Here is a 40986-nt window from a genome sequence, read left to right as displayed (position 1 = left end):
GCGTTGCGTGCATTAGGCTCGCTAAAAGTAGCCCACTTCAGGGTCAGAAGAGCCACGAATGTTCCTGTACCTTGGAGTCATGCCAGAGCTCACCACGCTCCTCGATCAGCTCATCGAAACCACCCCACCCACCGACGACCCCACGGGCAGAGCAACATTCGACGCCCTCGACACGTGGCGCCTGATCCGCAACCTCGCAGACCACCAGATCGCCACGCACGCAGCGCAACTCGACGCCCTCGGAGTCGCACAGAAGACCGGTAGCACCACCAAGAAGCTGCTGATCGAGTCTGGACATGCGCCGGCCTCCGCCCTCCGCACCATGCGCAGTGTCGACGCGCTGCCCAACCTGCCCGCTTTGGCGCGTCATACCGCCGATGGGCGGCTGTCCGGCGAGGTCGTCGATGCCATCGTCCGCGGCATGAACGAGCTCGATAGACGTTGTGGTGAGGCGCTTTCCGGCGACGAGCGCTCGCGGTTTGAGATCGAACTCATCGCCCAAGCACTATCCGGTGCAACACCGACTGAGGTGCTCAAGCATGCTCACGTCATCGGCAACGCTCTCGCCGATGCTTGTGGCGCAGGAATCCGAGCGTCGGACGATGCACGCTTGAACTCGGTGAACGCCCACACCACCGACGACGGCCGCGTCGAAGTCCGCGCCGACCTCACCCAGGTCGTGGGCGAGAAGTTCCTGACGATGATCGATGAGCGCTCGTGTCCACGCCCCGAACCCGACGGCGCCGAAGATCGACGCACCGCCGAGCAACGCCGTGCCGACGCCTTCGAGTTGATCCTCGACCAAGCCGCGATCGGCGCTACCCTCGATACCGTTGGTTCCCCGCGCACTCAATTGATGCTGACGATCCCCGCGACCGGAGACCTCGCAACGCTGCCGTGGACCGGATCGGTCAGCCAAGCCACCGCGAAACAGGTCTCGTGCGACGGCTCGCTCACGGAGATAATCCTCGATAGTGAGGGCGTACCACTACAGATGGGTCACACCCGCCGGTTGTATCCGTCACACTTACGCAAAGCGATCATCGTCCGCGACGCCTGCTGCATCAAATGTGGTGCACCGCCGTCCCATACGCAGGTGCATCACATCAAGTCGTGGGCCGACGGCGGACCCACCGACCTCGACAACGGCTGCCTGCTCTGCCAACGCTGCCACACCCAAGTCCACCACCACGGCTGGGACATTGTCATGGGTTTCGACCGACACCCCTGGCTCGTCCCACCCGCGACCATCGACCCACAGCGCCGATCATTACCCGCCTACAACCGACGCACCATGCGACTCGACGACGCCGCCTGACCGCTGCCGCGACAGACCACCAGGCGTTCGCGTAGCACCTTCGCACCCGGCGCCCGCCCGGGACCGCATCCGTCCCTTGACAACTCCACAGAGACATAGCAGTCGGCTCCGTTCCCCTCCACATGTAGAGGGGAACGGAGTCCGCGGGGCAGACCATCGTCGCCCCTCGCTACATCGGCTGCGCCCGCCGCACCTGGTCGGCGGCGCGGGCGGCGTCGAGTTCGACGTCGGTGCGCATGACCGCGGGGCCGACGCTCAGCGTCCCCGACGTCAGCGGTTGCGTCCGAAGTCCACCACGTCCGATCAGGGCTTTGCGCACCCCGTCCCCGGCAACGGTGTCCATCCACGAACACGGATGAGCAGGGCGTCCGCCGCGGAACCGGATCGGACCCGACCCGGTGTCCAGCTCGAACTCGCGTCCCCGCAACGGATCGAGCTCGACACCACGCACGACGACGTTGCGGCGGGCCAGAACCGGATCGGCGTCAGCCGCCGCCGCCATCCATGCTTCGAGCGCCAGAAACGTCATGGCCGCCTCGGTGTGGGCCCGGATTCCGTAGAAGCGATCACCACGAATCCCCTTGTCGGCGACGATCTCCACCGAGTCTGGGGTGCGGGTCTCGACCTCGTCGGCCGGGCCGTCCTTCGGCCTACCGAAGTAGGCGTGCTTCGGCGAGACGACGAATGTGACTATGTCGCAGTGGTATTCGAACTCCATCAGACGCGTTCAGTATCCGGAGAACGAGTCGGTGTGGACACGCCACGGCCGGGACCGCGTCGAACCGTCGAGGCGGCGGACCGCCGCCGACGTCCGTTCGACGAACGCAGGCGTACCTGACACGTAGTAGTGTGCGCCCGCAGCGCTGGGACCGATGAGTTCGGCGAGCCGGGCGGGATCGTCGATCCCGTCGGCGAGTTCCGGCGCCTCGACGGTCGCAATGCGCGCGTTCGCGGCCCGGGCGCGCTCCAGGTCATCGGCGTACACGGCACGCCCCTGATCTCGCAGCACGTGCGCGATGGTCAGGCCGGAGAGATCGTGGCCCGACTGCACCAGCTCCCGCACCATCGACACGAACGGAGTGATCCCGATCCCGGAGGCGATCAACACCACCGATCCGGTCGCCGGAAACGACCGCGGCAGCACGAAGTCCCCACCGATCTCGTCGACGTACACCCGGCGTACGGTTCCGTCGACCAGTGCTGCCTTGTAGGTCGACGGCGCCGCGGCGACGGTGAAGCCGAACTCCACCGGTTGCTGCCGGGGCGCGGACACGAACGAGAAGACCCGCCGCGAACCCGACCACACCGACGCCGACCACCGCGGCACACTGACACTCGACCACTGCCCCGCCCGGAACACCGCTGCGCCACCGACCGGTTCACCGCGCACCACGTAGGTTCGGTCGGCCACCGGGACGGTGACGACGTCGAGCGGCACCCGGCGCGCAGTGCCCGACACCAGTCGGACGAGGAACGCGTACAGGCATCCGACGAGCAACGCCACCTCGGGCACGAACGCCAACGTGTACGCGTCGGTGATCGCAATCGTGTACTGGCAGTGCATGAGCACACCGACCAACGCCGCATATACCAGTCGGTGCAGCTCGGTGGCCGGGAACGTCAGCGGCTCGGGCAGCATGATCGCCGCCACGAACAGCATCGGACTCGACACCACCCATGTGGACAGATCCTGGCCGCCGCGTACCAGTTCGACGACCCCGATCGTGACAAGGGAGGCGCCGATGAACACCAGGGCCAGTCGCCACTCGCGGATCAAGGTCACGACCACCGCACCGATCACGACCATCGGGACGAAGAGCGGATCGGCGGCCACCCACCAGAACGGGAAGCTGATGCCCTCGACACCGGCGTATGCCAGCGCGTAACAACCGACCGCACCCGCGACCGCGGGGTTGACGATCAGCCGACGACGCCATGCGAGAACATATTTCGACGCCGCGGCGATGGCGGCGCCCACCGCGACGGTGGCGACGGCGGTGTCCTCCGAGCCGCCGGGCAGGACGAAGAACAGGATCAGTCCCGTGATCAGCCACGAATCCGAGTTCGGCGGCACCCGCAGCATGCCGGCGCAGACGTAGCTCACGACCCCGCTGAACCCGACCGCGACGACCAGCCACACCGCCAATTCGTCCGGACCGTAACCGAAGTCGGCATCGGTCGCCGAAACGACGAAAGCGACTGCGGCCAGCACCACCAGCCCGCAGAGCACCGCCCGATACGGGGTCAGGTGCCGCCGGGCCGCGTCGATCGGCGAGAGCAGCTGCGGCAGAAGCGTTGTCACAGGAACAACTCCAATCCGGGGATGGCGGTGTGTTCGACACTCCCGTTGCGTCGGATGGTCACGTGATGAAAGCCCTCACGGTGATGGTCGAAATCGCCGCGCAGGAACGCCGCGGGCGTGAAGAACAGCGCCGTCGTCAGGCCGTCGGCCTCCATCGCCGACGGCGCGATCACCCAGGTCGCCAGCACCTCCCGCGCGGGCGAGGCGGTACGCGGATCGACGATGTGGTGCCAGTCGGCCCACACCCGCCGATTGCTCGCCGAGGCGCAGATCGCGCCGCCGGCAACGGACACGACGCCGATCGCCTTCGTCGTGTCCAGCGGATGCTCCAGCGCCACCCGCAGTCCGCGGGAACGCGGCGATATCACCATGTCCCCACCTGCGTCGACCACGAAGTCGTCGACGTGGCCGCCGACGATCTCCGCCACCCGGTCGACCGCGAATCCCTTTCCGGCCGCACCCACGTCGAACAGAGCCGGCTCGCGAATCTCGAGCGCACCGACGTGCTGACCGATCACCGCCTCCCAGGCCGGCGCCGTCGGCACCCGCGCCGACGCGCGGAGCGTGTACGCCGCGTCGTAACCGGCCTCGGCGAGCGTGCGCCCCACCAACGGCGACACCGCGCCGCCGGTGAGGCCGTACAGACGGCGGTACCAGTCGACCAGCGCCTGGTCGGAGTCGGCGATCGGGTATCGCCCCGCCTCCCTGGCCATCTGCGCGACCGTCGAATCGTCCCGGAACCGTGACCAGGCCCGGTCGATCCGGTCGATCTCGGTGTTCACCGCGTCGACGACATCGGCGGGGAGTGGTTCCGGGGTGCTGATCGTCCACCGGGTGCCGATCGCCTCGAACGCCCAGTGGTGCCCGGTGCCGACGGAGGTCAGGCCTGCGCCTCCTGTTTGATCTGTTCGATCGCCTCGTTGAAACCGCCGGAGGTGAGCGACGAGCCGGACACCTTGTCGACCTCGATCTCGTCGATGTTCTTGCCCACCACGACGTCGGAGATGCCGCCGGCGAACTTGCCCTGGTACTCGAGCGACGGGCCCTTGGTCTGGCTGGTGTCCACCGACACGGCGGTGATGACCGAGTTCGACAACGTGACGGTGACCCCGACGCTCTGCGGACCACCCGGCGAGATGTACTCACCGCGCGCCGTGTACTCGCCGTCCTCGTACTCGCCGGAGCCCGCGTCGGCGGCCTCGGTGGCAGCGGAGCTGCCCGTCGCGGCGCCGGTCGTCGTGCCGGTGGCCGAGTCGTCCGACCCGGAGTCCTCGGACGAGCATGCGCCCGCCACGAGTCCGACCACCGCCATCGCCGCGACCACCCCGCCGGTGCGGGCGAGGACGGACGATCCCCGCGGGCTGCGGGACGGGCGCGAAGAACGGGGGCCGGGTTCGGCGATCGTGCTCGGGTCGAGGGTCTCGGTGGGCTCTGGGGTGTGCGTCATGCACCAATTGTGCCGATTGCGCGGCCATTGGTCCCGGCGACGGCCGCGGGGCGTTCCGAACGGTCTCAGCGTCCCGCGGCTGCGACCCTCGCCTGGATGGCGTCGACGAAGACGGTGCGGATGTCGGCCGCGTTCTCCGCGACGTAGGTGGTGCCACCCGTGGCCTCGGCGATCTGCTTCAGCGCGTCGGAGTCGGCGTCGTCGGAGATACCGATCGTCAGCACCAGCACCGGTCGTGCCGGATCCTCCAGTCGCTTCAGTTCGGCGAGCAGATTGTCGAGCGTGATGCTGTCGGGGTCCTCGTTCTGACCGTCGGTCATGATGATGACGCTGTTGGAGTAGTTCGGGTCGTAGGTGTCCTGCACCTTCTTGAATGCCGCGAGGGTCGTGTCGTAGAGACCCGTCCCGCCCCCGAGGTCCGACAACCCCTCTTCGACGGCACGGCCGAGCGCGTCCCGATGCGTACCGCTGCCCGAGCGGGCATCGAGGCGGCGGATCGGGGCGAGCTCCTCCCAGTCCTGTCCGGGCCCGCCCTTGTTCACGCTGAACGCCCAGACGCCGATCATCGTGTTGTTGGGGAAGAGCTTGAGTCCGGTCTGAGAGGCGTCGATGAGCAGGCCCGCCCGGGTGGTGCCGCCGGCCGGTGTCTCCATCGAGCCGGAGGTGTCCTGGACGACCAGCGAGCGGATCGGCACACCCAGTACCTGCCACTGCCGCAATGCCTTGTCGACGGACGACGGGTCGCGCAGCTCCAGTTCCTTGACCGGCTGACCGACGCCGTTTCCGTCGGCGTCGCGGTATCCCGAGTCGGCCAGCGCTGCGCGCCCGGCATCGGTGTTCAGCGCGGTGACGAGGGCCGCCCCGGCGTCGGCGGCCGCCTGCTGGCGCGCCGCAGGAGCCGTGTTGACCAGCGGATAGTCGAGCATGACCGTGCCCGCCGCGGGGATCGTCGACGTCAACTGCGAACCCTGGTGCGTGCGCATGAACAGATCGAACTGTTGCTCGGTGGTGACCACCGGGACGCCCGAGGTTTTGGCGAGGTTCAGACGTGTGCCCTCGTTGTCGTTGGCCAGGCGCGCATTGTTCTGCTGGATGGCGAGGATGGTCATCGCCTCGGTGAAGTCCTGGTCGGCGAGCTCGCCGGAGTCGACCGCGGCGAGAGCACCGATGATCGGGGCGTCGCCGGTGCTGGTGTCCACCGGGCTGCCGGTTCGCAGATCAGGCAACTTCATGACCTCGACCCAGGTGCCCAGCTCGGGTACGTCGGTGCCGGCGACGACGGTCGGGGTCGACGCGATCGACGGCGACACCATATCGAGGTCACGACGCACCTGGGTCGTCACCCGGCGGGCCTGCACCTGCGAGTCCGCGACCCAGAGGTCCGGAGCCGCTGCACCCTGGGTGAGCAGGCCGGGCACATCCGCACCCGCGGCCGTCTGCACGTCGTAGTCGAAACACGAGTCCGCGGACGCCTGCCGCGCCACCTCGCGCAGCGGACCGGTCATCGCCGAGTCCGACGCGACGGCGACCCGGGTCCGGTCCCCGCAGCCACCCGCACCCGTCTGCCAGATGATGACGCCGGTGACCAGGGCTACGACGACCAGCAGGACGGCACCCGCCCACAGCCATCCCCCGCGGCGGCCCCCATCGGTGTTGCGGTGCTCGAAGCCGAAGTCGTCATCGCTCCCCGACCGGGCATCGTTCGACCTGCCTCTGTCCGATGGAGACTGGGCGCGTGGCGGAACCGCCCCACCCGACCGGTCGTTCCCGTTCCACTCGTTTCCGGCGCGATCGGCGCCGGAGCTGTGACGCCCCATTGTTCTTTTCCCGTTCCCCTCGTACGGCGGCGGTCTGCAGACCCGCCTCTCGCGTGGTCGCCGCACGACGCATCGACGCATCGGCGGTCGCGGCCCGCGTGTTCACGCGTGGCTCAGCCGAACACCTCGCGGAATTTCAGCAGCGACTTACGCAGATCCCCCGACACCGCCATGGCCGCGGTCTTACCCACGGGCCCGATCAGCGGCAGCCCACCCAGATCAACAGTGAAGGTTACTTCCGATCCGCTGGAAGTGGGAGCGATGCCCAGATCCAGCTTCGCCTTGACCCCGCCTTTGCCGTTGCCCTTGAGGCGGACGTGCGAGACCGGCTCGAACTTCTCGACCACCCAGTCGAAGCGGACGCGGGTGCCTTTGACCCGCACGATCGAGGAGACCTCGGTGCCCTTGCGAAGGTCGGCGGACGCCGGGATCGGGCTGCGCCACGTCTCGTGGATCACCAGCCATTCGCTGTACCGCGAGAGATCCGATGCCGCGGCCCAGGTATCTTCCGGTGACAGATCAACGCCGATGGAGTCACTCGTCTTCGCCATGACCCAAGAGAGTAGTGCCCCCGCCTCCGCCGCCGAACAGGCACGTTCGCTGCTGGGCTCGCAGGTGACCGGGCACGGGGTGACGATCCGGCTGACCGAGGTCGAGGCGTACGCCGGTCCCGACGACCCGGCGTCGCACGCCTACACCCGAACCGCCCGCTCCGAGATCATGTACGGGCCCCCGGGACGGTTGTACGTCTATCGCATCCACGGCCACCATTGCGCGAACGTCGTCGTCGCCGGGCCGGGACCCGCTGCGGCGGTGTTGCTGCGCGCCGGCGCGGTGGTCGACGGCGTCGACCTCGCACGCGCCCGTCGCGATGCGACGCGCTCGGGGCCGGTCCCCGACGCCAAGCTCGCCAGCGGGCCGGGCAACCTGTGCCGCGCCCTCGGGATCACGATGGCCGACCTCGACACCGATCTCGCCGACCCGTCGACCCCGGTCACCCTCGACCCCGGGGCACCGCTACCGGGGGAACGCGTCGTCGCGGGGCCTCGGGTCGGGGTCCGCCGCGCTGCCGACCTGGCGTGGCGGTTCTGGATCGACGCCGATCCCACGGTGTCGGCGTATCGCCGACATCCGCGGGCTCAGCTCTGAGGACTACTCCCAGCGGACTACCGCTGCGGGTGCTGCGGCTGCTGGGGGTTCTGCGGCCGGGGATTCTGGGGCTGCGGGCTCTGCTGACCCGGCAGCGGCTCCCCGGGGTTGGTGGGATTGGTCGGCGGAGTCTGTCCCGGGTTTCCCTGTCCCGGCGCGCCGACGGCCTTGCGCACGGCATCCTGCGCCTTGTTCACCTGACCCGAGTATTTGTTCTTGGTGACCTTGTCGATGGCGTCGCCGCCCTTCTCGATCAGGCTCGGGTTCTTCTGCAGCGTGGCCCTGGCCTTGTTGACGAGTCCCTTGAGATCCATGACGTCTCCTCTGATCGACGTGCCGGACACCTTCCGGCCACTTGCCGCAGATTCTATCGGTCCGACATGAGCGCCCCGCTGACCTGCGCTTCGTCCGCGTGCTGGTCGTTGTCATGCGCGGCAATCCATCGGGGAGCCACCCGCGAGACGACCTCGACACAGGCGATGCCGACCGCCGCCGAGAGCAAGGCCACCGTGTTCATCCCCCAGTTCGACGAGTCGAGCCGGAACAGGTCCTGGGTGAACGGCCACGCGAAGATCAGCACGTACGCCCCGGCCGAGACGGCGAGCAGGACGACCTTCCACCAGGTGTACGGACGGGCGACCACGGCGAGGACGTAGACCGCGATGGCGATCAGCGTCATCAATGCCGCGGTGGCGGCCTGCGTCTGAGGCTGCGAGAGTTCGACGGCGTCACCACCCACCTCGACGCCGGCGCCGCCCGGGTTGACGATCAGGTAGGTCACGAAGGTGCACAGACCGACGATGATGCCGTTGGGCACCGCGCTGAGCAGCACCCGGCGCACGAAACCACGGCGTGCGCGCTCGTTGTTGGGGGCCAGCGACAGGACGAACGCCGGGATGCCGATGGTGAACCAGGCCGAGATCGTCACGTGGATCGGCTGGAACGGATAGCTGAGCGGATCGGACCCGAACAGCGCCCCGAGGAGACCGCCGAGGCCGACGAACAGCGCGAGCAGCACCGCATACACGGTCTTGGTGAGGAACAGGTTGGAGACGCGCTCGATGTTGCCGATCACGCGGCGGCCCTCGCCCACCACATACGGCAGGGTCGCGAACTTGTTGTCCAGCAACACGATCTGCGCCACCGACCGGGCGGCCGAGCTGCCCGAGCCCATCGCCACGCCGATGTCGGCGTCCTTGAGCGCGAGGACGTCGTTGACTCCGTCGCCGGTCATCGCGACGGTGTTGTCCCGCGATTGCAGCGCCTTCACCATGGCCCGCTTCTGATCCGGCCGGACCCGCCCGAACGTGACGCCCCGTTCGACGACGTCGGCGAGTTCGCCTGTTTCTGAGGGCAACTCGCGCGCGTCGACCGAGGACTCGGCCGATCCGAGCCCGAGCGACGCGGCGACCGCCCCCACCGACCGGGCGTTGTCCCCGGAGATGACCTTCACCGCGACATGTTGCTGTCCGAAGTAGTCGATCGTGTCGCGCGCATCGGGCCGGACCCGCTGTTCGAGCACCACGAGTGCGACCGGGGAGACGGTTCCCGGAGCGACCTGACCCGGCTCGGGTTCGGTGTCCACGGGCACGTCGGTGCAGGCCAGCAGCAGCACGCGGAGTCCGGTCACGCCGATGTCGGAGGCGAGGCGGGCCGTCTCGCCCTCCGGGTCCAGCAGGACGTCGGGCGCACCGATGAGCCAGTGACCGTCGTCGATGCCAGCGGTCGGGCCGGACCCGCTCCCGCGGAACGACATCCCGCTCCACTTGGTCGCCGAGGTGAACGGTTTGATGGCCGCCACCGACCAGTCGGGTGGGATCGGATGTGCCTCGGCGATCGCGGTCATGCTGGCGTTGGGCCGCGGATCGTGGGCGGCGAGCGCGGCCAGCACCTGTCCCTCGGTCTCGGCGGGCACCGTCCCGAGGGAACGCACCTCGGCCAGCCGCATCCCGTTCTCGGTCAGGGTGCCGGTCTTGTCCGCACAGACCACATTGACGCGCGCGAGCCCTTCGATGGCCGGGAGTTCGTTCACCAGACACTGCCGCTGACCCAGCCGCACCACACCCACCGCGAAAGCGATCGAGGTCATCAGGACGAGCCCCTCGGGCACCATCGGCACCAGCGCGGCGACCATGCCGAGCAGGGACCGACGCAACCCGTTGTCGCTGACGAAGAGTTGGTTGACGATGGTCAGGACACCGGCCGGGATCAGCAACCAGGTGATCACCCGCAGGATCTGATCGATGCCGGAGCGCAACTCGGAGGAGACCAGCGTGAACTTCGACGCCTCGGCCGCGAGCTGGGCCGCGTAGGCATCGGCGCCGACCTTGGTGGCGCGGTACGCGCCACCGCCGGCGACCACGAAGCTGCCCGACAGCACCGCGTCTCCCGGGTCCTTGTCGATCGGGTCGGCCTCGCCGGTGAGCAGTGACTCGTCGACGTCGAGCGCGATGGCCTCGACGACCTCGCCGTCGACGACGATCTGATCGCCGGCACCGATCTCGATGATGTCGTCGAGCACCACCTCGTCCGGCGGTACCTCGGTGACCTCGCCATCGCGCCGGACCCGGGGCCGGGTCTGGCCGACGATCGCGAGCTTGTCGAGCGTCCGCTTGGCCCGGACCTCCTGGATGATGCCGATCCCGGAATTGGCGATGATCAGCAGTCCGAACAGACCGTTGATGAGCGATCCGGTGAACACGACGATCGCGAACAGCACCCCGAGGATCGCGTTGATCCGGGTGAAGACATTCGCGCGGACGATGTCGGCCACACTGCGGCCGGACCGGTCGGGCAGCGCGTTGACCTGGCCGGCCGCGACCCGCTGCGCCACCTCGGCCGCGGTCAGGCCGGCGTCCGCGATCTCGGTCGGCGAGCTCACGCCGAAGCCTCCCACCAATTGGGTTGTGCCACACCGCTGCCGGTCCGCGTCATCAGGTCGATCGAACCGCCCGGTTGCGGCACCAGTATCGTCGGCTTGTCCGGCCCGGCGTCCGCCTGTAACCGCGCGATGGGCTCCCCCCAGGGATGGCGCGCGAGGTTGAACGTGCCCCAGTGGATCGGGATGAAGACCGAGTCGGATCCGGTACCGGGCGAGACCATCCGGTGGATCGACAGGGCCTCCTCGGGGTTCACGTGGATGTCCGGCCACATCACGTCGTAGGCTCCGACGGCGATGAGGGTGAGGTCGAACGGGCCGAGTCGGTCGCCGACATCGGCGAAGCGCTCGCTGTGGCCGGTGTCCCCGGAGAAGAAGACCTTGTGCTCCCGTCCGGTGATCGCCCAGCTGCCCCACTGGGTGAGATTCCGCTCCAGCCACCGGCCCGAGAAGTGCCGCGCCGGACCGCAGGTGAACCGCAGCTCGCCCGCGCCGGTCGGCACCACCACCTCATCCCACCAATCCGCCTGCCGGATGCGATCTTCCGCGATCCCCCAGGAGGCCAGGTGCGCGCCGACCCCGATCGTCGTGACGAACACCGCATCTGGCTGGGTGTCGGCGATCGTGACGACGGTGTCCATGTCGAGATGGTCGTAGTGGTCGTGACTGATCAGGACGACGTCGAGTGGCGGCAACTGTGACGGCGCCAATGGGGCGGAGTGCATGCGTCCGGGCCCGACGAGTTGACTGGGCGAGCAGCGGCGGCTGAGGACCGGATCGGTGATGACCCGCGCGCCGTCGATGTCGACGACGGCGGTGGCGTGGCCGAGCCAGGTGACGGCGAGGTCGCCGGGGGCCTCGAAGCGTGGGACCGTCACCATGACCGGTCGGCGCGGCCGGCCGGGCCGCCGGGCCATGTCGGTGAGGACCTGCAGGCTCGGATCGGCGATCGACGGGGGTTCCGGGTTGACGAAGGCGCCGTTCCGCAGATGCGGGCTCCGCCGCACGTGCGGCGCTATCTGGTCGCGGGAGGCGCCCAGCGCGCGGGCGGGACCGAGTCCCTCGGCGGCGAGCCGCGCCACGACGGCGTCGGCCACCGCCACTCCCGCCGAACCCGCACGCGCGAGGACGTCGCGGCGCAGGTCGTTGGTGCCTTTTCTACCGGTCGTGGAGGTCACGTTCACACAGTAGTGGGTTCGGTGGCGTCACCTTGGGCAGACGGCGGTCGCGCCGTGCGGTGCACGCCTCCCGACCGTCCCCGGTGTGATCTGCGATTTCTTCCGGGTGAACGGCATTGTGCGCCTCACCGGCACTGATAGGCTGCGGCGACATTGTCCACCCGAGCATGCGCCGGCGCATGTGGTCAGGAAGATACCGCAGTGGCACGGATGTCCGTCGACCAACGTCGAAGCGCGCTTCTCGAATCGGCGTACCGTGTGATCGCCGACCATGGGGTCGAGGGCGCGACCACGCGTCGCATCTGCGCCCACGCCGGCATGCCGCTCGCAAGTTTCCACTATGCCTTCGAGAGTCGCACCGCACTGTTGTGCGCGGTCATGGAGACGGCGGTCCCCACCGACATCGAGCGCATGCTGCACGCGGTGCTGCCCGCCGCCGACTACGGACCCGAGCCGGGCGTGGAGACGATGCGGTCGAGCATGGTGAGCCAGTTCCACGCGTTCTACGACCTGCTCAAAGCCGATCCCGGCCGGATGCAGGCGACCATCGCGCTCGGCATCTATGCGCACAATCACCCGGAGCTGCAGCAGGTCGGCAAGCACATGTACGAGCAGCTCTACCGGGTGGCCTCGGCCGGGCTGCGGTCGATGGCCGACCTGACGCCCATGGAGTGGACCACGCCGGTCGAGGACCTCGGTCCGCTGATCATCGCGGCGACGAACTCGATCACACTCGTCTACCTCAGCACCGCCGACGACAAGGTCGTCGACGCGATCATCCGCTCGATCACCGATCAGCTCATGACCCATGTCAGCTTCGGGTGAAGCGCCCGACGCGGCACCGGTGACGCCGACGCCCGCGCCGTGGCTGAGTGATCCCGAATCCTATTGGGCGGCAATTGATCAAGCGGTCGCCGATGCGAGACTCGACGCACCGGTCCTCGCACTCGACCGGGCCGCCCTGGAGCACAACGTCGCCGATCTCACCCGTCGGTCGGCGGGTGTCCCGATCCGCCTGGCCACGAAATCCGTCCGTGTCCGCTCGGTCATCGACGACATCACCGCGCGCGCCGGTTTCGCGGGGGTGCTCGCCTACGACGTGGCCGAGGCACACTGGCTCGCCACGACCTCGGGGATCGACGACGTGCTGATGGGATACCCCAGTGTGCGGCGGGATGCGCTGGCGGCCTTGGCCGCCGACGAGGTCGCGACCCGTCGGGTGAGCGTGCTCGTCGATTCCGTCGACCAACTCGACCTCATCGACGCCGTCGTGCCTCCGTCCGCCCGGCCGCCGATCCGCGTCGCGATCGACCTCGACGCGTCGTACCGCCTACTGGGCGGGCGGGTGCACATCGGGGTTCGCCGCTCGCCGGTGCACTCCCGTCGTGACGCACTGGAGCTGGCACGGATCATCGTGGCACGTCCCGGCTTCGATCTCGTCGGGGTCATGTCCTACGAGGCGCAGGTGGCCGGGGTGGCCGATGCGGCGCCCGGTAAGGCGTTGGCCAACCGGGCGATTCGCGCGATGCAGCGACGTTCGATGGCCGAGTTGCGCCGTCGCCGCGGCAAGGTGATCGACGACGTGCGCCGGATCGCCGACCTGGAGTTCGTCAACGGAGGCGGCACCGGTTCCCTGGAGGAGACCGCGCGCGACCGCTCGGTCACCGACATCGCCGCGGGCAGCGGTCTGTTCGGCGGCCATCTGTTCGACGGGTACGCGCGGTTCCGTCCCGCCCCCGCGCTGTCCTTCGGTCTCGACGTCGTCCGCCGCCCGGCGCCCGGCGTCGTGACCTGCGCGGGCGGCGGTTGGATCGCGTCCGGCCCGCCCGCTGCCGACCGGTTGCCCACACCCGTGTGGCCGCACGGACTCACCTACGTCGGTACCGAGGCCGCCGGCGAGGTGCAGACCCCACTGCGAGGTGCGGTCGCGGACGAGATCGCCGTCGGGAGTCGGGTGTGGTTCCGGCACACCAAGTCCGGCGAGGTGTGCGAACGAGCGCGCGAGGTCGCGATCATCGGCCGCGACGACGCCGGGCACGCAGTGGTCGATGAGGTCGTACCGACCTACCGAGGAGAGGGCAGGTGCTTCCTGTGAGCAGGACCGCTGCGCGTTCGGCGCCCGGCTGGCGCAACTGGGGCGGCACCGCGGCCTGCACGCCGAACCGGGTGCGGCACCCGGCGAGTGCCGCCGAGATCGCCGACATCGTCCGGGAGACGGCCGCGCGCGGCGGCACGGTGAAGACCGTCGGCGCGGGACACAGCTTCTCCCCCATCGCCGTGGCCGACGACGTGCAACTCGACCTGTCGCGCCTGCGTGGTCTGGTCGCGGCCGACGGCCACCGAGTGACCGTGCGCGCCGGCACACACCTGCACGAGATCCCGGGGATCCTGGCACCTTTCGGACTCGCGATGACCAATCTCGGCGACGTCGATCGTCAGACGATCGCCGGCGCCACCTCGACCGGAACCCACGGCACCGGGCTCGCCTTCGGCGGCATCAGCACCCAGATCGTCGGCGCGACCATCGTCACCGGCTCCGGCGAGATAGTCACCGTGACCGCCGACGACGCCGACATGCAGGCCGTCGCACTCGGCCTCGGCGCGCTCGGGGTCGTTGTGGAACTGACCATCGACTGTGTCGACGAGTTCCGGCTGCACGCGGTCGAGGGTCCCGAGACGGCCGATGCGGCGATCGCCGCCTTCCACGAGCGCGTCGCGACCACCGACCACCACGAGTTCTACCTGTTCCCGCACACCAATTGCGCTCTGGTGAAGACGAACACACGGGTCGGTCCCGACGCCCCGGTCACCGGGCCGTCGCGCGTCAAGCGCTACATCGACGACGAACTGTTGAGCAACAAGGCCCTTCGTCTGCTGTGCGAGATCGGTGCGCGCGCACCGCGATTGGTGCCGACGATCAACGGGGTCACGAGACGCGCGCTCTCCGCGCGCGAGTTCACCGACTCCTCCACCGGGGTCTTCGTCTCCGACCGCGACGTCCGGTTCCGCGAGATGGAGTACGCCGTCGACCTCGAGGCCGTGCCGGCGGCGCTGCGCGAGATCCGCGCCCTCCTCGACCGGCGCGACCACCTCGTCAGCTTCCCCATCGAGGTCCGCGCCGCCGCGGCCGATGACCTCATGCTCTCCACCGCCTCCGGACGCACCAGCGGTTACATCGCCGTACACCGTTATCACCGCGACGATCCCGCCGACTCCGATGCTTACTTCGCCGACGTCGAAGCCATCCTCACCGGTCTCGGCGGCCGGCCCCACTGGGGCAAGATGCATACGCGCGACGCCGAATATCTACGCGGCGTCTATCCACGGTTCGACGAATTCCGCTCCGTCCGGGACCGATACGACCCGTCGCGCGTGTTCGCCAACGACTACCTGCGGCGGGTGCTGGGCGACTAGTCGGCGAACCCCGCCATCACGTCCAGCGCCTCGTCCTCGAGCAGCGGGCCGTCGACGTCGATCGAGGCATCGCTGGACGCGATCACCTCGGCGCAGGACGACCCGAAATGCGGGCCACCCGGGAGGACCGCGGTGAACGCCGCGGTCGAGGCGGCGAACACGATCCGGCCCACACCCGCCCACACGCACGCCGCGGCGCACATCGGGCAGGGCTCGCCACTGGCGTACACCGTTGCGCCCGCCAGTCGTTCGGCATACCCGTCGTCGATCGCCCGACGAAGCGCTACGAGTTCGGCGTGGGCAGTGATGTCGCCGGAGGCGCCGACCTGGTTGCGCCCCTCCGCCACCGCGATGCCGTCCACGGCGATCACACTGCCGAACGGCCGGTTTCCTGCCTCACCTGCCTCACCGGCGAGGTCGATGGCGCGCCGCAACAGTTCTCGGTCACGCTCCGAGGTCCTCATCCGGCCAGCTCCACCCGGGTACCGACGCCCTGTTCCGTCGCGGCGTCGACCAACAGGCGCGCGGTGACGAGGTCCTGCAACCCGATCCCGACGGAGTTGAACAGGGTGATGTCCTCATCGTGCTCCCGGCCGCTGCCGGGGCGGACGATCACATCGCCCAGCTCGATGGCGACGTCGTCGGCCACGAGGTGGCCCTCTTCTATCGCGAGCAGGACGTCACCGGATTTGGCCAGTGCCGTCGACCGGCTGTCGACCACGAGGCGGGCAGCGGCCATGCCCGCACCATCGACTTCCCGATGGTCGGCACGCGGCGGCGCACCGACGACGTTCAGATGCTGGCCGGTGCGGAACCACGCGCCCTCGACGATCGGCTCACGCGAGGGCGTGAGGGTGCACACGACGTCGGCCGACGAGACGACAAGCCGCGGTGAGTCGGCCGACTCCACCTCGAGATCGAGGTCCGCAGTCGCCGTGCGGAACCGGTCCACCGTCGCCGCGCTGCGAGACCAGACGAACACCTTCTCCAGTGGCCGGACCCGCGCGATCGCCCGGGTGTGCTCGACCGCCAGCGTGCCGGCCCCGATCACGCCGAGCACCGCACTCGAGGTGTGAGCAAGATGCGCGGTGGCGACGGCGCTCGCGGCAGCGGTGCGGATCGCGGTGATCAACCGTCCGTCGATCACCGCCTCGCACTCACCGGTGTCGGCGGACATGAGCAGGATGGTCGACCGTTGCGCCGGACGACCCGACTCGCGGTTGAACGGCATGTCCGACAACATCTTCACCGCACTCGCCCGATGTCGGCGAGCCGATGCCGCCATCGGCAGGACGGTTCCCCTCTCGATCGGCAGCATCGCGGGCGCCGGGTTCGTGGCGGTTCCCGTCGACAGGTCGATGTGCGCCTGTTCGACCGCGGCATACACGGCTGCCCGGTCGATCAGACCGGCGACCTCGGAGTGAGTCAGGACGATGGCCATGTCGGGCCCTTTCTCTTGCAGGTGGTTTCGCGCACGTCAGACACGGCCGACGTACGGGACGGTGAGGCAGGACGGCGCCTTGCGTCCGCCGACGAAGCCGGCGACGGCGACGATCGCGATGAGGTATGGAAGCATCACCAGCAGCGCGTACGGGATGTCGACGCCGACCGCGGGCAGGGCGAACTGAAGCGCCCGGGCCACACCGAAGAACAGGGCGGCAATGACGATTCCGGTGACCTTCCACCGACCGGCGATCACGGCGACGACGGCCAGGTATCCCATGCCCGCGGTCATGTTCTCGCTGAACGACCGCACCTCCGACAAAGCCAGCTGGGCTCCGGCCAACCCACCGCACCCGGCCGCGATCAGCACACCGAACACCCGAATCCTGTTGACCGACACTCCGGTCCACCCTGCCGAGACGGCATCTTCGCCGACAGCATCGAATCGGATGCCCAGCATGGTCCGGCCGGAGAACACGATCGCGAGCCCCGCGACCACCAGAAGGCACAGGTACCCGAGCATCGTCTGTCCGAACAGGGCCGGCCCGACGACGGGGAGATCACTCAGGACGGGGATGCGGACGTCGTCGAACGCAGGAACGTTGTTGCCCTTGCCATCGGCGAGCAGGATGCGGGCGCCGAAGGTGGTGAGGCCGAGCGCCAGTGCGTTCGCCGCCACACCGATGACGATCTGGTCGGCTCGGCACCGGACGCTGAGCACAGCGTTCATCACTCCGAAGAGCAGCCCGGCGGCGATGCCGGCGAGAACGCCGAGGACCGCGGATCCGGTGGTCGCGGAGGCGAATACGCTGGTGAACGCGCCGCACAGCATGATGCCCTCCATACTCAGATTGAGGACGCCGGCTCGTTCGCTGATGGACTCGCCGGCCGCGGCGAGCAGCAGTGGGATCGCGAATGCCGCTCCACTGGCCAGGATCTCGGTGATCATCGTGACGTTCATGCCGACACCTCCTCGGTGGCGGTTGTCGAATCGGCGGCCTTCGTGGCGGCCACATTGCGGGATCTGGTCGGCGACGTCGATGCCCACCACGCGGTGGCGGCGATCAAGATGATGAGAACGCTCTGCACGACCGTGATCGTCGACGACGGGACACCTGCCTGGAGCTGTAGGTTGATCCCACCCGAGACCAGGAAGCCGAAGAGCAGCGACACCCCGGCGACCGCGATCATCGACCCTCGGGCCAGCAGCCCGACGACGAGTCCGCTGAACCCGAACCCCGACGAGAAGCCCTCGGCGAGCACGAACGGTGCGCTGGTGACCAGCAGGCCGCCCGCCAGGCCGGCACATCCACCCGCTGTGGTGAGACCGAGAAACGCCGTGCGCTCGATGGGGACACCCAGTCGTGCCGCTGCCGAGGGAGACAACCCGACGGCGCGCAGGCGGATTCCGACCGCGCTGTGCCGCAACAGAACCGCCACGAGGACAGCGAGTCCGATGGCGAGCACGATCGCGATCGTGGCCGGATTCTTCGCGAGGCCCAGGAGCGGCAGATGAGTGGACTCACCGAGGGACTCCGACTGCGGCAGCGTCTCCGACGATGTCACGGGCTGCCGCAGCAGGCCCTCCTCGTGCACCATCAGCACCACCATCGCCAGGCCGACGAAGTTCAGCAGCAGAGTGGTGATGATCTCGCTGGCGCCGCGTCGGACCTTCAGCCAGGCGGCGATGGACGCCCACAGGGCGCCGCCGAGCACCGCCGCCGCCAGCGTGAGCGGGATCGCCAGCACCGGCGGGATTCCCTCCGGCAGGGACACCCCGACGGCGGTCGCGGCGACACCGCCGAGGCAGATCTGGCCCTCACCGCCGACGTTCACGAGCCCGGCCCGGTAGGCGATCGTGAACCCGATCGCGACGAGCATGAGCACGGCGGCGCTGTTCATCGACGTGCCCACCGCGAACGGCGACCCCAGCGTGCCATCGACCAGGGCCTCGATCACGGTGGCCGGATTCGCGCCGGCCACGGCGGCGAGCGCGAGTCCCACCGCGGCCGCGACGACGACTGCGCCGAGGCCCACGACGACGGGGTTTCGAGGACTGACGGTCGCCGTCGACAGGCGCGACCGGATGTATGTGGTGACGGTGTCCATCAGGCGACTCCGGTGAGCAGGTTGCCGATGAGGCGCGCAGCCTCCGGCGACCGGGCGTCGACCGAGCCGTGGAGCCCACCCCGATAGGCGACGACGACGCGATCGCACACCGAGAGCAACTCGTCGATCTCGCTGGACGTCACGAGGACGGCGGCGCCGTCGTCGGCGGCCGCACGCAGCCGGTCGAGGACAAATGCGACGGCCCCGACGTCCAGACCACGGGTCGGTTGCGCAGCGACCACGACTCGCAGTCCAGGCGTCGTCAGTTCCCTTGCGAGAACGACCTTTTGTTGATTTCCACCGGACAGACTGCCGATCGGCGCATCCGGTCCGGGCGCCCGGACGTCGAAATCGGCGATCGCCGTCTGCGCATCGGCTTGCATCCGGGACCGGTCCAGCAGACCCCACCGCCGGTAGTTCGGTAGCCGTGGCATCGCCAGGTTCTCGGCGATGCTCATGGCGGCGATCATGCCCTCGGCGTGCCGGTCTTCCGGGATCACCGCCAGGCCCGCGAGTGTCCGGCGGGCCGGCGTGGCCGCGGTCAGATCCTCGCCGTCGATCGTCACGACCCCCGTGTCCGGCGACACGGCTCCCGACAGCACCGATGTCAGTTCCGACTGGCCGTTGCCCTCGACCCCGGCGATACCGACGATTTCGCCGGCGCGGACCTCGAGGTCCACGCCCGCAAGGGCGACACGACCGTCCTGGCGGGTCACGCTGATGTCCTCGACCCGCAGACGGGGCGGCGCCTGGTTCGTCGTGCGCGTGTCGTCGGCCGGTGACCGCGCCGGGCGCTGGGTGCCGACGAACTGCGTTGCCTCGCCGAGCATCATGGCGAGCAATTCCTCGCGGCTGAGGTCGGACAGCGGCCCACCGCCGACGACGGTGCCCGCCCGGAGCACCGTCGCCTCATCGGCCACCCGGGCCACCTCGCCCAGCTTGTGGGTGATCAACACGACGGACTTGCCGCTCGCGGCAAGCGCCGAACACGTGTGGATGAGCGCGTCGATCTCGGCCGGGTCGAGCACCGCCGTCGGTTCGTCGAGCAAGATGAGTCGCGGGTCGGTGAGCAGCGACTTGACGATCTCGACCCGTTGTCGTGCACCGACGCTGAGGTCTCGAACCATCACCTCCGGATCGACACGCAAACCGTAGTGGTCGGAGATCCGATCGAGGTCACGGCGCAGCTGCCGCCGTGGTGGCCGGAAGCCCCCCGAACCGAGGACGAGGTTGTCCGCGACGGTCATCGTGGGTATCAGCGAGAAGTGCTGATGCACCATGGCGACACCTCGATCGATGGCGTCGGCCGGACTCTGCGGACGATACTCGTTGCCGCCGAACGTCATCTGGCCGCGGTCCGGGGACACGGTGCCGAAGATCGCGTTGCACAGGGTCGACTTGCCCGCGCCGTTCTCCCCGAGAATGCAGTGCACAGAACCGGCGCGGACCGACATGGTCACCTCGTGGAGGGCTCGCACCGTGCCGAAGGTCTTCGCGACGGAGTCGAGCCTGAGGAGCGAGTCTCCCCCGGCCACCGGGATGTCGGTGGTGATCGTCATCGTCGGCGGCCTCAGTACGGAGCGACGGCGCCGTCGGCGATGGCAGCTTTCGCGCGCTCAACCGCCTGCGCCACAGCCGGATCCGTCGAGCACACGATGTAGTCGGTACCGCCCTTGTCGGTGGTCAGACCGAACGGCACCTGCGCTGCTTCCCACGTGCCGTCGAGCACAGCTCGAACCGCGTACTCGACCTCCGCGCCGATGTCGGTCTTGACGTAACCGCTGTACACCGGGTTGCTGCAGTCACCGGGGATCGGACCGCCGCCGAGCCGGTTCCCGGTTTCGCTCGCGGCCTGCTCGATGCCCTGCTTGCCGAGGTTGACGATCTGGCCCAGCACATCGGCGCCACCGGCATAGGCGGCTGCGGCTGCCTGCTTGGCCTTCGCCGGATCGTTGAAGTCGCCGACATACTGCGGCGCGAGAACCCGGACGCCGGGCCGCGTGAACTCGGCTCCGTTCTCGAATGCCTTCGCCGCGTTGACGATCGCCGGGAGTTCGACCCCGCCGACGAACCCGATCGTGCCGTCCGCCGAGGCCGCCGCCGACGCCGCACCGGCGATGAACTCGGCTTCGGCCTGCTGCGGGTCGTAATACGCGAGGTTCGCCATGGGTTCGGCGTCGGCCGGACCGCCGATCTCGACGAACGTCACGTCCGGAAACTGCGGCGCGACCTTGCGCAGATCGGCGTCGGTCTGCCCGCCCACCGAGATCACCAACTCGTTCTCCGAGGCGAACCGCTGAAGGGCCTGCTGGTAGTCGGCGGTCGCGACCTGCTCGACGTAGCTGATGTCGACCTGGTCGCCGAGCTGTTCCTTGATCCGGTTGTAGCCGGCATACGCCGACTCCATGAAACCGGTGTCGTTGATCGAGCCGGGCAGGAACACCCCGACCGACAGGGTTCCGTCGTCGGCCGCGGAGTCGGACGACCCGCAACCGGAAACTCCGAGAGCGAGCGCGCCGGCGGCCATCAGCGCGATGGGAAGCTTTCGTTTCATGGTTTTCTCCTGGTAGGCCGGCATCCTCGTAGCGGTATACCGTTACGAAAAGAGTCCGCTTGCACCATTTCCGCCCGGTTACGAACCGGTAAGAGCGTAATTAACGGTATACCGTTACACGTCCCGGGGGTACGCTGGCCTTCGCCACACAGAGGAGACATGCCGTGACCGGTGCCGCAGACGCCGCGACGAAGAAGTCGCTGAGCGATCTCGCCTACGAGGTGTTGCGTGGGCGGATCGTCGGCCTCGAGCTCGCGCCCGGCACCAGGCTCGTGGAGCGTGACCTGGCTGTCGAGCTCGAGCTGTCACGCATCCCCCTTCGCGAGGCGATGCAGCGACTGCAACAGGACGGCCTGGTCGTGATGGTGCCCCGTCGCGGCGCGATCGTCGCACCGTTCACAGTCGATGACGTGCGCGATCTGTTCGACGTCCGCGAGAGCCTCGAGGTGCTGGCGGCCCGACTCGCTGCCGAACGCGCCGATCCGGTCGGGCTCGCTTCGCTTGCCGACCAACTGGAGATCGCTCGTGACGCGACGGCGCGAGACGACAAGCCCGCGATCGCCGCGGCCAACTCACGGTTCCACACGATCATCGTCGACCTGGCCGGAAATCCGTTGCTGGAGAACGTCCTCGGACCACTCGAAGCCCGCACGCAGTGGTTGTTCCACCTGACCAAGGACCGGGACCCGGGGGTGCAGTGTCGCGAGCACGAGGAGATGCTGGCCGCAATCACCGATCACGATCCCGACCGGGCCGCCGAGTCAGCCTTCCACCACGTGCATTCTGGGCGCGCCGCCAGCCTTGCGATGGCGGCGCAGTGGTCGCGCAACGCCCTGGATCCAGTCGCGCTCACCAAGAGCCGACGCAGGTGATCCGACCCGGACTCAGCACTCGACCACGCTGAGCGGACATCCACGGCCAGCCCGCCGTTCGCGATCTCCTGGTACTCGGCGTTCATGTCGCGGCTGGTCGATGTCTTCGTCGCGAACATTTGGCAGAGCGGGTGTGCCTCGGCTCGCGATGATCTTTCGACGCGTCTGCGACTCGTGGAGACCGGTCGCACGTCCCGCTTGACACCGCAAGACCCGAGACGCACACTTGTTGCATAGCATGCGCGTCGTTGCGTATGACGCAACAAGTCAACACTCCCCCAGCTTGGCCCGGCCGAATCCACGTGCCGTCCGACTGTCTCGAGATCGACTGCAATGCAGTTGATCTCGATGTAACCGCCATCCCGACAGATCCGTCACCGACCGTGCAGAGAGGCCCGCACTGCTGATGACTGCACCATTCGTCGCGCATGCCGCCACCAGGGCACCGGAAACCGGCACCCGCGCTCTGATCGCCGACCGCCGCGCAGGCGAGAGCCTGCCGGCGGAGTTCTATGTGAGCCGGGAGTTCTTCGACCTCGATGTCGACGAGATCTTCTCTCGGTCATGGATTTTCGTGGCCACCGAAGCCGAGATCACCGATCCCGGTGACTATGTCACCATCACCTTCTCGACCCGGTCGGTCATCGTCGTCCGAGACGACGACGGCCGGGTCCGGGCCCACCACAACGTGTGTCGGCATCGAGGGGCCCGCCTGCTCACCGAGCCCAGCGGATCGACCGGGACCCTGGTGTGCACCTACCACTCGTGGACCTACGGGATGGACGGGCGCCTCGAGTTCGCCGATGACCAGGCGCCCGGCTTCGACAAGTCCTGTTACTCGCTGCGCTCGGTACATGTCCGCACGATCGGCGGCCTGGTGTTCATCTGCCTGGCCGACGACCCGCCGGCCGACATCGACGAGGTCGCCGCCGTCGTCGAGCCCTATCTGACGCCGCACCGTCTCGCCGAGGCCAAGGTGGCCAAACAGGTCGACATCGTCGAAGACGGCAACTGGAAACTGACGATGGAGAACAACCGCGAGTGCTACCACTGCGGTGGCCATCCGGAACTCCTCAACGTGTTCTTCCCGACCTGGGGATACAGCGACACCGACGCCATCCCCAGCCGGTTGGCGCCGGCGTTCGACCGGTTCCACCGCGCCACCGCGGAACAGACCGAGATCTGGGACCGGCATGGCCTACCCCACACCCGGGTCGTAGAACTCGACACGCGCGCAACAGGGTTCCACATCGAGCGCGACGCACTCGACCTCGCCGGCGAGTCGTTCACCCTCGACGGCTCCGCGGCCTGCGGCCGCCTCCTCACCGACATCCCCGACGCGCGACTCGGCCGGCTGTCGATGCACCTGCAGCCCAACATGTGGCTGCACGTGACGAGCGACCACGCCGTGCTCTTCGCGGTCATCCCGGTCTCCGCCGATCAGACCCTGGTGCGCACCACCTGGCTCGTCCATCGTGACGCCGTGGAGGGCGTCGACTATGACCTCGACCAGCTCACCGGGGTCTGGGAGAAGACGAATCAGCAGGACGCCGACCTCGTTGCGCTCGCGCACAGCGGCATCAGCGATCCCGCTTACGTTCCCGGCCCTTACAGTACGTCGGAGATCCAGGTCGAGGCCTTCGTCAACTGGTATGTCACGATGCTGCGCCGCCGACTCGACATCCCGGCCGCCGACGGCCCTTTCGACGCGGCGGGAGCCTGAGAGCGACCATGGCCGACAACATCTTCCTCCAGTGCGTGTCCCGCACCGACACCACCCGGGACATGGCGACGTTCACCTTCCGGGTCGCGGGCGGGTCGCCGTCGCGCTCCGCTGCCGGGGATCCGGCCGGCGACCCGGACGACCACCGGACCTTCGTCTTCGCCCCCGGTCAGTTCCTGGCGATGACCGTGGAGATCGACGGCCGGCCCGTCCAGCGCTGCTACAGCATCTCCTCACCCCCGACCCGGCCGGGGGGCCTGTCGATCTCGGTGAAGCGCGTGACCGGGGGCCATGTCTCGAACTGGTTGCACGACAACATGGTCGAAGGCATGATGATCACCGCCTCCGGACCGCTGGGTCGATTCACCTACACCGCTCGTCCGGCCGAGAAGTACCTGTTCGTCTCGGCCGGGAGTGGCATCACGCCGGTGATGTCCATGCTCCGATCGGTCACCGACAGCGAGTCCCCGCTCGACATCGCCTTCGTGCACAGTGCGCGCAATGTCGACGACATCCCATTCCGGGACGAACTCGAGGAACTCGCCCGTCGGCATCCGAACGTGACACTGGCGTTCGCGGCGACGCGCATGGCCGCCGGCGACTTCCCCGACTGGACCGGACACCGCGGGCGCATCGACCGCGCGATGCTCGAACGGGTCTGCCCCGACCTCGGTGACCGCGAGGTGTTTCTCTGCGGCCCCGGGCGTTTTCGCAGCGACGTGCGCGGCGCACTGGTGTCGGCCGGCTCGGCTCTCGCTCGGATCCACGAGGAGAGCTTCGGGTTCAGCCTGCCCACCGATGACGAGTCGGAGTCCGACACCGGCGTGGTCGTCGCTTTCTCCCGACGCGCCCGGCGGGTCACCGTGGGTCCCGGCACCACGATCCTCGCCGCCGCCGCCAAAGCGGGCGTCACCCTGCCATCGACGTGTGGTGTGGGCCTGTGCGGTTCCTGCAAGGTCCGCAAGGTCTCCGGCGACGTGGTCATGAACCACCAGGGCGGTATCCGCCCACGAGAGATCGCGCAGGGCAAGATCCTGCTCTGCTGCGCCGAACCCCTGTCCCCGGTCGTGATCGATTTCTGAGGGAGACCCGACGATGACAAGCCAGAAGACACCGCGTCCCGCGGGCCTGGCGCCCCCGGGCGCCCACCTCCCCCACCACCCCGAGTTCCTTTGGCGCGCACCCGAACCCAAGTCCTCCTACGATGTCGTCATCGTGGGAGGCGGCGGCCACGGTCTCGCCACGGCCCACTACCTCGCCCGCGTCCACGGCATCACCGATGTCGCCGTCCTGGAACGGGGTTGGCTGGCCGGCGGCAACATGGCGCGCAACACCACCCTGATCCGATCCAACTATCTCTGGGACGAGAGCGCCGGGATCTACGAGCACTCGCTGAAGCTGTGGGAGGGTCTCGAGGACGAGCTCGGATACCCCATCCTCTTCAGTCAGCGCGGCGTACTCAACCTCGCCCACACCGAACAGGATGTGCGCGACAGCATCCGGCGGGTGGAGGCCAATCGGCTGAACGGCATCGATGCCGAATGGCTGGATCCCAAGCAGGTCGCGGAGGTGTGCCCGATCGTCAACACCTCCTCCGACATCCGTTATCCGGTGCTGGGCGCGACCTTTCAACCCCGTGGCGGCATCGCCAAACACGACTACGTCGCCTGGGGTTTCGCTCGCAGCGCCAGCGATGCGGGCGTCGACATCATCCAGAACTGCGAGGTCACCGGGTTCGTCACCGACGGCGACCGGGTGGTCGGCGTCGAGACCACCCGCGGCCGCATCGCTGCGGGCACCGTCGCGCTGTGCGCCGCCGGACACACCTCGACGCTCACCGACCAGCTCGGTTTCCGGGTTCCGATCCAGAGTCATCCGCTGCAGGCCCTGGTGTCCGAACTCCTCGAGCCCATCCACCCGACCGTGGTGATGTCGAACGCGGTGCATGTCTACGTGTCCCAGGCCCACAAGGGTGAGCTGGTGATGGGCGCCGGGGTCGACTCCTACAACGGATACGGGCAGCGCGGCGCCTTCCACATCATCGAGCGTCAGATGGCTGCCGCGGTGGAGCTGTTCCCGGTGTTCGGGCGGGCCCGCCTCCTGCGGACATGGGGCGGGATCGTCGACGTCACCCCCGACGCCTCACCCATCGTCGGTGCCACCCCGTACGAGAACCTCTACCTCAACTGTGGTTGGGGCACCGGCGGATTCAAGGCGACCCCGGGCGTCGGTTGGGCGCTGGCGCACACGATCGCCACCGGCAGCCCGCACGCCGTCAACGCACCGTTCACCCTCGACCGGTTCGTCACCGGCCGCCTCATCGACGAGCACGGCGCGGCCGCCGTCGCCCACTGAACCAGCCACCGCCGAGGACACCACGATGCAGATGATCCGCTGCCCGCACTGCGGGCCCCGTGAGGAAACCGAGTTCCACTACGGTGCCGCGGCCGGTGTCGCCTATCCCGAGCGACCCGCCGACCTCGACGACACCGCGTGGGCACACTACTTGTTCTTCCGGCCCAATCCCAAGGGGGCGATGACCGAACGGTGGTGCCACACCACCGGGTGCCGCCAGTGGTTCACCGTCGAGCGCGACACACGCACGCACGCCTTCACCGGCGAGACGGTGCCCTCGCGGTCGCCCGCCACCGCATCCCCCACCGAACCCGCATCCGGAGCAGCCCGATGAGCACCACCGACCCGAAATCCACTCCCGCTCAGCCGTTCCGGACCGGAGCCGGTGGACGCATCGACCGGAGCACGCCGATCGACTTCGTGTTCGACGGGGTCACCTACCGCGGCTACGCGGGCGACACCCTCGCGTCGGCCCTGCTCGCCAACGGGGTGCGGGTGGTCACCACCAGCGTCAACCTCGGGCGCCCGCGCGGCGTCACCGGAGCCTGGGCCGAGGACGCCACCGCGCAGGTCGGCATCGACGCCCCGTTCGTGGAACCGATGGTGCCGGCCACCACCGTCGCCCTGTGTCCCGGCCTCGTCGCCCACGGGGTACCGGGCTGGGGAAAGCTGAGCAGCACCGTCGACGACGCCCGATACGACTCGCTGCACCACCATCCGGACGTGCTCGTCGTCGGTGCGGGCGCCGCGGGCCTGATGGCGGCCCTCAATTGCGCCCGTGCCGGAGCCCACGTTCTCCTGGTCGACGAGCGCAGCGAACCCGGTGGCCGTACTCCCGGCGCCGGATGGGTGGCCGAGGCCGTCGCCGAGCTCGATGCCCACCCGAACGTCACGCGTCTGACCCGCACCACCGCGTTCGGCGCCTACGACGACGGCTTCGTGCTGGCTGTCGAACATCGCACCGATCACCTCGGTACCGATGCGCCCGCACACCTCTCCCGGCAACGGGTGCACCGTATCCGGGCCCGACGTCTCGTTCTCGCCACCGGCGCCCACGAGCGACCGATCGTCTTCGCCGGCAACGACGTGCCCGGGGTCATGCTGGCCGGCGCCGGCGGTGACTACCTCAGCCGCTACGGCGTCCGGGTCGGCCGGACGGCCGTGGTCTTCACCGCATGCGATTCCGCCTACACCGCGGCCTTCGCGCTCGTCGACGCCGGGGTCTCGGTTCCCGCCGTCGTCGACGTCCGCCCGGCCGTCAGCGCGGACCTGGGCGAGAACGCCCGCCGGCGCGGCATCCCGATCCTCGCGGGTACGACCGTGATCCGAGCGCACGGCACCGATGCGGTCACCGGGATCGACCTCAGCGACGGCTCGTCCCTGGTCTGCGACACCGTCCTGGTCAGTGGCGGTTGGAATCCGGCGGTGCACCTCTGGAGTCAACTGCGCGGAACCATCGCCTTCGACGACCGAGCCGCGACCTTCCTGCCCACGGGAACCGTGTCTAAGACCGAGATCGTCGGTGCCGCAGCGGGTTCGACCACCTTGGGCGACAGCCTGGCCGACGGTCGACGCGGCGCGGTGGCGACCCTCGCCGGACTCGGTATGGCGCCACCGGAGTTGCGCGCCATCCCGCGCGTCACCGAGCGGATTCCGGCCGCGCCGGCCGTCTGCTGGTACGTGCCCGGCAGTCCCGACGACGACACCCTCTCGTTCGTCGACCTCCAGCGCGACGCGACCGTCGCCGACATCGCCCGGGCGCTGGGTGCCGGGATGCGATCGGTGGAACACGTCAAGCGCTACACCACCATCGGCACCGGGCACGACCAGGGCAAGACCTCGGGCATCGTCACCTCCGGCATCGTCGCGGAGATGCTCGGCATCCCCGTGAACGACGCCGGCACCACCACCTTCCGTCCTCCGTACACCCCGGTGACCTTCGCCGCGCTCGCCGGACGTGATCGCGGCGACCGGTACGACCCGGTGCGGCGGACCCCGATCCACGACTGGCACGTCGAGCGCGGCGCCGTCTTCGAGGACGTCGGCCAGTGGAAACGGCCGCGGTACTACCCGCGTGGCGGCGAGGACATGCACGACGCGGCCCTCCGCGAATGCGCCTCCGTGCGAACGGGAGTGGGCATCCTCGACGGCTCCACCCTCGGCGTGATCGATGTCGCCGGTCCCGACGCCCCGGCCTTCCTCGACCTGCTCTACACCAACATGATGAGCACCCTCGCGGTCGGCAAGGTCCGCTACGGCGTCATGTGCGGCGCGGACGGCATGGTGTTCGACGACGGCACCGTGATGCGGATCGCCGACGACCGCTACACCGTGTACACCACGACCGGCAACGCCGCGGCCGTCCTCGACTGGATGGAGGAATGGCATCAGACCGAGTGGCCGGACCTCCGGGTGTGGATGACCTCGCTGACCGACCAGGTGGCCACGTTCCCGGTGGTCGGCCCACGCTCGCGCGACGTGGTGGGCACCGTGTTCCCCGATCTGGACGTCTCGAACGATGCGTTCGGGTTCATGACGTGGCGGGACACCACCTTTCGCGGCGTGCCCGTGCGGATCGGGCGGATCAGCTTCTCCGGGGAACTCGCCTACGAGGTGAACGTCGGGGCCGGTTATGCCCAAGCGGTGTGGCAGGCACTCATCGACGCCGGTGAACCGCACGCCATCACCCCCTACGGGACCGAGACGATGCACGTCCTGCGCGCCGAGAAGGGCTATCCCATCATCGGCCAGGACACCGACGGCACCGTCACGCCCCACGACCTCGGGATGAGCTGGGCGGTCTCGAAGAAGAAGCCGGACTTCATCGGCAAGCGATCATTCGCGCGTGAATCCGCGACGGCGCCCGACCGCAAGCACCTCGTCGGACTGCTGCCGGTCGACGGCAGCACCCGGCTCCCCGAGGGTTCGCAGATCATCTCCCACCGCGTCGACCGCACCCTGCCACCGCCGCCGGTGCCGATGCTCGGGCACGTGACGTCGAGTTACCGCAGCGCCGAGCTGGACCGCCCGTTCGCCCTTGCGCTGGTGAAGGGCGGTCGCGACCTCATCGGCAGCCGGCTCGATGTCCCCATCGGCGACACGCTGTGCGAAGTCGAGATCACCACAACCGTTTTCGTCGACGCGGAAGGAGCCCGACGCGATGGCTGACACCACCGTGCATTCTCTGCCGGACAACGGCGCCCTCGAACCGGTTTCGCCGTTGCAGCACTGGTCGGCGAGGTTCGCCGAACTGGCCCCGGCCGTACTGCTGCGCCCGACCCCGGTGGCACAGACGGTGATCCGACCGACCGAACCCGCCGCGGCGGAGCAGCTCGACCTGCCCGGCGCCTGCCGGATGACGCGCGACGGGGACACCACGGTCGTCTGGCTGGGTCCCGACGAGTATCTCGCCTACGCGGCCGGCATCGCACCGCACGAGTTCGCCGCGGCGATGGCCGACCGTGCGCAGGGCGGCGCGTATGTCGCCGATGCCTCCGGCCAGCGCACCCGCCTCGTCGTCGGCGGCCCGCACGCCGAGACGATCCTCGCCCACGGTTGCGCGATCGATCTGTCGCCGAGGAGCTTCGGGCCCGACGACGTGGCCCAGACACTGCTGGCCCAGGCCGCGGTGATCGTGCATCGCGTTCCCGACGGATTCGCCCTCCTCGTCCGCAACTCCTACGCCGACTACCTCGCCGCGTGGCTCGTCGACGCCGCCACCGAGTACGCCATCGTGCCCGCTCCTTCCCCGCTGCCGTAGAGGAACCCCATGTCTCATCGATTCACCCTCACCCTGCGATGCCCGTCGCGCAGCGGCGTCACGCACGCGATCAGCTCGTTCCTCTACAGCCACGGTTGCGAGGTGCTCGACCATCAGCAGTACGACGACCCGATGACCCACACCCTCTTCGTACGTACCGAATTCGCGTCCGCCCACGAGTCCGGCTCACAGCAGCTGTCGGCGGCTTTCGATCATCTCGCCACCGGTCTGGGCGCCGAATACTCGATCAACGACCAGACACCGCAGCGGATCCTGGTGATGGTCTCTCGACTGGGGCACTGCCTCAACGACCTGATCTTCCGCTGGCGTTCGGGCACCCTCGGCGGTGAGCTGGTCGCCGTCGCCTCCAACCACACCGATCTGGCCCCGATGACCGAATCGGCCGGCCTTCCGTTTCACCATCTACCGGTCTCCCCGGAGACCAAGCCGGCGGCCGAGAACGCGATGCTCGACCTGGTGTCGTCCTACGACGTCGATCTGGTCGTCCTCGCCCGGTACATGCAGATCATCTCCGACGAGACCTGTTCGGCACTGCGCGGCCGGGCCATCAACATCCACCACTCGTTCCTGCCGGGCTTCAAGGGCGCCAAGCCGTATCACCAGGCACATCAGCGCGGAGTCAAGTACGTCGGCGCGACCGCGCACTACGTGACCCCCGACCTCGACGAGGGCCCGATCATCGAGCAGGAGGTCATCCGCATCGACCACACCCACGATCCGCGCCGACTCGCCACTGTCGGCAGCGACGCCGAGGCGCTGGCCCTGTCGCGCGCCGTGCGGTGGCACAGCGAGTACCGGGTGCTGATGAACGGGACCAGCACCGTGGTCTTCACCTGACCAAGCCCTGACCCACACCTGCCCGAAAAGGATTGTTCCCCATGGCTGCACCGAAAGTCGTGATCGTCGGCGCCGGCATCGTCGGTACCTCACTCGCCGACGAGCTCACCCAGCGCGGTTGGACCGACGTCAACGTCCTCGACCGCGGCCCGCTCTTCGCCACCGGCGGGTCGACCTCGCACGCGCCGGGCCTCGTCTTCGCGACGAATCCGTCCAAGACGATGACCGCGCTCGCCTCCTACACGATCGAGAAGTTCTCCGCGCTCGCTCATCCCGACGGCTGGTGCTTCAACCCGGTGGGCGGACTGGAACTGGCCACCACCCCGGAACGGTGGGAGGACCTGCATCGCAAGGCCGGGTGGGCGGCCGCTCGTGGCGTCGAACACCGACTCGTCGACCCCGCGGAATGCGCTGCGATGCATCCGCTCCTCGAACGCGATGCTGTCCTCGGCGGGCTGCACACGCCGAACGACGGCCTCGCGAAAGCGTTGCGCGCGGTCGAGGCCCAGGCCCGCCGCGCGATGGCGCGCGGCGCCGAGTTCCGTGGCGGACAGGAGGTGGTCGACGTGGTCGAGGCCAACGGTGAGGTGCGTGGGGTCCGCACCACGACCGGAGTCGTCGACGCCGACATCGTGGTGTGCTGCACCGGTTTCTGGGGCCGCGAGTTCGGCCGCCGGGTGGGACTGACCATCCCCCTGGTCCCGATGGCACATCAGTACGCGATCACCACGCCGGTCGACTCCCGCCGCGGCGTCAATTCCGCCCTGGCCGAGGCGACGCTCCCGATCCTGCGCCACCAGGACCGCGACCTGTACTACCGCGAACACGGCGACCGGATCGGCATCGGCTATTACGGTCACCGGCCGATGCCCTCGGACGTGGGCGACCTGGACCACGACACTGCGATCACACTGGCGGACATGCCCTCCAAGCTCATGTTCACCCCGGAGGACTTCGACGACGCGTGGCAGCACTCGGTGGCCCTGCTACCCGAACTCGGCAACGGCAAGGTCGAGGAGGGCTTCAACGGGATCTTCTCGTTCACCGCCGACGGCCATTCGGTCATGGGCGAACATCGCGACCTGGCCGGTTTCTGGGTCGCCGAGGCCGTGTGGGTCACCCACTCGGCGGGCGTCGCGAAGACGATGGCGGAGTGGATGATCGACGGCACCCCCGGTATCGACGTCCACGAGACCGACCTGTACCGCTTCGAAGACGACGCACTCACCGACGACTTCATCCTCACCACGAGTTCGCAGGCCTTCGTGGAGGTCTACGACATCATCCACCCGCACGATCAGCGCAGGGCCCCGCGCAACGTGCGTCTCAGCCCGTTCCACGACCGCGAGGCCGCACTCGGCGCCGAGTTCTGGGAGAGCGGACTCTGGGAACGACCCGCCTGGTACGAGGCCAACCGTCCGCTGCTTGATCAGAAGCTCGCCGACGGGCTCGTCATACCGGAGCGCGACAGCTGGTCGGCCCGGCACTGGTCGCCTGTCTCCGTCGCCGAGGCGGCGCACACCCGCAGCCACGTCGCGATGTACGACATGACCCCGCTGACCCGGTTCGAGCTGTCGGGTCCGGGTGCGCTCGCCCTTCTCCAACACCTCACCACCAACAAGATGGACAAGTCCGTCGGCTCGGTGACCTACACGCTGATGCTCGACGAGAAGGGCGGCATCCGTTCGGATCTGACCGTCGCCCGGCTCGCCGACGACGTGTTCCAGGTGGGCGCCAACGGTCCGCTGGACTTCGACTGGATCAGCCGGCACCTCCCGGCGGACGGCTCGGTCGTCCTGCGCGACATCACCACGGCCACCTGCTGTCTCGGTCTCTGGGGCCCGCTGGCGCGCGACGTGCTGGCACCGCTCACGCCGGCCGACCTCACCAACGACGGCCTCCGCTACTTCCGTGCGCTCACCACCACCGTCGCCCGAATCCCGGTGACCCTGATGCGTGTCTCGTACGTGGGCGAACTCGGTTGGGAGATCTACACTTCCGCGGCCGACGGACCGGCGCTGTGGGACGCGGTGGCAGCGGCGGGCGATCCCCACGGCATCATCGCGGCCGGCCGGATCGCCTTCAACAGCCTGCGGATCGAGAAGGGTTACCGGGCGGCCGGTTCCGACATGACCACCGAGCACACGCCCGCTGCTGCCGGGCTCGGTTTCGCCATCCGCAAGACCGCGGACGACTTCCTCGGCCGCGCCGCCCTGGCCGAGCGTGATGCGCCGAACACGCTGCGCACCCTGCGTTTCACCGATCCGGCGGCGGTCGTCCTGGGCAAGGAGCCGGTATCGATGGGCGGCCGGGTCGTCGGCTACGTCACCAGCGCCGGGTGGTCGGCGACGGTCGGCGCGTGCCTGGCCTACGCCTGGTTGCCCGCCGACCTCCCCGACGACACCTCGGTCGACGTCGCCTACCAGACCACCCATCACACGGCCGTCGTCATCGCCGACCCGGTGGTCGATCCTCAGATGACCCGGATCCGGAGATGAGCGGTTCCGGGTACCCACCGACGCCCGTGACCCGCCCGGGACGGCTTGCCGCGGTTCGCGACGCGGTTCCGGTCCCACCCGCCCCGACCGGTACCCTGGGCGCTGCGATGACTGAGCAGAGTGCGGAGACCGAACGTCCGGGGGGCGCGGTCGATCGGGCACTGCAGGTGTTGGAGCTCGTCGGGTCCGCCGGGTCGGCCGGCATCACCGAACTCGCCGTCGAGCTCGGCGTCCACAAATCCACCGTCTCCCGAATCGTCTCGTCACTCGAGGCACGCGGTTTCGTCGAGCAGGTACCGGACGGTCGCAAGTACCGGATCGGCCTCACGGTGGTCCGCCTCGCCGGGTCGACGATGGCAACCCTCGACATGACCAGATGTGGGCAGGACACCTGTGACGCGCTGGCCGCGCAGACCGGTGAGACCACCAATCTCGCCGTCCTCGCCGAGTCGCAGGCCATCAACGTCGTCGAGGCCAAAGGGCCGTCCGCGGTCGCCCTCCGCACCTGGGTGGGCCAGGCCTCCCCCGCTCACGCGACGTCCTCGGGGAAGGTCCTGCTCGCAGGTCTGTCCGAAGACGAGGTGCGCGAGACCTTCGCGGGCGGGTTGACCAGGTTCACCGACCACACGGTCGTCGACATCGACGACCTCGTCGCCGACCTGCGCGAGGTCGAGCGCCGGGGTTGGGCGATGGCGGTGGAGGAACTCGAGGTCGGCCTGGTGGCGATTGCCGCACCGGTACGCGATCACACGGGCACCATCGTGTGGGCCCTGAGCGTCTCCGGCCCGCGCTATCGGCTCGACCCGGACGACACGGAGGAGCTGACCGCGACCGTCGTCTCTGCGGCCGCCGATCTCAGCCGCATGTTCGGCTACCGTGCGGCGGGTTCGGCCAGCGTCCCCGGGATCATCGAGAAGTCGTGACGTCGGCCGGCCGCCGCCCACGTGGCCGCAGTCGGGGAGATCTGGTCCACTGGAGTACATGCGCGACGTCCTGCGGTCCCTGACCGAACTCCTCGACGGCGACGACGCGCGTCCGGTCGCACTCTGCCGGGTCGTCGGCGCGTCGGGATCGGCACCCCGCGAGCTCGGCGCGGCCATGATCGTGACCGAGGACGACACCGTGATCGGTTCGGTCTCCGGTGGCTGCGTCGAATCCGCTCTCGTGCACACCGCCCGCGACGTCCTCGCCGACGGGGTCGCGATCGTCGAACAGTACGGCGTCGACGATCCCGACAGTCCCGCGCCGGGTCTGACCTGCGGCGGGCACATCGAAGTTCTCGTCGAACGTGTCGCACCGAGCAGCGGTCGGCGCGGCCAGCTCGACCGACTCGCGGCGGCGATCGACGCCGGCGAACCCGTCTCGTGGGCCACGACCCTCACCGACGAGACCGACTGGTACTTCGCCACCGCCGCCTCACAGCAGCCGTGGCGCCGCCTCGACCGCGACGTCGCCGATCTCCTCGCCACCGGCCGGACCGGCCTCATCGGCGTCGACGACTGCGATGCCCCGTCCGACGAACGTCCCCGGACCTTCGTGCAGACCTTCGGGCCGCCGGCCCGGTTGATACTGGTCGGCGCCAACGACTTCGTGCGTGCACTCAGTTCTGTTGGGGCCGGTCTCGGCATGCGGGTGACGGTCGTCGACGCACGACCGGTGTTCGCCACCCCCGAACGCTTCCCCGACGCCGACGAGGTCGTCGTATCCTGGCCGGATCGCTTTCTGGCGGAACAGATCCGGGACGGCCGGGTGGGTCCGTCGACGGCGGTCTGCGTGATGACGCACGACCCGAAATTCGACGTACCGACCCTGCAGGTGGCACTCGGCTGCCGGCAACTCGGCTTCGTCGGTGCACTCGGGTCGCGGCGGACGGTCGCCGATCGCGACCAACGCCTCCGCGAGGCGGGCGTCGACGACATCCAACTCGACCGGCTGCGCTCACCCCTGGGCCTCGATCTCGGCGGACACACCCCGGGCGAGGTCGCAGTCGCCATCGCGGCACAACTCATCGCCGAGCGGCACGGCGCCACCGGCGCACCGCTGCACGCCGGCGACGGACCGATCCACCGCCGGTAGCGTCGACCTCCGGGTCAGAACCCGGTGAACCGCGGCGGACGCTTCTCGGCCCGGGCCGCGCGGCCCTCCCGCAGGTCGTCGCTCTCCCACGCACGCATCATCGCCGCCGCCCGATCCTCGGGGGCGGCGTCGCGCGCACCGTCGCCGTTCAGGACGAGCTTGTAATGCTGCAGCGTCAACGGGGCGAGGCCGGCGATCGTGCCCGCCCAATGCTGCGCGTCGGCGAGGTCGCCGATGCGGTTGGCGAACCCGAGTGCGTGCGCACGGTCGGCGGTCAGCGGATCGCACCCGATCAGCATCCCCCGGGCCTGCCCCGCCCCCACCAGCGACACCAGGCGTCGGATGGTCCATTCATCAACGGCGACACCGAGTTTCGCCGCCGGTATGCCCGCAATCGCATCCGGCGCCATCACCCGGAGGTCGGCGGCCATCGCCAGCTGCAATCCTGCGCCGATCGCGGAGCCGTTGAGCGCCGCGAGCACGGGCACCGGGGATGACTCGATCTTCTTCAGGGTCCCGACGAGGGTGTCGAGAAAGCCCTTCTCGTACACGGGACCGGACAGGTCGGCGCCGGCACTGAACACCGGCCCCCGCCCGGTCACCACGATGGCGCGCGCACCGGACCCGAGTGCGGCGTCGAACGCATCGGACAGGCCGGCGAGCATCTCGTCGTTCAGGGCGTTGCGCTTGTCGGCCCGGTCCAGCTCGATCGTGACGACCGCCCCGTCGGTGGTGGAGTGAATCATGGGCCCCAACCTACCCACCGCACCCATTCGACACGTCGTGACAAGGTGGGGACGTGCAGATCTCCCCGGCCGGCGCAGCGCCCGCACCGCACTCGGATGTGTTGATCATCGGCGGCGGACAGGCCGCACTCTCAGCGGCCTATTTTCTCGAGCGGTTCGGCCTCGGCGATCGCTACCAGATGCTCGACCACGCCCCCGGGCCCGGCGGGGCCTGGCAGTTCCGGTGGCCGACGCTCACCCTCGCCACCGCCAACCGCGTCCACGACCTGCCGGGGTGGGGCCTCGTCGAGGCTCTCGGCCTGGACTGTGACGAGCTCCCGGCGGCCACCGCCGTCCCCGAGTACTTCGGGCGGTACGAGGAGAAGTTCGGTCTGACCGTGCATCGACCCGTGCACGTGCGCGCCGTGCGCCGCGAGGACGACGGCTTCCGCGCCGAGCTGGGCGACGGCGGGTCGGTCACCTCGAAACTCATCGTCAACGCCACCGGCACCTGGGACCGTCCGTTCATCCCACATATCCCCGGGGCCGCCGATTTCCGCGGCCGGCAGCTGCACACGCACGACTACACCTCGCCCGCGGAGTTCGAGGGCAAGCGGGTCCTGGTCGTCGGCGCGGGCATCTCCGCCATCCAATTGTTGATCGAGATCGCCCGGGAGGCGCCCGGCAGCGAGACGTTCTGGTGTTCCCGGCGCGAGCCCGTCTTCAACCCGGAACCGTTCACCCCCGAGCAGGGGCGCGAGGCCGTCGCCCGCGTCGAACGGCGGGTGCGCGCCGGGCTCCCACCCACCTCGGTGGTGTCGGTGACCGGGCTGGCACTCACCCCCGCGATCGCGGCCGCGCAGCGCGACGGAATCCTCGCGTGGCGCCCGATGTTCACACGCATCACCGAGACCGGGGTGTGCTGGGACTGCGACGGACCATCCGGCGACTCCCCCGATCACCCGGACGTCCCGGAGCACCTGGATGTCGACGTCATCTTCTGGAACACCGGTTTTCGCAGCGCCATCGACCATCTCGCCCCGTTACGCCTGCGCGCGCCGGGTGGCGGCATCACGATGGCCGGCCGCCTCGCGACGGTCGTCGACGCCGATCCCCGGATCCAACTGCTCGGCTACGGCCCGTCGGCCTCGACGATCGGGGCCAATCGCGCCGGGCGGGAGGCGGCACGGGTCGCGGCCGAGCTGCTCGGGGTGCCCTCAGGCTCTTCTGGGAACACGCTGTAGTTGCCACCACTTGACAAGGTGTTGTGTTTTCACAACACTGAGTCAGGTGAGTCCAATACGCCGTGGGGAAAAGCTCCCCATCTACAACCGCATCGGCGTGCTGCGGGCGGAGCGTCGGATGTCGCGGGCCGAACTCGCCGCAGTCGTCGGCATCAACGTCCAGTCGGTGGGCGCACTCGAGCGCGGCGACAACTACCCCAGCCTCGACCTGGCGTTCCGCATCTGCGACGTCTTCGACCTACCGGTGGAGGCGGTGTTCAGCCGGCACGAATTCGGGGCGATGTCGTCGGCGCTGTACCGGCGCGAATCGTCGCCACGTCAAGACCTGCATCCAGCCACCCACACCGACGAGTCCGGAGGTGAACGATGAACGACCCCAATTCGGCCATCCCCGAGGGAGCCACACCCGCCCTCTGGCGCCGCTACGAGGAGTGGCGGGGCCGCCGGCACCAGGAGTTCAACGACAAGAACGCCCACCGCCTCACCTCGTGGCGCACCCGGCGAACCTATCGACGGCTCGTGCTCGTGCAGGCGTTCTTCGCCATCCTGCTGATCCTCAGCTCGATTCTCGCGTTCTTCGACACCGGTATCTTTTTGGTGCCCTTCCTGATCGGACTCGCCGGCATCATCACGACCCTGTACCTGACACGGATCGTCACCGGGTCGATCGCCGACACGCCGGTCACCGCTCTCGACGAGATCCAGGTGGCGCAACGCAATTCGGCGCGTTCCATCGGTTTCACCGTTCTGTACAGCCTGATGTTCATCCCGTACGCGGTGCTGGTCGTCCTCAGCTTCGACGACCAGGTGTCCGGCCAGGCGGTCTACGGATCGGCCATCCTGCTCATCACGCTCGTCCTCGCCGCGATCTGCGTGCCCACCATGCTCACCGCGTGGTGGATGGCCGATCCCGATCCCGAGGACTTCGCGTCATCGACATCCGACCCGACCACCATCCCCAGTGAGGAGAGTGCGCAATGACCGCACCACTGATCGTCGACGGGCTCCACAAACGCTATGGAGACCTCATCGCCCTGCGCGACATGACCTTCTCCGTCGACCCCGGTGAGATCTTCGGGTTCGTCGGCAGCAACGGCGCCGGCAAGTCCACCACGATGCGCATCATCCTCGGCGTGCTGGCCGCCGACGCCGGAGAGGTTCGCCTCGGCACCCAGCCGATCGACCTCGATCTGCGTCGACGAATCGGGTACATGCCCGAGGAGCGAGGCCTGTACCCCAAGATGAAGGTCGGCGAACAGCTGACCTTTCTCGCACGGCTGCACGGGATGTCGGCGGCCGAGGCGCAGGATTCCGTCCAGCGGTGGACCGATCGCCTCGGCGTGGGCGCCCGCTACGACGACAACGTCGCCGACCTGAGCCTCGGCAACCAGCAGCGGGTCCAGCTCGCCGCCGCCCTGGTCCACGATCCCAGCGTCCTGGTGCTCGACGAGCCGTTCTCGGGCCTGGACCCCGTCGCCGTCGACGTGATGAGCGACGTGCTCAAAGAGAAGGCTGCCGAGGGCATCCCGGTGATCTTCTCCTCGCACCAACTCGACCTCGTGCAGCGACTCTGCAACCGGGTGGGCATCATCGCGCGCGGTGAGATGCGCGCCCTCGGCACGGTCGACGACCTGCGTGCACGCGAGGGCATCACGCTCGAGATCACCGGGCCGCGTGCCGATGTCGCGTGGGCCGACTCCCTGCCCGGTGTCCGCGGCGTCGACTACCGCGAGACGACCCGCCTGCTGATCGACCCTGAGATCGCCGACGATCAGCTGATCCTGGCGACCGCCCTCCAGAACGGGCCGGTGCACCGGTTCGCGACCTCGACCCCGTCCCTGACCGACCTGTTCCGAGAGGTGGTTTCCGCATGACCACGCTACCCGACACCCCGGTGTCCACCACCGGTTCCGATCCGAGAGCATCTGCCGCACAGGCGATCCGACTCGTCGCCGGCCGCGAGATCACCACGCGCGCCAAGACCAAGTCCTTCGTCGTCAGTACCGCGCTGCTGATGATCGTGATCGTCGCCGGGTCCATCATCATCAACCTGTTCTCCGGCGGCGACGACGTCGAGAAGGTCGCCGTCGTGGGTCAGCCGGCCGCCGTCACCGAATCCATCGTCTCCGTCGGTGAGGCCTCCGGCACGACGATCGCCACCGAGCCGGCCGACACCGTCGAACAGGCACGCGATCGGGTCAACAGCGGCGACGTGAAGGCCGCGCTGGTGCCCGGAGAGACGCCGGGATCGTATGTGATCATCACCAAGGACAGCCTCGAACCGGCTGTGGAGGGCCCGATCCGCACCGCGGTGTCGCAGGCGAATCTCTCTGCGGCACTGGCCGAACGCGGTGTCGACGCCGCCGCCCTGCCGACCGTGGACATCTCGGTCTCGCAGACCGAACCGGACAACCCAGACGAGGGACAGCGCCTGCTCATCGCGATGGTCGGCGTGGTGCTGCTCGTCACCGCGATCATGATGGGCGGCACGATGGTCGCCGTCGGCGTCGTCGAGGAGAAGACGTCGCGCGTCGTAGAACTGCTCCTGGCGACCATCAAGCCGCTGCATCTGTTGTGGGGCAAGATCATCGGCATCGGTGTGGTCGCCCTCGGGCAGGTGGTACTGCTCGGTGCCACCGCGCTGATCGCGGGAACCGCGACCGGAATCCTCACCCTTCCGGGCGCCGCCATCGGGATGTTCGCGGCGGTGATCGCCTGGTTCATCCTCGGCTTCCTGTTCTTCTCCTCGCTCTACGCGGCAACCGGGGCCATCGTCTCCCGGCAGGAGGAGCTGAACTCGTCGTCCGCGCCGCTGACATTCCTCGCGGTGGCGGTGCTGTACTCCGGCATCTTCGGTGTGCAGGCGATGGATTCGACGTTGATCGAGGTGCTCAGCTGGATACCGCCGTTCAGCGCGGCGCTCATGCCGATGCGCATCGCGACCGGCGACACCGATGCCGTCCAGATCATCGTCACCTTCGGCCTGATGGGCGCCGCCTGTGCTGCGGCCACCTGGATCGCCGCGCGGATCTACCAGCGGTCCATCCTGCGCACCGGCTCGCGGATCGGCTGGGGCGAGGTACTCAAGCTCGCCCGCTGAGCCTGAGGAGCGAGCTTGCGAGCGTCACCCTCCGACCCCTGAGCTGAGGAGCGAGCTTGTGAGCGTCACGAAGGGTCCTGTTGCGATGCGTGGCAGGACCCTTCGCCGCGCCCTCCGCTGGTTGAGCCGGCAACGAGCCGCTAGGCGAGTCGCCGTGTCGAAACCA

Annotated in this window: 37 protein-coding genes; 21 read left to right on the top strand and 16 right to left on the bottom strand. The window is 68.8% G+C overall.

Going from position 1 to position 40986, the window contains the following annotated elements:
• Positions 1–58: 58 nt before the first annotated feature.
• Positions 59–1318, top strand: coding sequence for an HNH endonuclease signature motif containing protein (locus M4D77_RS12300; protein WP_259936319.1), 1260 nt, complete (start codon positions 59–61; stop codon positions 1316–1318).
• A 169-nt stretch (positions 1319–1487) separates the two neighbouring features.
• Here the strand turns inward: M4D77_RS12300 and M4D77_RS12295 are convergent, their stop codons facing one another.
• From M4D77_RS12295 to M4D77_RS12270, 6 genes are all read right to left on the bottom strand, one after another.
• Positions 1488–2036, bottom strand: coding sequence for a molybdenum cofactor biosysynthesis protein (locus tag M4D77_RS12295; protein WP_259936318.1), 549 nt, complete (start codon positions 2034–2036; stop codon positions 1488–1490).
• Between the two features lie 9 nt (positions 2037–2045).
• Positions 2046–3620 (bottom strand): FAD-dependent oxidoreductase, encoded by a 1575-nt coding sequence (locus M4D77_RS12290; protein ID WP_259936317.1) that lies wholly within the window; start codon positions 3618–3620, stop codon positions 2046–2048.
• Entirely contained in the window at positions 3617–4462 is an 846-nt protein-coding gene (locus tag M4D77_RS12285; protein WP_259936320.1) for an FAD:protein FMN transferase, read from the bottom strand. The genes M4D77_RS12290 and M4D77_RS12285 overlap by 4 nt, the downstream gene beginning before the upstream one ends.
• A 38-nt stretch (positions 4463–4500) precedes the next feature.
• The gene (locus M4D77_RS12280) at positions 4501–5067 is read right to left on the bottom strand and encodes an FMN-binding protein (RefSeq protein ID WP_137810899.1); all 567 of its coding nucleotides are present in this window, start codon (positions 5065–5067) and stop codon (positions 4501–4503) included.
• Between the two features lie 65 nt (positions 5068–5132).
• Positions 5133–6884, bottom strand: coding sequence for a substrate-binding and VWA domain-containing protein (locus tag M4D77_RS12275; RefSeq protein WP_259936316.1), 1752 nt, complete (start codon positions 6882–6884; stop codon positions 5133–5135).
• A gap of 113 nt (positions 6885–6997) precedes the next feature.
• On the bottom strand, positions 6998–7435 hold the full coding sequence (locus M4D77_RS12270) for an SRPBCC family protein (RefSeq protein ID WP_058251681.1): 438 nt from the start codon (positions 7433–7435) through the stop codon (positions 6998–7000).
• Between M4D77_RS12270 and M4D77_RS12265 the strand changes: the two genes are divergently transcribed.
• Positions 7413–8033 carry a DNA-3-methyladenine glycosylase gene (locus M4D77_RS12265; protein ID WP_259936315.1) on the top strand — a complete coding sequence of 207 codons (621 nt, stop codon included), beginning with the start codon at positions 7413–7415 and terminating at the stop codon, positions 8031–8033. The two genes, M4D77_RS12270 and M4D77_RS12265, sit on opposite strands and share 23 nt — an antisense overlap.
• Positions 8034–8050: 17 nt before the next feature.
• Here the strand turns inward: M4D77_RS12265 and M4D77_RS12260 are convergent, their stop codons facing one another.
• Genes M4D77_RS12260 through M4D77_RS12250 form a run of 3 tightly spaced genes read right to left on the bottom strand, consistent with a single transcriptional unit; the run spans position 8051 to position 12095 of the window.
• Positions 8051–8347 (bottom strand): antitoxin, encoded by a 297-nt coding sequence (locus tag M4D77_RS12260; RefSeq protein WP_259936314.1) that lies wholly within the window; start codon positions 8345–8347, stop codon positions 8051–8053.
• Between the two features lie 53 nt (positions 8348–8400).
• Positions 8401–10914, bottom strand: a complete 2514-nt coding sequence (locus M4D77_RS12255) for an HAD-IC family P-type ATPase (RefSeq protein WP_259936313.1) — start codon at positions 10912–10914, stop codon at positions 8401–8403.
• The gene (locus M4D77_RS12250; RefSeq protein WP_259936312.1) at positions 10911–12095 is read right to left on the bottom strand and encodes an MBL fold metallo-hydrolase; all 1185 of its coding nucleotides are present in this window, start codon (positions 12093–12095) and stop codon (positions 10911–10913) included. The genes M4D77_RS12255 and M4D77_RS12250 overlap by 4 nt, the downstream gene beginning before the upstream one ends.
• Before the next feature lie 195 nt (positions 12096–12290).
• Between M4D77_RS12250 and M4D77_RS12245 the strand changes: the two genes are divergently transcribed.
• From M4D77_RS12245 to M4D77_RS12235, 3 genes are read left to right on the top strand one after another with little or no spacing between them, the layout of a single operon-like run.
• Positions 12291–12914: a TetR/AcrR family transcriptional regulator gene (locus M4D77_RS12245; protein ID WP_065630789.1), complete on the top strand. Its 624-nt coding sequence runs from the start codon at positions 12291–12293 to the stop codon at positions 12912–12914.
• A complete protein-coding gene (locus M4D77_RS12240; protein ID WP_259936311.1) occupies positions 12898–14184 on the top strand; it encodes an alanine racemase in 1287 nt (428 codons plus the stop codon). Before M4D77_RS12245 ends, M4D77_RS12240 begins: the two co-directional genes overlap by 17 nt.
• The gene (locus M4D77_RS12235; protein ID WP_137810894.1) at positions 14172–15503 is read left to right on the top strand and encodes a D-arabinono-1,4-lactone oxidase; all 1332 of its coding nucleotides are present in this window, start codon (positions 14172–14174) and stop codon (positions 15501–15503) included. Before M4D77_RS12240 ends, M4D77_RS12235 begins: the two co-directional genes overlap by 13 nt.
• Here the strand turns inward: M4D77_RS12235 and M4D77_RS12230 are convergent.
• The 6 genes from M4D77_RS12230 to M4D77_RS12205 are packed head-to-tail and all read right to left on the bottom strand — an operon-like array spanning position 15500 to position 21609.
• Positions 15500–15967: a nucleoside deaminase gene (locus M4D77_RS12230; RefSeq protein ID WP_137810893.1), complete on the bottom strand. Its 468-nt coding sequence runs from the start codon at positions 15965–15967 to the stop codon at positions 15500–15502. The genes M4D77_RS12235 and M4D77_RS12230 overlap by 4 nt on opposite strands.
• The gene (locus M4D77_RS12225; protein ID WP_137810892.1) at positions 15964–16944 is read right to left on the bottom strand and encodes an ornithine cyclodeaminase family protein; all 981 of its coding nucleotides are present in this window, start codon (positions 16942–16944) and stop codon (positions 15964–15966) included. The genes M4D77_RS12230 and M4D77_RS12225 overlap by 4 nt, the downstream gene beginning before the upstream one ends.
• 36 nt (positions 16945–16980) lie before the next feature.
• On the bottom strand, positions 16981–17907 hold the full coding sequence (locus M4D77_RS12220) for an ABC transporter permease (protein ID WP_137810891.1): 927 nt from the start codon (positions 17905–17907) through the stop codon (positions 16981–16983).
• Positions 17904–19055, bottom strand: coding sequence for an ABC transporter permease (locus tag M4D77_RS12215; protein ID WP_137810890.1), 1152 nt, complete (start codon positions 19053–19055; stop codon positions 17904–17906). The genes M4D77_RS12220 and M4D77_RS12215 overlap by 4 nt, the downstream gene beginning before the upstream one ends.
• Positions 19055–20614 carry an ABC transporter ATP-binding protein gene (locus M4D77_RS12210; RefSeq protein WP_137810889.1) on the bottom strand — a complete coding sequence of 520 codons (1560 nt, stop codon included), beginning with the start codon at positions 20612–20614 and terminating at the stop codon, positions 19055–19057. The genes M4D77_RS12215 and M4D77_RS12210 overlap by 1 nt, the downstream gene beginning before the upstream one ends.
• Positions 20615–20625: 11 nt before the next feature.
• The gene (locus M4D77_RS12205) at positions 20626–21609 is read right to left on the bottom strand and encodes a BMP family ABC transporter substrate-binding protein (RefSeq protein WP_137810888.1); all 984 of its coding nucleotides are present in this window, start codon (positions 21607–21609) and stop codon (positions 20626–20628) included.
• Between the two features lie 164 nt (positions 21610–21773).
• On the opposite strand from M4D77_RS12205, the gene M4D77_RS12200 reads away from it, so the two are divergent.
• The 11 genes from M4D77_RS12200 (at position 21774) to M4D77_RS12150 (ending at position 35751) form a co-directional block, all read left to right on the top strand.
• The gene (locus tag M4D77_RS12200; RefSeq protein WP_137810887.1) at positions 21774–22481 is read left to right on the top strand and encodes a GntR family transcriptional regulator; all 708 of its coding nucleotides are present in this window, start codon (positions 21774–21776) and stop codon (positions 22479–22481) included.
• A gap of 406 nt (positions 22482–22887) precedes the next feature.
• The gene (locus M4D77_RS12195) at positions 22888–24204 is read left to right on the top strand and encodes an aromatic ring-hydroxylating dioxygenase subunit alpha (protein ID WP_259936310.1); all 1317 of its coding nucleotides are present in this window, start codon (positions 22888–22890) and stop codon (positions 24202–24204) included.
• An 8-nt stretch (positions 24205–24212) separates the two neighbouring features.
• A complete protein-coding gene (locus tag M4D77_RS12190) occupies positions 24213–25286 on the top strand; it encodes a hybrid-cluster NAD(P)-dependent oxidoreductase (RefSeq protein ID WP_137810885.1) in 1074 nt (357 codons plus the stop codon).
• Positions 25287–25299: 13 nt separating this feature from the next.
• Positions 25300–26559: a sarcosine oxidase subunit beta family protein gene (locus M4D77_RS12185; RefSeq protein WP_065630784.1), complete on the top strand. Its 1260-nt coding sequence runs from the start codon at positions 25300–25302 to the stop codon at positions 26557–26559.
• Between the two features lie 25 nt (positions 26560–26584).
• The gene (locus M4D77_RS12180; RefSeq protein ID WP_065630783.1) at positions 26585–26893 is read left to right on the top strand and encodes a sarcosine oxidase subunit delta; all 309 of its coding nucleotides are present in this window, start codon (positions 26585–26587) and stop codon (positions 26891–26893) included.
• The gene (locus M4D77_RS12175; RefSeq protein WP_259936309.1) at positions 26890–29727 is read left to right on the top strand and encodes a 2Fe-2S iron-sulfur cluster-binding protein; all 2838 of its coding nucleotides are present in this window, start codon (positions 26890–26892) and stop codon (positions 29725–29727) included. The genes M4D77_RS12180 and M4D77_RS12175 overlap by 4 nt, the downstream gene beginning before the upstream one ends.
• Positions 29720–30319, top strand: coding sequence for a sarcosine oxidase subunit gamma (locus tag M4D77_RS12170; RefSeq protein ID WP_259936308.1), 600 nt, complete (start codon positions 29720–29722; stop codon positions 30317–30319). The genes M4D77_RS12175 and M4D77_RS12170 overlap by 8 nt, the downstream gene beginning before the upstream one ends.
• Positions 30320–30328: 9 nt before the next feature.
• On the top strand, positions 30329–31177 hold the full coding sequence (gene purU / locus M4D77_RS12165; RefSeq protein WP_137810978.1) for a formyltetrahydrofolate deformylase: 849 nt from the start codon (positions 30329–30331) through the stop codon (positions 31175–31177).
• A gap of 41 nt (positions 31178–31218) precedes the next feature.
• On the top strand, positions 31219–33675 hold the full coding sequence (locus M4D77_RS12160) for an FAD-dependent oxidoreductase (protein WP_137810979.1): 2457 nt from the start codon (positions 31219–31221) through the stop codon (positions 33673–33675).
• A gap of 107 nt (positions 33676–33782) precedes the next feature.
• Entirely contained in the window at positions 33783–34598 is an 816-nt protein-coding gene (locus M4D77_RS12155; protein ID WP_259936307.1) for an IclR family transcriptional regulator, read from the top strand.
• Positions 34599–34656: 58 nt separating this feature from the next.
• Positions 34657–35751: an XdhC family protein gene (locus M4D77_RS12150; RefSeq protein ID WP_137810981.1), complete on the top strand. Its 1095-nt coding sequence runs from the start codon at positions 34657–34659 to the stop codon at positions 35749–35751.
• Between the two features lie 14 nt (positions 35752–35765).
• Here the strand turns inward: M4D77_RS12150 and M4D77_RS12145 are convergent, their stop codons facing one another.
• Positions 35766–36497 (bottom strand): enoyl-CoA hydratase, encoded by a 732-nt coding sequence (locus M4D77_RS12145; protein ID WP_259936306.1) that lies wholly within the window; start codon positions 36495–36497, stop codon positions 35766–35768.
• 53 nt (positions 36498–36550) lie between these two features.
• On the opposite strand from M4D77_RS12145, the gene M4D77_RS12140 reads away from it, so the two are divergent.
• From M4D77_RS12140 to M4D77_RS12120, 5 genes are read left to right on the top strand one after another with little or no spacing between them, the layout of a single operon-like run.
• Positions 36551–37720, top strand: coding sequence for an NAD(P)/FAD-dependent oxidoreductase (locus M4D77_RS12140; protein ID WP_259936305.1), 1170 nt, complete (start codon positions 36551–36553; stop codon positions 37718–37720).
• Between the two features lie 46 nt (positions 37721–37766).
• Positions 37767–38090 carry a helix-turn-helix transcriptional regulator gene (locus M4D77_RS12135; protein WP_065630775.1) on the top strand — a complete coding sequence of 108 codons (324 nt, stop codon included), beginning with the start codon at positions 37767–37769 and terminating at the stop codon, positions 38088–38090.
• Positions 38087–38701 carry a hypothetical protein gene (locus tag M4D77_RS12130; RefSeq protein ID WP_259936304.1) on the top strand — a complete coding sequence of 205 codons (615 nt, stop codon included), beginning with the start codon at positions 38087–38089 and terminating at the stop codon, positions 38699–38701. The genes M4D77_RS12135 and M4D77_RS12130 overlap by 4 nt, the downstream gene beginning before the upstream one ends.
• The gene (locus M4D77_RS12125) at positions 38698–39594 is read left to right on the top strand and encodes an ABC transporter ATP-binding protein (RefSeq protein WP_159370294.1); all 897 of its coding nucleotides are present in this window, start codon (positions 38698–38700) and stop codon (positions 39592–39594) included. The genes M4D77_RS12130 and M4D77_RS12125 overlap by 4 nt, the downstream gene beginning before the upstream one ends.
• Positions 39591–40820: an ABC transporter permease gene (locus tag M4D77_RS12120; RefSeq protein ID WP_065630772.1), complete on the top strand. Its 1230-nt coding sequence runs from the start codon at positions 39591–39593 to the stop codon at positions 40818–40820. Before M4D77_RS12125 ends, M4D77_RS12120 begins: the two co-directional genes overlap by 4 nt.
• The last annotated feature ends 166 nt before the right edge of the window (positions 40821–40986 follow it).

The sequence above is a fragment of the Gordonia sp. p3-SID1431 genome (genome assembly GCF_025143765.1).
Taxonomy (GTDB): Bacteria; Actinomycetota; Actinomycetes; order Mycobacteriales; family Mycobacteriaceae; genus Gordonia; species Gordonia hongkongensis.
Note: the sequence above shows the minus strand (reverse complement) of the source record. Positions and strands in the feature narration are given on the sequence as shown.

Bases quoted from the DNA above. Each gene is read 5' to 3' on its own strand.
- M4D77_RS12300 (WP_259936319.1), top strand. From the start codon at position 59: ATGTTCCTGTACCTTGGAGTCATGCCAGAGCTCACCACGCTCCTCGAT.
- M4D77_RS12295 (WP_259936318.1), bottom strand. From the start codon at position 2,036: ATGGAGTTCGAATACCACTGCGACATAGTCACATTCGTCGTCTCGCCG.
- M4D77_RS12280 (WP_137810899.1), bottom strand. From the start codon at position 5,067: ATGACGCACACCCCAGAGCCCACCGAGACCCTCGACCCGAGCACGATC.
- M4D77_RS12275 (WP_259936316.1), bottom strand. From the start codon at position 6,884: ATGGGGCGTCACAGCTCCGGCGCCGATCGCGCCGGAAACGAGTGGAAC.
- M4D77_RS12265 (WP_259936315.1), top strand. From the start codon at position 7,413: ATGGAGTCACTCGTCTTCGCCATGACCCAAGAGAGTAGTGCCCCCGCC.
- M4D77_RS12270 (WP_058251681.1), bottom strand. From the start codon at position 7,435: ATGGCGAAGACGAGTGACTCCATCGGCGTTGATCTGTCACCGGAAGAT.
- M4D77_RS12260 (WP_259936314.1), bottom strand. From the start codon at position 8,347: ATGGATCTCAAGGGACTCGTCAACAAGGCCAGGGCCACGCTGCAGAAG.
- M4D77_RS12240 (WP_259936311.1), top strand. From the start codon at position 12,898: ATGTCAGCTTCGGGTGAAGCGCCCGACGCGGCACCGGTGACGCCGACG.
- M4D77_RS12230 (WP_137810893.1), bottom strand. From the start codon at position 15,967: ATGAGGACCTCGGAGCGTGACCGAGAACTGTTGCGGCGCGCCATCGAC.
- M4D77_RS12225 (WP_137810892.1), bottom strand. From the start codon at position 16,944: ATGGCCATCGTCCTGACTCACTCCGAGGTCGCCGGTCTGATCGACCGG.
- M4D77_RS12220 (WP_137810891.1), bottom strand. From the start codon at position 17,907: ATGAACGTCACGATGATCACCGAGATCCTGGCCAGTGGAGCGGCATTC.
- M4D77_RS12215 (WP_137810890.1), bottom strand. From the start codon at position 19,055: ATGGACACCGTCACCACATACATCCGGTCGCGCCTGTCGACGGCGACC.
- M4D77_RS12210 (WP_137810889.1), bottom strand. From the start codon at position 20,614: ATGACGATCACCACCGACATCCCGGTGGCCGGGGGAGACTCGCTCCTC.
- M4D77_RS12205 (WP_137810888.1), bottom strand. From the start codon at position 21,609: ATGAAACGAAAGCTTCCCATCGCGCTGATGGCCGCCGGCGCGCTCGCT.
- M4D77_RS12195 (WP_259936310.1), top strand. From the start codon at position 22,888: ATGACTGCACCATTCGTCGCGCATGCCGCCACCAGGGCACCGGAAACC.
- M4D77_RS12190 (WP_137810885.1), top strand. From the start codon at position 24,213: ATGGCCGACAACATCTTCCTCCAGTGCGTGTCCCGCACCGACACCACC.
- M4D77_RS12185 (WP_065630784.1), top strand. From the start codon at position 25,300: ATGACAAGCCAGAAGACACCGCGTCCCGCGGGCCTGGCGCCCCCGGGC.
- M4D77_RS12180 (WP_065630783.1), top strand. From the start codon at position 26,585: ATGCAGATGATCCGCTGCCCGCACTGCGGGCCCCGTGAGGAAACCGAG.
- M4D77_RS12175 (WP_259936309.1), top strand. From the start codon at position 26,890: ATGAGCACCACCGACCCGAAATCCACTCCCGCTCAGCCGTTCCGGACC.
- M4D77_RS12170 (WP_259936308.1), top strand. From the start codon at position 29,720: ATGGCTGACACCACCGTGCATTCTCTGCCGGACAACGGCGCCCTCGAA.
- purU (WP_137810978.1), top strand. From the start codon at position 30,329: ATGTCTCATCGATTCACCCTCACCCTGCGATGCCCGTCGCGCAGCGGC.
- M4D77_RS12160 (WP_137810979.1), top strand. From the start codon at position 31,219: ATGGCTGCACCGAAAGTCGTGATCGTCGGCGCCGGCATCGTCGGTACC.
- M4D77_RS12155 (WP_259936307.1), top strand. From the start codon at position 33,783: ATGACTGAGCAGAGTGCGGAGACCGAACGTCCGGGGGGCGCGGTCGAT.
- M4D77_RS12150 (WP_137810981.1), top strand. From the start codon at position 34,657: ATGCGCGACGTCCTGCGGTCCCTGACCGAACTCCTCGACGGCGACGAC.
- M4D77_RS12145 (WP_259936306.1), bottom strand. From the start codon at position 36,497: ATGATTCACTCCACCACCGACGGGGCGGTCGTCACGATCGAGCTGGAC.
- M4D77_RS12130 (WP_259936304.1), top strand. From the start codon at position 38,087: ATGAACGACCCCAATTCGGCCATCCCCGAGGGAGCCACACCCGCCCTC.
- M4D77_RS12125 (WP_159370294.1), top strand. From the start codon at position 38,698: ATGACCGCACCACTGATCGTCGACGGGCTCCACAAACGCTATGGAGAC.
- M4D77_RS12120 (WP_065630772.1), top strand. From the start codon at position 39,591: ATGACCACGCTACCCGACACCCCGGTGTCCACCACCGGTTCCGATCCG.